At 37.3% G+C, this 57,671-nt stretch carries 55 protein-coding genes (2 of these 55 cut by a window edge); 28 read left to right on the top strand and 27 right to left on the bottom strand.

Going from position 1 to position 57,671, the window contains the following annotated elements:
* The 6 genes from BMX11_RS13965 to BMX11_RS13990 form a co-directional block, all read left to right on the top strand.
* Window positions 1–421: the final stretch of a helix-hairpin-helix domain-containing protein gene (locus tag BMX11_RS13965; RefSeq protein ID WP_090885278.1), read on the top strand. It extends 1,496 nt beyond the left edge of the window; the window shows 421 of its 1,917 coding nt (coding positions 1,497–1,917); its start codon lies off the left edge, out of view; the stop codon is at window positions 419–421.
* 116 nt (window positions 422–537) lie between these two features.
* A complete protein-coding gene (locus BMX11_RS13970) occupies window positions 538–2,028 on the top strand; it encodes a ComEC/Rec2 family competence protein (RefSeq protein WP_090885280.1) in 1,491 nt (496 codons plus the stop codon).
* 8 nt (window positions 2,029–2,036) lie between these two features.
* Window positions 2,037–2,624 carry a hypothetical protein gene (locus BMX11_RS13975; protein ID WP_139180191.1) on the top strand — a complete coding sequence of 196 codons (588 nt, stop codon included), beginning with the start codon at window positions 2,037–2,039 and terminating at the stop codon, window positions 2,622–2,624.
* Between the two features lie 2 nt (window positions 2,625–2,626).
* Window positions 2,627–3,403, top strand: coding sequence for an enoyl-CoA hydratase/isomerase family protein (locus tag BMX11_RS13980; RefSeq protein ID WP_090885283.1), 777 nt, complete (start codon window positions 2,627–2,629; stop codon window positions 3,401–3,403).
* 20 nt (window positions 3,404–3,423) lie between these two features.
* Complete coding sequence (locus BMX11_RS13985; RefSeq protein ID WP_090885398.1) at window positions 3,424–4,104, top strand: DUF4412 domain-containing protein; 681 nt, start codon at window positions 3,424–3,426, stop codon at window positions 4,102–4,104.
* 95 nt (window positions 4,105–4,199) lie between these two features.
* A complete protein-coding gene (locus BMX11_RS13990; RefSeq protein WP_090885285.1) occupies window positions 4,200–6,368 on the top strand; it encodes a S9 family peptidase in 2,169 nt (722 codons plus the stop codon).
* Window positions 6,369–6,399: 31 nt separating this feature from the next.
* Here BMX11_RS13990 and BMX11_RS13995 read toward each other — a convergent pair whose 3' ends face one another.
* Together BMX11_RS13995 and BMX11_RS14000 are read right to left on the bottom strand one after the other, a co-directional pair.
* Window positions 6,400–7,110, bottom strand: coding sequence for a DUF3307 domain-containing protein (locus BMX11_RS13995; protein ID WP_090885287.1), 711 nt, complete (start codon window positions 7,108–7,110; stop codon window positions 6,400–6,402).
* Window positions 7,110–7,715 (bottom strand): hypothetical protein, encoded by a 606-nt coding sequence (locus tag BMX11_RS14000; protein ID WP_090885289.1) that lies wholly within the window; start codon window positions 7,713–7,715, stop codon window positions 7,110–7,112. The genes BMX11_RS13995 and BMX11_RS14000 overlap by 1 nt, the downstream gene beginning before the upstream one ends.
* A gap of 182 nt (window positions 7,716–7,897) precedes the next feature.
* Between BMX11_RS14000 and BMX11_RS14005 the strand changes: the two genes are divergently transcribed.
* A complete protein-coding gene (locus BMX11_RS14005) occupies window positions 7,898–8,929 on the top strand; it encodes a ligase-associated DNA damage response exonuclease (protein ID WP_090885291.1) in 1,032 nt (343 codons plus the stop codon).
* Between the two features lie 3 nt (window positions 8,930–8,932).
* Window positions 8,933–10,525: an ATP-dependent DNA ligase gene (locus BMX11_RS14010; RefSeq protein ID WP_090885293.1), complete on the top strand. Its 1,593-nt coding sequence runs from the start codon at window positions 8,933–8,935 to the stop codon at window positions 10,523–10,525.
* Here BMX11_RS14010 and BMX11_RS14015 read toward each other — a convergent pair.
* Window positions 10,522–11,238, bottom strand: a complete 717-nt coding sequence (locus BMX11_RS14015) for an outer membrane beta-barrel protein (protein ID WP_090885295.1) — start codon at window positions 11,236–11,238, stop codon at window positions 10,522–10,524. The genes BMX11_RS14010 and BMX11_RS14015 overlap by 4 nt on opposite strands.
* Window positions 11,239–11,368: 130 nt before the next feature.
* On the opposite strand from BMX11_RS14015, the gene BMX11_RS14020 reads away from it, so the two are divergent.
* The gene (locus tag BMX11_RS14020) at window positions 11,369–13,846 is read left to right on the top strand and encodes a ligase-associated DNA damage response DEXH box helicase (RefSeq protein WP_090885297.1); all 2,478 of its coding nucleotides are present in this window, start codon (window positions 11,369–11,371) and stop codon (window positions 13,844–13,846) included.
* 3 nt (window positions 13,847–13,849) lie between these two features.
* Window positions 13,850–14,488, top strand: a complete 639-nt coding sequence (pdeM, locus tag BMX11_RS14025; RefSeq protein ID WP_090885299.1) for a ligase-associated DNA damage response endonuclease PdeM — start codon at window positions 13,850–13,852, stop codon at window positions 14,486–14,488.
* Between the two features lie 9 nt (window positions 14,489–14,497).
* Here pdeM and trxA read toward each other — a convergent pair whose 3' ends face one another.
* The 5 genes from trxA to BMX11_RS14050 all read right to left on the bottom strand — a co-directional run bounded on the left by trxA (window position 14,498) and on the right by BMX11_RS14050 (window position 20,824).
* Window positions 14,498–14,794, bottom strand: a complete 297-nt coding sequence (trxA, locus tag BMX11_RS14030) for a thioredoxin (protein ID WP_090885301.1) — start codon at window positions 14,792–14,794, stop codon at window positions 14,498–14,500.
* Window positions 14,795–14,872: 78 nt separating this feature from the next.
* The gene (locus BMX11_RS14035) at window positions 14,873–15,487 is read right to left on the bottom strand and encodes a hypothetical protein (RefSeq protein ID WP_175474564.1); all 615 of its coding nucleotides are present in this window, start codon (window positions 15,485–15,487) and stop codon (window positions 14,873–14,875) included.
* A 36-nt stretch (window positions 15,488–15,523) separates the two neighbouring features.
* On the bottom strand, window positions 15,524–16,861 hold the full coding sequence (locus BMX11_RS14040) for a dihydrolipoamide acetyltransferase family protein (protein ID WP_090885303.1): 1,338 nt from the start codon (window positions 16,859–16,861) through the stop codon (window positions 15,524–15,526).
* 47 nt (window positions 16,862–16,908) lie between these two features.
* Window positions 16,909–18,162, bottom strand: coding sequence for a competence/damage-inducible protein A (locus BMX11_RS14045; RefSeq protein WP_090885305.1), 1,254 nt, complete (start codon window positions 18,160–18,162; stop codon window positions 16,909–16,911).
* 7 nt (window positions 18,163–18,169) lie between these two features.
* Complete coding sequence (locus BMX11_RS14050; RefSeq protein WP_090885308.1) at window positions 18,170–20,824, bottom strand: putative LPS assembly protein LptD; 2,655 nt, start codon at window positions 20,822–20,824, stop codon at window positions 18,170–18,172.
* Window positions 20,825–20,898: 74 nt separating this feature from the next.
* Here BMX11_RS14050 and BMX11_RS14055 point away from each other — a divergent pair, with 74 nt between their 5' ends.
* The 4 genes from BMX11_RS14055 (at window position 20,899) to BMX11_RS14070 (ending at window position 24,478) form a co-directional block, all read left to right on the top strand.
* On the top strand, window positions 20,899–21,762 hold the full coding sequence (locus tag BMX11_RS14055) for an N-acetylmuramoyl-L-alanine amidase family protein (RefSeq protein ID WP_090885402.1): 864 nt from the start codon (window positions 20,899–20,901) through the stop codon (window positions 21,760–21,762).
* Window positions 21,763–21,777: 15 nt separating this feature from the next.
* Complete coding sequence (locus BMX11_RS14060) at window positions 21,778–22,557, top strand: N-acetylmuramoyl-L-alanine amidase family protein (RefSeq protein ID WP_090885310.1); 780 nt, start codon at window positions 21,778–21,780, stop codon at window positions 22,555–22,557.
* Between the two features lie 160 nt (window positions 22,558–22,717).
* Window positions 22,718–23,671, top strand: coding sequence for an MlaD family protein (locus BMX11_RS14065; protein WP_090885312.1), 954 nt, complete (start codon window positions 22,718–22,720; stop codon window positions 23,669–23,671).
* 204 nt (window positions 23,672–23,875) lie between these two features.
* Window positions 23,876–24,478: a DUF5034 domain-containing protein gene (locus BMX11_RS14070; protein ID WP_175474565.1), complete on the top strand. Its 603-nt coding sequence runs from the start codon at window positions 23,876–23,878 to the stop codon at window positions 24,476–24,478.
* A gap of 46 nt (window positions 24,479–24,524) precedes the next feature.
* Here the strand turns inward: BMX11_RS14070 and BMX11_RS14075 are convergent, their stop codons facing one another.
* The 4 genes from BMX11_RS14075 to BMX11_RS14090 form a co-directional block, all read right to left on the bottom strand.
* Window positions 24,525–25,430 carry a ribonuclease Z gene (locus tag BMX11_RS14075; protein ID WP_090885404.1) on the bottom strand — a complete coding sequence of 302 codons (906 nt, stop codon included), beginning with the start codon at window positions 25,428–25,430 and terminating at the stop codon, window positions 24,525–24,527.
* Between the two features lie 70 nt (window positions 25,431–25,500).
* On the bottom strand, window positions 25,501–25,878 hold the full coding sequence (locus tag BMX11_RS14080; protein WP_090885316.1) for an STAS domain-containing protein: 378 nt from the start codon (window positions 25,876–25,878) through the stop codon (window positions 25,501–25,503).
* 45 nt (window positions 25,879–25,923) lie between these two features.
* Window positions 25,924–26,868, bottom strand: coding sequence for a phosphoribosylaminoimidazolesuccinocarboxamide synthase (locus tag BMX11_RS14085; protein WP_090885319.1), 945 nt, complete (start codon window positions 26,866–26,868; stop codon window positions 25,924–25,926).
* Between the two features lie 110 nt (window positions 26,869–26,978).
* Entirely contained in the window at window positions 26,979–27,938 is a 960-nt protein-coding gene (locus BMX11_RS14090) for a PhoH family protein (RefSeq protein ID WP_090885321.1), read from the bottom strand.
* A 102-nt stretch (window positions 27,939–28,040) separates the two neighbouring features.
* Here BMX11_RS14090 and BMX11_RS14095 point away from each other — a divergent pair, with 102 nt between their 5' ends.
* The gene (locus tag BMX11_RS14095) at window positions 28,041–28,820 is read left to right on the top strand and encodes an SAM hydrolase/SAM-dependent halogenase family protein (RefSeq protein WP_090885323.1); all 780 of its coding nucleotides are present in this window, start codon (window positions 28,041–28,043) and stop codon (window positions 28,818–28,820) included.
* 103 nt (window positions 28,821–28,923) lie between these two features.
* The gene (locus BMX11_RS14100; protein ID WP_090885325.1) at window positions 28,924–29,466 is read left to right on the top strand and encodes a hypothetical protein; all 543 of its coding nucleotides are present in this window, start codon (window positions 28,924–28,926) and stop codon (window positions 29,464–29,466) included.
* A 176-nt stretch (window positions 29,467–29,642) separates the two neighbouring features.
* Here the strand turns inward: BMX11_RS14100 and BMX11_RS14105 are convergent, their stop codons facing one another.
* From BMX11_RS14105 to BMX11_RS14150, 10 genes are all read right to left on the bottom strand, one after another.
* The gene (locus BMX11_RS14105; protein ID WP_175474566.1) at window positions 29,643–30,593 is read right to left on the bottom strand and encodes a D-2-hydroxyacid dehydrogenase; all 951 of its coding nucleotides are present in this window, start codon (window positions 30,591–30,593) and stop codon (window positions 29,643–29,645) included.
* Between the two features lie 136 nt (window positions 30,594–30,729).
* Window positions 30,730–31,803, bottom strand: coding sequence for a 3-phosphoserine/phosphohydroxythreonine transaminase (gene serC / locus BMX11_RS14110; protein ID WP_090885327.1), 1,074 nt, complete (start codon window positions 31,801–31,803; stop codon window positions 30,730–30,732).
* A 267-nt stretch (window positions 31,804–32,070) separates the two neighbouring features.
* Window positions 32,071–34,497, bottom strand: coding sequence for a TonB-dependent receptor (locus tag BMX11_RS14115; RefSeq protein WP_090885329.1), 2,427 nt, complete (start codon window positions 34,495–34,497; stop codon window positions 32,071–32,073).
* A gap of 7 nt (window positions 34,498–34,504) precedes the next feature.
* On the bottom strand, window positions 34,505–35,176 hold the full coding sequence (gene rpe, locus BMX11_RS14120; RefSeq protein WP_090885408.1) for a ribulose-phosphate 3-epimerase: 672 nt from the start codon (window positions 35,174–35,176) through the stop codon (window positions 34,505–34,507).
* Between the two features lie 200 nt (window positions 35,177–35,376).
* Window positions 35,377–36,441: a hypothetical protein gene (locus BMX11_RS14125; RefSeq protein WP_090885331.1), complete on the bottom strand. Its 1,065-nt coding sequence runs from the start codon at window positions 36,439–36,441 to the stop codon at window positions 35,377–35,379.
* 168 nt (window positions 36,442–36,609) lie between these two features.
* The gene (gene pnp / locus BMX11_RS14130) at window positions 36,610–38,745 is read right to left on the bottom strand and encodes a polyribonucleotide nucleotidyltransferase (RefSeq protein ID WP_090885333.1); all 2,136 of its coding nucleotides are present in this window, start codon (window positions 38,743–38,745) and stop codon (window positions 36,610–36,612) included.
* 175 nt (window positions 38,746–38,920) lie between these two features.
* Complete coding sequence (rpsO, locus tag BMX11_RS14135; protein ID WP_029285581.1) at window positions 38,921–39,205, bottom strand: 30S ribosomal protein S15; 285 nt, start codon at window positions 39,203–39,205, stop codon at window positions 38,921–38,923.
* A gap of 109 nt (window positions 39,206–39,314) precedes the next feature.
* Window positions 39,315–39,524 carry a hypothetical protein gene (locus tag BMX11_RS14140; protein WP_139180192.1) on the bottom strand — a complete coding sequence of 70 codons (210 nt, stop codon included), beginning with the start codon at window positions 39,522–39,524 and terminating at the stop codon, window positions 39,315–39,317.
* 19 nt (window positions 39,525–39,543) lie between these two features.
* The gene (locus tag BMX11_RS14145) at window positions 39,544–39,795 is read right to left on the bottom strand and encodes a hypothetical protein (RefSeq protein ID WP_090885336.1); all 252 of its coding nucleotides are present in this window, start codon (window positions 39,793–39,795) and stop codon (window positions 39,544–39,546) included.
* A 7-nt stretch (window positions 39,796–39,802) separates the two neighbouring features.
* Window positions 39,803–40,006: a hypothetical protein gene (locus BMX11_RS14150; RefSeq protein WP_090885338.1), complete on the bottom strand. Its 204-nt coding sequence runs from the start codon at window positions 40,004–40,006 to the stop codon at window positions 39,803–39,805.
* A 69-nt stretch (window positions 40,007–40,075) separates the two neighbouring features.
* Here BMX11_RS14150 and BMX11_RS14155 point away from each other — a divergent pair, with 69 nt between their 5' ends.
* From BMX11_RS14155 to BMX11_RS14180, 6 genes are all read left to right on the top strand, one after another.
* Window positions 40,076–40,495 carry an acyl-CoA thioesterase gene (locus BMX11_RS14155; RefSeq protein WP_245738672.1) on the top strand — a complete coding sequence of 140 codons (420 nt, stop codon included), beginning with the start codon at window positions 40,076–40,078 and terminating at the stop codon, window positions 40,493–40,495.
* Window positions 40,496–40,726: 231 nt separating this feature from the next.
* Window positions 40,727–42,151, top strand: coding sequence for an MATE family efflux transporter (locus BMX11_RS14160; RefSeq protein ID WP_090885342.1), 1,425 nt, complete (start codon window positions 40,727–40,729; stop codon window positions 42,149–42,151).
* A gap of 211 nt (window positions 42,152–42,362) precedes the next feature.
* Window positions 42,363–44,150 (top strand): translation elongation factor 4, encoded by a 1,788-nt coding sequence (gene lepA, locus BMX11_RS14165; RefSeq protein WP_090885344.1) that lies wholly within the window; start codon window positions 42,363–42,365, stop codon window positions 44,148–44,150.
* Window positions 44,151–44,237: 87 nt separating this feature from the next.
* Window positions 44,238–45,119, top strand: coding sequence for a bifunctional 5,10-methylenetetrahydrofolate dehydrogenase/5,10-methenyltetrahydrofolate cyclohydrolase (locus tag BMX11_RS14170; RefSeq protein ID WP_090885346.1), 882 nt, complete (start codon window positions 44,238–44,240; stop codon window positions 45,117–45,119).
* A gap of 100 nt (window positions 45,120–45,219) precedes the next feature.
* Window positions 45,220–45,480, top strand: a complete 261-nt coding sequence (locus BMX11_RS14175) for a DUF6364 family protein (RefSeq protein WP_090885349.1) — start codon at window positions 45,220–45,222, stop codon at window positions 45,478–45,480.
* Window positions 45,480–45,902 (top strand): PIN domain-containing protein, encoded by a 423-nt coding sequence (locus BMX11_RS14180; protein WP_090885351.1) that lies wholly within the window; start codon window positions 45,480–45,482, stop codon window positions 45,900–45,902. Before BMX11_RS14175 ends, BMX11_RS14180 begins: the two co-directional genes overlap by 1 nt.
* Window positions 45,903–45,906: 4 nt before the next feature.
* On the opposite strand, the gene BMX11_RS14185 is transcribed toward BMX11_RS14180, so the two are convergent.
* Window positions 45,907–46,242 (bottom strand): Rieske (2Fe-2S) protein, encoded by a 336-nt coding sequence (locus BMX11_RS14185; RefSeq protein ID WP_090885353.1) that lies wholly within the window; start codon window positions 46,240–46,242, stop codon window positions 45,907–45,909.
* A gap of 106 nt (window positions 46,243–46,348) precedes the next feature.
* Between BMX11_RS14185 and BMX11_RS14190 the strand changes: the two genes are divergently transcribed.
* Genes BMX11_RS14190 through BMX11_RS14200 form a run of 3 tightly spaced genes read left to right on the top strand, consistent with a single transcriptional unit; the run spans window position 46,349 to window position 49,187 of the window.
* Window positions 46,349–46,972, top strand: coding sequence for a 7-carboxy-7-deazaguanine synthase QueE (locus BMX11_RS14190; protein WP_090885357.1), 624 nt, complete (start codon window positions 46,349–46,351; stop codon window positions 46,970–46,972).
* A gap of 37 nt (window positions 46,973–47,009) precedes the next feature.
* Window positions 47,010–48,896, top strand: coding sequence for an OmpA family protein (locus tag BMX11_RS14195; protein WP_090885359.1), 1,887 nt, complete (start codon window positions 47,010–47,012; stop codon window positions 48,894–48,896).
* Window positions 48,897–48,899: 3 nt separating this feature from the next.
* Window positions 48,900–49,187 carry a hypothetical protein gene (locus tag BMX11_RS14200; protein ID WP_090885361.1) on the top strand — a complete coding sequence of 96 codons (288 nt, stop codon included), beginning with the start codon at window positions 48,900–48,902 and terminating at the stop codon, window positions 49,185–49,187.
* A 293-nt stretch (window positions 49,188–49,480) separates the two neighbouring features.
* Here BMX11_RS14200 and BMX11_RS14205 read toward each other — a convergent pair whose 3' ends face one another.
* From BMX11_RS14205 to recQ, 3 genes are all read right to left on the bottom strand, one after another.
* A complete protein-coding gene (locus BMX11_RS14205) occupies window positions 49,481–50,203 on the bottom strand; it encodes a YqjF family protein (RefSeq protein WP_217643842.1) in 723 nt (240 codons plus the stop codon).
* 2 nt (window positions 50,204–50,205) lie between these two features.
* Window positions 50,206–51,018, bottom strand: a complete 813-nt coding sequence (gene kdsA, locus BMX11_RS14210) for a 3-deoxy-8-phosphooctulonate synthase (RefSeq protein ID WP_090885365.1) — start codon at window positions 51,016–51,018, stop codon at window positions 50,206–50,208.
* Between the two features lie 126 nt (window positions 51,019–51,144).
* On the bottom strand, window positions 51,145–53,334 hold the full coding sequence (gene recQ / locus BMX11_RS14215; protein WP_090885367.1) for a DNA helicase RecQ: 2,190 nt from the start codon (window positions 53,332–53,334) through the stop codon (window positions 51,145–51,147).
* A gap of 91 nt (window positions 53,335–53,425) precedes the next feature.
* On the opposite strand from recQ, the gene BMX11_RS14220 reads away from it, so the two are divergent.
* Both BMX11_RS14220 and BMX11_RS14225 read left to right on the top strand, forming a co-directional pair.
* A complete protein-coding gene (locus tag BMX11_RS14220) occupies window positions 53,426–54,394 on the top strand; it encodes a KpsF/GutQ family sugar-phosphate isomerase (RefSeq protein ID WP_090885370.1) in 969 nt (322 codons plus the stop codon).
* Between the two features lie 14 nt (window positions 54,395–54,408).
* Window positions 54,409–55,500, top strand: a complete 1,092-nt coding sequence (locus BMX11_RS14225; RefSeq protein WP_090885372.1) for a mannose-1-phosphate guanylyltransferase — start codon at window positions 54,409–54,411, stop codon at window positions 55,498–55,500.
* Window positions 55,501–55,688: 188 nt separating this feature from the next.
* Here BMX11_RS14225 and rlmB read toward each other — a convergent pair whose 3' ends face one another.
* Window positions 55,689–56,456, bottom strand: a complete 768-nt coding sequence (rlmB, locus tag BMX11_RS14230) for a 23S rRNA (guanosine(2251)-2'-O)-methyltransferase RlmB (protein ID WP_090885374.1) — start codon at window positions 56,454–56,456, stop codon at window positions 55,689–55,691.
* 200 nt (window positions 56,457–56,656) lie between these two features.
* Here rlmB and dnaB point away from each other — a divergent pair, with 200 nt between their 5' ends.
* Window positions 56,657–57,671, top strand: partial view of a replicative DNA helicase gene (gene dnaB / locus BMX11_RS14235; protein WP_090885376.1) — the 5' portion only. 548 nt of this gene lie beyond the right edge of the window; only the first 1,015 of its 1,563 coding nucleotides appear in the window; its start codon is at window positions 56,657–56,659; its stop codon lies off the right edge, out of view.

Genomic DNA, 57,671 nt, shown 5'->3' on the forward strand with positions numbered 1-57,671 from the left:
TAAAGCCTTCAAAATACTACTGAGGTATAAACTGGAAATGAAACAACAGAATACAGATTTAGAATTACCACTTAATTTCTTAGAAAGCGTAAAAAAAGAAGGATATCGCATGGAAGTGAATTGGCAAATGAATAAGAACTGGAAATTTCAGAATCGGTTGGAAATCTCCCAGTATCAAAAAGGCAATGCTAAAAGAGAATTGGGTTATCTGTTTTACCAGGATATTAACTCACCTACTTTTTTTAAAAAAATGAACGGCAATGCGAGAATCGCCTATTTTAATGTCCCAACCTACAATAGTCGGATTTATGCCTATGAAGACGATGTGCTTTACAGTTTTGCCTTTGGAATGTACAATGGAAAAGGAATTAGAAGTTACATCAATTTAAAATACAAATTTGATCAAAGATTTGACTTTTGATGCGATACGCATTATTTAAGTATAGCGGTGTAGAAACTGTAGGCACTTATCTGGATGAAATACAAGGCAGTAAGAAAGCAGATTTCAAACTTCAGTTCAGATGTCAGTTTTAGAGCATGTTTAAAGCTGAATATATCTTTGTCCGTATCCTTGTTCCGTTTGTAATCGGAATTGGCCTAGCTTATTTCCTGCAATCAGACCGGTACTTCTGGGTGTTTGCCCTAATCCATTTAATCGCACTATCATTTTTAATTGTGGCTAATCTGAAGTATCAGCAGTTAAGCCTATACCGTTTTAAAGGGACAATTGGGGTTGTATTTCTTTTGCTTTTCTTTTCCCTTGGCGCACTCATCTGCTTAATGAATTGCCAAAGTATGCAAAAGGATTATTTTGGAAAAAAGCAATATACTGCCCTTAAAATCTGGATCACTGACGAGCCACAAATAACCAATCATATTTCACGGTTTAAAGGCAGGGTAACAATGGCTTATCAAGGCCATAAGTGCGAGCAGGTTTCTGGTACTTTGCTTATTGCAATAAAACTAGACAGTACCGAAGTTATGCCATATCAATATGGCGAGGAGCTGGTGATCTCTTGTTCAGCCCTTCCTGTAGAGCCTCCTTACAACCCCGCAGAGTTTGATTTCCAGTCCTGGCTTGCCAATCAAAACATTTATTTGCAAGCTTTTGTAAAGCACAAACAGGTAATTAAGACGAATAAGAACGTAGGAAATACATTGGTACAATTTGCCCTTCAACTCTGGAAAAATCAAATCAATAAATATAGAAACCTGATTAAAAATGACGAAGCTTTTGCAGTGGCTTCCACATTGATTTTAGGCTACCGGGCAGATTTGAGTAACCAAACCCTGGCTGCATATACTAAAACAGGTACAATCCACGCCCTTTCTGTTTCGGGTGCCCACGTAGCGATTATCTATGTAGTAATCAACTTCTTGCTTTCCTTTATGGATCGAAGAAAAAACTTAAAAATATTAAAGCTCATACTCATTTGTACCATCATCTGGAATTACGCACTCATAACCGGATTATCGCCCTCTGTTATTCGTTCAGCGATCATGATTACCGTCTTTATGGTGTGCAAAACCTTTGCGAAGACTGGCAATAGTTATAATATCCTTGCTTTTTCGGCTTTCTTACAATTAATATACAATCCATTCCTATTATGGGATGTTGGCTTCCAACTTTCTTATCTAGCTGTTTTTGGACTACTTTATTTACAACCCAAAATTTACAACTGGTTTTTCATCCGCCATAAATGGCTTGATAAATTATGGAACTTTATTGCCCTTTCCTTGGCCGCACAAATGGTTAGCTTTCCACTTAGCCTGTACTATTTCCACCAGTTTCCAGTGTACTTTTTATTGGCAAATCTGTTTATCTCTCTCCCCTTAGTGGTAATGATGTACTTAGGCATTATTATTTTAATTCCAGGAATGGGATTTCTATCTCCTATTCTCGAATGGATTATTAATAGTACAAATTTGATCTTGAAATGGATGGCTAATCTTCCATTTGCCACTATCTCCTCCGTTTGGATTAGCTTTCCTCAATTTATTTTATTGAGCCTGGCCTTGTCTTTATGATATATGCCTTGACCCGATTTAATAAAAAATGGCTTTTTGCTTCCTTAGTGATATTCATCAGTTTTCAAATCTCTGTATTACATCGAGATGTACAGGCTTTAAGTCAACATCAGATTATTTTCTTCTCTTTGCGAAAAAACTATGCAGCAGGTTTTATAAAAGAAAGATCTGCTTTCCTTATAACAGATTTAAAAAAAGATGATAAAAATTATCAGTTCTATGTTCAACCAGCTTTAGATCAGGCACAGATATTAAACGTCAACTTTTTATCTTTAAATAGAGACACCGTTACCAGAGAAATTATTATTAGAGATCATCAGGTTGTTTTTCAAGGGTATAAAATGTTATTCATAGATCAGCGTTTAAACTATAAGGAACTCCAAATTGATGGCGAGTTTTCAGCGCTATGGCTTCATCAAAATACCCGGTTTAATTTAAATAAACGCCCCTCCCGGCTAAAGTTTAAATCTATTATTATTGATGCGACAAATAAAGATTACCAGACAGAAAAATTTGTAGCCTTTGCCAAAAATATTCACCTCAATGCACATATTTTAAAGAAAAATAAAGCATATTTGGTACAACTAACCCCTTAAATATGGAAAGCTTGGTTTTGTATAGTGTTCAAGATAGGATTGCCACCATAACCCTTAACAGGCCCGATAAAAGGAATGCGCTAAACCCGCAGTTAATTTCAGACTTAACAGAAGCATTTATTCAATCGGCAGAAGATGATTTGGTAAAAGTTATTGTTTTAAAGGCCAATGGTGATGCTTTTAGTGCTGGTGCAGACTTAGAATACTTGCAACAATTGCAGCACAATTCATTTGAAGAGAATGTTGCAGATACCAATCGACTAAAGAAACTATTTACCACTATTTATTACCTGCCAAAAATCGTTATTGCGCAGGTAGAAGGACATGCCATTGCCGGAGGTTGCGGGCTGGCCACCATTTGCGATATTATTTTTGCCACACCAGAGAGCAATTTCGGTTATACGGAAGTTAAAATTGGTTTTGTTCCGGCACTTGTTTCTTGCTTTTTAATGCAAAAGGTAAATGAAACCGTGGCAAAAGAGATTTTACTAACAGGCAAAACTTTCGATGCAGCGCAGGCCTTAAAATATAATTTGATAAACTTTGTAACAAACAGTGCTGATATTGATCAAAAAGTAACTGAATTTGCACTAAGTTTGTGCAGGGAGAGTTCAGGAAATTCATTAATGGTTACTAAACAGCTGATTACTCAAACTATAAACCCTACCTTAGAAAGAAGTTTGGAAACTGCTGCTCAAATAAATGCATTAGTGAGAGACAGTAACGATTTCAAAAAAGGAATCGCCTCTTTTCTGAACAAAGAGAAAATTAATTGGTAACAAAAACTAAACATCATATCATGTTCAAATCAATCAAAACTAGCTTTATAGCTTTAATTTTAGTAGGCAGTGCTATTATTGCTCATGCCCAAAAGAAACTAACAGAAGGTACTTTAACCTATGGCTTAGAATATAAATTAACAGATGAGCAAAAATCTCAGATGGGCGGTGTAGAACCACCTGCAGAGTTAAAAGTTAAATTCAACAATGGTTTAACCAAAATCGAAATGGAACAAGGTCCTGCCTTAATTGGTATTATTTCAGATAATAATCAAAAAACAGGATTAATCTTAGTGGATGTTCCGGTTGCTCAAAAACAGTATGCCGTAAAACAATCTAAAGAAGATGTAGCAAAAGCGATGGGTGATTTACCTAAATATTCTGACTTTAAAGCTTCTGGCGAAAAACAAACCATTGCAGGTTATAGTGCAGAAAAATACACTTTTAAAGACGATAAAGGTGCTACTTTAGAACTTTGGGCAACTAAAGATTTAGATCTTCCAAATGTTGGCGCACAAAATTATTTCCCTGGTTTAAATGCTTTCCCGGTTAAATATACTTTAACCCAAAGAGGTGTTTTAACTACCACAACTCTAAAAGCTGTTTCTGAAGCTAAAGTAGGTGCTATTTCTATTGCTGTTCCGGCAGGATATGAAGAAACCACCATGCAGGCATTAATGTCGATGAGCGGCGGCGAGTAATTTTATTCTTAACAAATCTTTAAAGGCTTTTTAACTGCTGGCATTTTATTAAATTAGCCAAAAAGTTAAAAGGCTTTTTTTATAACTTATAATTTATGATCAAACACTTACTATTCAGATTATCTTTGGCCTGCATCTTTATATGCGGTTTTTCTAAGGCCAATGCTCAGGGAATCAATTGGACCAAAGATGGTAATGCTTACTACCAAAATTCGGGTGGAGAAATCGTTTCGGTTACTTTACCTAAAAACGAACGTAAAACGGTTATATCTCGTTCATTATTAACGCCAGCTGGTACTGGTAATGCCATTGCAGTAAGAAGTTTTCAGCTTTCAGACGATGGTACCAAAGCGCTTATTTACACGAATAGTAAAAAAGTTTGGCGTTATGATACCCGTGGCGATTACTGGTTGGCAGATTTAACAACAAACAAGCTAACACAGATTGGTAAAGATAAACCTGCATCTTCTTTAATGTTTGCCAAGCTATCGCCAGATGGCAGTAAGGTAGCTTATGTAAGCAAGCATAATTTATATGTTGAAAATGTAGACGGAAGTAACGCAAAAGCTTTAACTACCAACGGTACGGACAGAATGATTAATGGTACGTTTGATTGGGTTTATGAAGAAGAGTTTGATTGCAGAGATGGCTTTAGATGGAGCCCGGATGGAAAATCTATCGCCTACTGGCAGATTGATGCAACTAAAATCAAAAACTTTTTAATGATTAACAATACCGATTCTATTTATCCCTACACCATCCCTGTAGAATACCCTAAAGTAGGAGAAAATCCATCTGCCTGCAAAGTGGGTGTAGTAGATGTGGCCACTGCCCAAACCAAATGGTTAGCCGTACCTGGAGATAACATTCAGCATTATATTCCAAGGATGCAATGGGTTCCAAACAGCAATGAAATTATTTTGCAACAATTGAACAGAGAACAAAATGAAAGCAAAATATTTATTTGCGATGCCAATTCCGGTTCAGCTAAAGCAATTTACACTGAAAAAGCTAAAGCCTGGATCGATGCACAGAATGATTGGAAATGGTTAAATGACAATAAAGAATTTACGATTTTATCAGATAAAGATGGTTGGAGCCACCTCTACAGAATCAGTTTAGATGGAAAAAAAGAAACATTGGTTACTAAAGGCAACTATGATGTAATAGAGGTAAAGTTAATTGATGTAAAAAATAATGTGGTCTATTTCCTGGCTTCGCCAACCAACGCCACGCAGAAATATCTATTCAAAACCAAATTAGATGGAAAGGGAAAACTAGAACAGGTTACTCCTTCTATTTTACCTGGCACTCATAATTACGACATCTCTCCAAATGCAGCTTTTGCTATACACAACTATAACAGTTCGGTAGTAAGGCCGGTAACAGAATGGATGAACTTTACCACAGGGAATCCGTTAAGCATGGATGGAAGCATTACAAGTCAACTGGCCAAACAAGAGGCGCCAAAAAACAAGGTTGAATTCTTCAAGGTAACTACCGAAGATGGTATTGAACTGGATGGATGGATGAAAAAGCCCGATAATTTTAATCCAAATAAGAAATATCCTGTAGTGTTTTATGTTTATGGAGAACCAGCCTCTCCTACCGCGACTGATGTTTACAGTGCCGGAAAGAATTTTTTATATGCTGGCGATATGGCTAAAGATGGGTATATCTATATTTCTATGGATAACAGAGGGGCACCAGTACCTAAGGGTAGTGCCTGGCGTAAAGGCATTTATAAGAATATTGGTATATTAAACGTTCGCGACCAGGCAATGGCCGCTAAAAAATTATTGGCTACAAATGCATTTATGGATAAAGACCGTGTTGCAGTTTGGGGATGGAGCGGAGGTGGTTCTTCTACCTTAAATCTCTTATTTCAGTATCCTGAAATCTATAAAACGGGAATTGCTATTGCTGCGGTTGGAAATCAGTTAACTTACGATAACATCTACCAGGAGCGCTACATGGGTACACCATTCCCAAGTAATGAAGCTTATGTAAAAGGATCGCCAATTACTTACGCTAAAAATTTAAAAGGAAATTTACTTTATATCCATGGCACTGGTGACGATAACGTACATTATCAAAATGCAGAAATGCTGATTAATGAGTTAGTTAAAAACAAGAAGGTTTTCCAGTTAATGAGTTACCCGAACAGAACGCACAGTATTTCTGAAGGAGAAGGGACCAGTGAGCATTTAGCCTTAACTTTTACCAAGTTCTTGAGAGATAATTGTCCTCCGGGAGCAAAATAAATATTACAGAGCAGCTTTAGGGCTGCTTTTTTTATGCAATTAAATATTGAGTAAACATCGCGGCCGCAATGGCTATTCCAAAGCTTAATAGCGTGCCAATAAGTACATATTCTGTGAGTTTGATATCATTGGCCTTCGTTAGATCCCCAAAGCGGAAAATTGATTTCGCTCCCAGGAGAAACCCCACAGCTTCAAAATGATTAGTGAGTATGAACAGAAAAATAAGTGCGCGTTCTAGTATTCCAATATATTTCCCAGCATTTTGAAGCGATTGTGGTGTTTGCGATTGATTAGGAGGAAGCCATTTGGCAATGATTACACGCATAATGATGGATGTAGGCATGGTTAGAAAAACCAGTCCTGAAATGATAATCCAGGTATTGATCTCATTAATATAACTGATGTTAATTTTTCCCTTGTAAGCAAAATGCCAAACCACTACAATGCTGCAGAAGTGAAGAATCTGATCTATAAAAAACAAAATTCTTGCATTCTTCCTATTTTGAAACAGGATTTTCAGTGCGTCGATAAGGAGATGTAGCCCTCCTATTGACAGTGCAACTTTCCAAATGGAGAGATCAAAAAAGATTAAGAAAATTAAAACCACATGGATTCCAACATGGAGATATAATTTCCAGGATTTTAACTTCTTTTGCTCTTTGTCCTTTACCCATGAATTGGGTTGCAGGAAAAAATCTCCTATTAAATGTGCAAGAATAAGTTTAACAAGGTAGATATCCATTATACTGACAATAGTTGGTTTAATTTTTTACGAAATAATTTATCCATTTCCATAATCTCCGAAAAATGAGCACGTTTTAGTGCCTCACTTACAGAAGATTGTGTTCTTCCTGAAATAACCGCTAACTCACTTTGCAGTATATTTTCATGTTCCAGTGCATGTTTAACCATTTCAGCGGCTACTATTCCCCAACTATCCATGGCAATTAGCGATAGTTTAAGTAAAACATTAATTTCCTCATCAAATTGAGGAAAATCAGTTTTGATTGATAGATTTACCTTGCTCTGCTTCAACCTGTCAAATGCAATACCTGAGTTCACAAAAACATCCCCACTGGCTTCGGTAAGTTTCGCTCTCTTAGTCTTTATATTGCCTAAACCCACCCCCATTCGCACATCGGCTGCTTTATTGGTTCTGATGCAGGCTTTTAAATATATGGCGCTTTTAAGGGCCTCCTCTGCCTTTACCTCTAATTGAAAGCTATCACCTCGGTATATCTCCCATTTATGTCCTCCCACTTTTTTTAAAGCAGTTTTTAGGCCCTCAAGCCATGTCTCTTTCAGCTTCCTTGAACCTACAATATCTCCTGTAATGATGCAAACCATAATACAATATCGAATTAATAAAGCTAACTTCCAAATAATATCGGCTATTTAGCCGATATTTCAAATTATCGGTTAATTGCACGATATTAAAAAATATCGGCTTTTTAGCCGATAAAAACCATTATCGGGTAATCACCCGATAACGCACTAAAACTTATGTCCTTATTTCTTGTTTAATAAGCATGTCGTTAATTGAATTCACCAAAAGGGGTATTTATTGTAAACAAGGAGATTTCTATATTGATCCCTGGTGGCCTGTTGATTATGCTGTAACTACCCATGGCCACAGCGATCATGTGCGGTTTGGAAACAAGCACTATCTCTGTCAAACCTTAACCAAGCCTATTATTAAGCGTAGAATAAGTGAAGATCTCTCTGTAGATACGCTTGATTATGGCAAGCACATCAAAAGGAACGGCGTAGATATTTCATTTTTTCCTGCCGGGCATATTATAGGCTCTGCCCAGGTTCGTTTAGAATATAAGGGAGAAGTTTGCGTGGTTTCGGGCGACTATAAAATTGAGGCCGATGGCATTTCCGATCCATTCGAACCGGTTAAATGCCATAGTTTTGTTTCGGAGAGTACCTTTGGGTTGCCCGTTTATAAATGGCAAAAACAAGATGTTGTTTTTAATGGAATTAAGAATTGGGTTAACGACAACATCAAACAACAAAAAACAAGTGTGCTTATTGCTTATAGCTTAGGAAAAGCACAACGCTTAATTAAGAACCTGGCAGGCAGCGCTCCCATCTACGTTCACAATAGTATTGCCAACTTAAATGAAGTCATTATCAATGCAGGCGTAAACCTACCAGAAACGATAAGAATTACCCCTGCCCACACCAAAGATGAATTACAACAAGGAATTTTAATTGTTCCTCCTGCCATGAGAGACAGCAAATGGATTAAAAGCTTAAATCATCCGGTTACCGGAATCTGCTCGGGCTGGATGCAGGTGCGGGCACACCGGCGCTGGCAAAGCGCAGATGCCGGCTTTGCCTTAAGTGATCATGCCGATTGGCCTGGTCTCCTTGAAGCGATAAGCGCTACGGGTGCCGAAAAAGTATATGTTACTCATGGTTTTACTGCCGCCTTTAGCAGGTATTTAAACGACAACGGATTATCATCTGTAGAGGTTACAACCAAATTTGGACAGGAAGATGATGAAGAAAATAAAGCAGATCTTGCTGAGGCGCAAATCAATAAATCATAAATTATGAAGCGCTTCGCCCAACTCATCCAACAGCTTGAATTAAGCAACAAAACCAACGACAAAATAGCCGCCCTGGTGAACTATTTCAATACCGCTGACGATCAGGATAAGGTTTGGGTTATTGCCTTGTTTACAGGAAAGAAGCCTAAAAGGCCCATCAAGTCTGCCCTGCTTAAATATTGGGCTATAGAAATTACAGCAACTCCAGAATGGCTATTTACAGAAAGCTATCATAATGTAGGAGACTTAAGCGAAACAATTGCCTTGCTGCTCCCTCCTGCAGAACATAGAATAGATCTTCAGCTTCATACCTGGATTGAAAACCTGCAAGAGCTTGAAGGCCAAACAGACGAAGCTAAGAAGGAGTTTATTTTAAACGCCTGGAATAGTCTGGAGACGCAGGAAAGGTTCATTTTTAACAAATTAATTTCAGGAAACTTTAGAATAGGTGTTTCCAATAAAATGCTCGTAAACGCTTTGGCTAAGCAGCGTGATTTGGAAAGCACCCAAATTATGCACAGCATTATGGGTAAATGGAATCCTTATGAGATTACCTTTACGGAGCTGGTGAATGGTGCCCATGTTAATACCGATAACTCCTGGCCTTATCCGTTTTGCCTGGCTTATGCACTCGAAAACGAGCCTGAAAAACTGGGAGATATTAAAGATTGGCAAGCAGAATGGAAATGGGATGGTATACGAGGGCAAATTGTTAAGCGTAATGGCGAATTATTTATTTGGTCGAGAGGTGAAGAATTGGTAACGGAACAGTTTCCTGAATTACATTTTCTGATTGATGATTTGCCTGATGGTACTGTTTTAGATGGAGAAATATTAGCAGTTAAAAATAAGCAGGTATTATCATTTAGCACCCTACAACAACGGCTAAATAGAAAGGTGATTAGTAAGAAGCAACTGGATGATGCACCGATAGGATTTTTCACCTACGATTTATTAGAGTTTGATGCTCAGGATTTAAGAACACAGCCCTTAAAAGACAGACGTCAAAAACTAGCAAAACTCATTAATAGCTTAGCAGAATCCTCAGTTATGCTATCTCCGGTTATAGATTGTTCTTCCTGGGAGAAATTAGCCGAATTAAGACAAGATTCAAGGTCTATAAACAGCGAGGGTATTATGCTCAAAAAGCTAGATTCTCAGTACCATAGTGGACGTAAACGTGGCGACTGGTGGAAATGGAAAATTAATCCTTATACTGTTGATGCAGTAATGATTTATGCTCAGAAAGGGAGCGGCAGGCGTGCCAATTTCTTTACCGATTATACTTTTGCCGTTCGTGATGGAGAAAATCTGGTAACCATTGCAAAGGCATATTCCGGATTAACAGATAAAGAAATTAAGGCTGTAAATTCATTCGTTAATAAAAATGCAATTGAAAAATTCGGGCCGGTACGTACCGTTAAACCCGAATTAGTTTTTGAAATTGCCTTTGAAGGAATTGCAGAAAGTAAACGTCATAAAGCTGGCTTAGCACTGCGCTTTCCCCGTATTCTTCGCTGGCGAACAGATAAAAAGGCAAGTGAGATTAATACGCTGGAAGATTTAAGGCAATTACTTCAGTCTACACTAGATTAAAAACTTACTCCCAGCCCTATTCCCAAATCAATTACACTGATATTTTGCTTCAGTTTTGTGGATGTTTGAATGGTGTTGTTGGTGGCAAGTGTATATTCAAATTTGGGGTTAGCTCCCGTATAATCGGCATTAAACTTTAAACTGATATTGCTTCCTAAATTATAATTTAAACTGAGGCCTAAGAAATACGCTGCAGAAGTTGATGACATAGGTTCTTGCTTACCACTGAAATTACCAAACCCTGAAATAGACATATTAATTGTTGTGGCTGGCGATTTACTTTTCTGAATTCCAATGGCAGCCCTGGTCTCTAAAAGCAGGCTCTTCTTACTATTCAAAGGTAAACTTTGCTGTATTCCGGCCATAATAGCACCCGTTTTCCAGGTAGTTGTACTAACAGAAAGGCTTGCAGCAGACCCGTCTGGAGTAGCATATCCCTTCAAAAAAGCATCTGTATCCACGCCGTAAATACCTCCCCTTAAAAGCACTAACATGCTTATGCTTTCCGTAAATTTGTATCCGTAGCTGATATTCACAAATCCACCCATTTTGGCTAGACCAGAATCTTCATCAGATAAATCTTTGCTTCCAAAATCACCAATCGGTAAACTTGGTCCTACGGCAATACTGATGTAAGATCGTTTTCCGGGAGTTTGGGCAGTCGATTGAAAATAAATAAAAAGACTTAGTAAAAAAAGAAGCGCTTTTTTCATGATTTGAGTTTGTTAATTAATAGATTAGTTTATTGACCGCTAAAATAGAAAGTCCTAACCATTACTCAGCGAAATTTTAAAAAAACATTTAGTCAACACAAAACACCATTCTTAGCTGTTTTTAAAAACAATGGACCAAACTAAAACGCCCGGATATCGAAAAATTAAACAATGGCTAAAGGCTAATGGGCGCAGGCCATTTAAATTTCAGGAAGATGCCTGGCAATATTACCTCAACGGCTATAGCGGTTTGGTTAATGCGCCAACGGGTTTTGGAAAAACATTCTCTCTATTTTTAGCTGTTGCCATAGAAGCCTTAAACGAATCGGCAAGCAGTAATGCTAAAAACAAAGATAGACTTCAGCTGATCTGGATTACTCCCCTCCGCTCTTTAGCCAAGGATATCGCCAGGGCAATGAGAGAAACTTTACTCGAAATTGGCCTCGATTGGCAGGTTGGTGTTCGCAATGGAGATACTTCACAGGCGGAAAAATTACAGCAAAAGAAGTCGATGCCCGAGATCTTATTAATAACTCCCGAAAGTCTTCACCTTCTGCTCGCTCAAAAAGGTACATCAACTATTTTCAAAAAACTAAAATGCATTGTGGCCGATGAGTGGCACGAGCTCTTGGGCAGTAAAAGAGGTGTTTTGGTTGAATTGGCCGTTTCCAGAATAAAAGGTATTCAAGGTGGTGCTAATAACCGGCTACTAAGGGTTTGGGGTATATCTGCTACTATTGGCAATATAGAGGAAGCTTTAGAAGTTTTAGAACCCAATGATCAGGTGAAACGAATTATCGTAAGAGCCGATCTGGAGAAGAAAATTAAAATAAAATCTATCTTGCCAGATGACGATGAAACTTTGCCATGGGCTGGTCACCTCGGATTAAAACTGGCCTATAAGTTACTTCCCATCATTAAAAAGAGTAAAACTACCTTAATATTTATCAATACCAGGGGACAATCAGAGATCTGGTACCAGCACTTACTCAATATAGAACCTGATTTGGCCGGACAAATTGCCATTCACCACGGTTCTGTGGATTTTGAATTGAGAAATTGGATTGAGGATGCTTTACATACCGGACAATTAAAAGCGGTTATTGCCACTTCTTCCCTCGATTTGGGGGTAGATTTCAAACCAGTAGATACCGTTGTTCAAGTAGGCTCTCCTAAGGGTGTAGCTCGTTTTCTACAAAGAGCCGGGCGCTCCGGGCACTCTCCTCACGAAGTTTCTAAGATCTACTTCTTGCCAACTCATGCCTTAGAATTAGTAGAAGCTGCTGCCATAAAAGAAGCCGCAAGAAATAATGACATCGAAAGTCGCGAACCCTATATAATGGTTTTCGATACTTTAATTCAGTACCTGGTTACGTTGGCCATAGGAGATGGGTTTGATGATAAAATTATCTACGAAGAAATAAAAAACACCTATGCCTTTAAGCTTATTCTTCCTGAAGAATGGAACTGGGTAATGCAATTCATCACCTCAGGTGGCGATAGTTTAAGTGCCTACAATGAGTTTAAGAAAGTGGTTAAAGATGAGGATGGCCTCTGGAAAGTAAAGAGCAGGCAATTGGCTATGCGCCACAGGCTTCATATCGGTACAATTGTGAGCGATGCCATGCTCAAAGTGAAGTTTATATCTGGTGGATATGTGGGAATGATAGAAGAATACTTTGTAACCAGGCTTAAAGCTGGAGATAATTTCAGATTGGCAGGACGTGTATTGGAATTCATCCAAGTGAAAGATATGACAGTAATGGTGAGAAATAGCAAACAAAAGAATGCAATTTCACCCAGTTGGAATGGCGGACGCTTGCCCCTATCTTCAAACTTAGGTGCAGTTCTCCGAAAGAAATACAATGAGGCGCTGGACAAAACTCATCTTGATGAAGAATTGGATGCTATATATCCACTTTTTTTACTACAGGAACAGCGTTCGCACGTACCCCGAAACGATGAGCTTTTAATAGAATTGATTAACAATAAAGAGGGTTACCATTTTTTTGCCTATCCTTTTGAAGGCAGGCTGGTTCACGAGGTTTTGGCTGCATTAGTGGCCTATCGGTTAAGCAAGTTATTGCCAATCAGTTTTTCAATTGCCATGAACGATTACGGTTTTGAACTGCTCAGTGAAACCGAAATCCCTATGGATGAATCAATTGCATACGAAGTTTTCTCCCCTAAAAATTTAACGGAGGACATTACATCAAGCATTAATGCCACAGAAATGGCCAGAAGGAAATTCAGGGATATTGCCTGTATATCCGGGCTTGTTTTTCAAGGTTATCCGGGAAAATATGTAGCAAATAAACATCTCCAGTCATCGGCAGGTTTGTTTTTTAATGTTTTTAGTGATTATGATAAACATAATTTACTTTTACGTCAGGCTTACGATGAAGTGTTTTATCAGCAATTAGAGGAGCCCAGATTGGCAGCGGCACTAGAACGCATTCAAAACGGAGCCATAATTATTACGCAACCGAAGAGTTTTACACCGCTATCTTTCCCGATTAAAGTAGATAGTTTAAGAGAAAATATGAGTTCTGAAGAGTTGGAGCAAAGAATTGCAAGAATGAAAGCGGAATCTGAAAAAATTAAGTAAAGTATGACGATTACCAGTCAGGGTGAAGAATTGATTTTAGATAAAGAACGTGCCTTATACCTGCCCAAACATCAGTTATTAGCCATTAGCGATTTACATCTGGGAAAATCGGCACACTTTCGCCAGGCTGGTTTACAGGTTCCTGCAACCATTGGACTTAGCGATTTACACCGTTTGAGTTTGCTGATTGAGAAATACAATCCTAAAACATTACTGATTAACGGTGATATGTTTCATCACGGTCTTAATACTGACATTCAGATTTTCGCCAAATGGCGGGCACAATATGATCAGGTCAGATTCCTGCTGGTGAAAGGAAATCACGATAAACTTACCAATGCAGATTACGAATCGATGCAGATTGAAATACATGAGCCCAGCTTTTGTTTGGGTCCTTTCTGCTTCATACACGATGCTCCTAAAAATGTAAAAGAAGAGTTGTATCCCATTAGTGGGCACATTCATCCCGGAGTGGCTATTGTGGGCAAGGCTAAACAGCGGTTAAAGTTTCCGTGTTTCTATTTTGGCAAAGACTACGCTGTTTTACCTGCGTTCAGCCTGTTTACAGGACTTTATAACATTTATCCTAAAGTAAACGAAAGAATATTTGCGGTTACGCCTAAAAATGTACTTGAGGTTTAGTCTGTGAGCTTAAATATTTGCCTCAATTAATTGCTTTAACTGAGCGGCCTGAATCACACCACTTTGACGCCAAAGCTGTTTCCCGCCTTTGAATAGTATTAAGGTTGGAACACCCTGGATATTTAATGAGCTTGCTGCCTGAGGATTTTTATCAATATCAATTTTAATGATGGAAGCCTTATCACCAACCTGTTGTTTCACTTGTTCTAAAATTGGTGCCATCATTTTACACGGACCGCACCATTCAGCAAAGAAATCAACCAATACTGGTTTATCTCCATTTATTAAATCTGAAAACTTAGCCATAATTCTATTTCTAATGGAAACAATAAGTACAGGATTTTAGTTTTAAAGACAATTGATAATCCGAATCACAAGTCTGGATTATGCAGTAACCGATAATTCATCCTTTAAGGATCCCACCCACTGCTCAAAAAGATTCTTTTCCATACTTACAACTTTGGCTGCATGCCCTTCCCAATTTGGAGCAAATTCTACAAGTTGATTAATCATCTCTTCCAGGTGACCCTCCTCTTCTAAAATGATCGATTTCACATTTACCTTACTTTTGGCTTCATCTAAAACAGCCTGGTATACCGGATAAAGTTCATCTGCACGCACCTCTATGGCGTATGTAACAAATAAATATGCGCCAAACTTTAAATCATAACCAGAGAGATTAAAAGCCGCTTTTAAATATCTGCATACAGCGATATCCAATGCATGGAGATAATATTTGGTATGGTTTGGAGATAAAAGCTCCGAATTAGTGTAGGTTTTGCAAAGCGATTCGTCGATTTTAGAAATCTGTTTCTTAAGGTAATAAGCATGTCGGTGTTCTTCTGCGGCATGCTTTAGAATAATGAGGTTTACCTGCTCCTTATGTTCAGAGGCTGAGATTTTCTTCGCACCTGCATTTTCCATATAGGAAAGTGTATTCAACCATTTGGCATGTAACACCTTATCAGAAACTATAGCCCTTAAAATTGAATCCAACATCTTTTATCGACAGTTATTTTACCTTGTAAAGCTAAGCTAAATCTCTCTGTTTAAGTCCCAGTTTTCTAAATAATCTGCTACCCTGCGAACAAACATTCCTCCTAAAGATCCATCCACAACACGGTGATCGTATGATAGGGAAAGAAACATCATATGTCGGATAGCGATTACATCGCCGTGTTCGGTTTCTAAAACTGCTGGTTTTTTCTTAATGGCACCTACAGCTAAAATAGCAACCTGCGGCTGGTTTATAATGGGTGTACCCATTACGTTTCCAAATGAACCTACATTGGTTAAGGTGAAAGTTCCACCCTGAGTTTCATCCGGTTTAAGTTTAGAGTTTCTTGATCTCGAAGCTAAATCGTTTACAGCTTTAGTTAGGCCTACCAAGTTTAACTGATCGGCATTTTTAATCACCGGAACGATGAGGTTGCCACTTGGTAAAGCTGCCGCCATGCCAATATTAATATCGCGTTTTTTGATAATCTGAGTGCCGTTTACCGAAACGTTAACCATCGGAAAATCTTTGATGGCTTTGGCTACAGCTTCTATAAACATCGGGGTGAAAGTGATTTTTTCATTTTCACGTTTTTCAAAGCTATTTTTAACCTTATTGCGCCACAATACCAAATTGGTTACATCTGCTTCAACAAAGGAAGTTACATGCGGAGAAGTGCTTTTACTCATCACCATATGATCGGCAATCAGTTTACGCATCCTGTCCATTTCTATAATTTCGTCGCCGCCGCTTACACTGGTAGTTGCCGGTTTATTGGGCGCTTGAACTGTTGTAGGTGTATTAACTGCCGGAGCCTCTGCTACAGGAGCTGGCTTAGGCTGTTCTGATGTACTTTTTTGTCCGCCATTTTTATTGGCAAGGTAATTCAGTAAATCGTCTTTATTCAAACGGCCATCTGCACCAGATCCTTTAATAGAATCTAACTCAGTTAAGGAAATATTTTCTTGTGCTGCTATGCTTTTAACCAGCGGAGAATAGAAACGATCTGAGCTGCTAAAATCAGTTGTAGGAGCAGGTTTATCTTGTAATTGGTCTATACCAGGAATAGCTTCAGCTTTTTCATTTACAACAGGAGCTTCAGCACTTGTTTCCGGGGTTTTTGATCCAACTTCAGCAGCTGTTTCAATAATGGCAATTACATCTCCTACTTGTGCTACTTCATCTTCTTTAAATAGCTGCTTGATTAGTTTACCTGCCACAGGGGATGGAACTTCAGAATCAACCTTATCGGTTGCGATTTCTAAAATGGTGTCATCCAAATCTATGGAATCACCAATTTGTTTAACCCATTTAATAACTGTTGCTTCTGCAACACTTTCACCCATTTTTGGTAACAATAATTCGTATTGAGCCATATTAAATTCCAGTATTTTATATTGGTATTGCGCCAAAAATACGGTTTTTATTCTTTAAGGTAGTCTTCTTTAAGTAGATTTAATAACATTGTTAAGGCCGAAATTGCCGCTCGCTCAATGTTCTGAATTCGTTTGTTACTGAAATTAAACACTTTAGCTATAGTTTTGCTTTGATTGGAAACTGCAATCCACACAGTTCCTACAGGCTTGTCTTCGGTTCCACCATCTGGTCCGGCGACCCCTGTTACGGCAATAGCATAATCTGTTTTGAAATGCTCAACAGCACCTTCAGCCATTTCAATAACGGTTTGCTCACTAACTGCTCCATAACCAGCCAATGTTTCTTCCCTTACACCTAAAATAGATTCTTTAAGTTCATTTGCATAACTAACAGCACCTCCCCAATAAACCGATGAACTACCAGGATGTTGCGTAATCAGATGAGCAATGTAGCCACCAGTACAACTTTCTGCAGTAGATAAGGTTAAACCTTTCTCTTTCATGATATTCAGAATGGCTTTTTCCAGTGGGATATCATCATCCACTACAACAAATTGTTTTATTCTCTCGATAATATTTTTAGCGAATAATTCTACTTCAGCGCGAAGGGTATCTTCCTCTTTCCCTTTTGCAGACAGACGTAATCTCACTTGCCCTAACTTAGGTAAATAGGCTAGCTTAATGTTTTCTGGCAAATCGTTTTCAATATCCTCGATCTCCTTAGCCAGGAAAGATTCGCCTATACCGGCAGTTAAAATAGTTTTATGTACAATTACAGGTAGCTTAAACTGAGCCTTAATTTTTGGCAAAATTTGCTCATCCATTAAGTACATCATTTCAAATGGAACACCTGGCATAGAAACGAAGATCTTATTGTCCTTGTTAAACCACATGCATGGGGCGGTACCATTTTTGTTCAATATAACTTCACAGCCATCGGGTACCTCAGCCTGCTTAATATTAATATCCAGCAAAGGCCGCTTAAATTTCTTAAAAATCTCTGTCACAATGGCTAAAGTTCCTTCGTCGATACGAAAGCCCATACCGAAGTATTTAGCAAGCGTTATTTTGGTAATATCATCTTTTGTCGGTCCTAAACCTCCGGTAATCAAAATAATATCTGCCCTTTTTTCTGCCTGTGCCAGCGCATCTAAAATATGTTCCTGATCATCAGAAACAGAGGTAATCTGCTTTACAGAAACACCAATCAAATTCAGTTGCCTGGCCATCCAGGCAGAGTTGGTATCTACAATCTGACCGATTAAGATTTCATCGCCAATGGTGATAATTTCAGCTAACATGTGTTTATTAATAAGTGGTATAGAAACCTTGTCTCTTGCTCAATTTTAAATCCTGTAAAATTGAAGCTTTAACTTTAATGGTAAGCGAATAACTCTTGTAGGCACCATATGGAACCCAGTTTACACTCATATCCCAGCAATGTAAATCGCGGTAAATGGCTATATTCATTGGAGTTAAACCATTATTTTGAAAATCATATCCCGAATTGAAAGTAACTTTCCACTTTGGTGTAAGGTTCATATCGCCATTGAAAGTTAAAGTATTGGAAGTAGTACCTACGCCCAGGTTATTGGAATATTGGAAACTATAAGCGAAAGAAAAGTTCCAGGGAATATTGAAATCAACAAATGCATTAGGATCTCTGCTAATTGCGGCCAATTGAGCAGATTGCATTTCACTCAATCCATTTTTACCCGCTGCATCATTGATCTTATCATTTGCTTCGTTCTTGCGTTTCAATGCTTCCGGATTCAAGCTATAATCAAAAGAAAATCCAAAATTTGTCAATCTGGGTAAAAATTTTCCAGATTGAAAAAAGTATCTGTCTACGCGGGTAAGTACCCCTTCCTCATTTGTTTCAAGTACGTAGGGATCAAAGCTTCCATTATAATTTATCCCTAGCTTATCTGTGAATTGAGACCTTCCACTAAAACTTATTGGTGATAGTTTGTAGGATGGTGCAACAAAGTTATATGAACCATTGAAACTTAAACCCTGAATAATTGGAATTTTCCGCTCCCCGGTGCCCGTAGTATCTTTATCAGACTTTACCTTTAACTCCACGGTGTTATCTAAACCAAAACCAATTGCCGCCTGTTTCGTAGAAAATGAGCCGGGAGCCGCCATCCCATCAAAAATAGAATAGGTTACAGGTAGGTTGGTAGAGGGATCGTTAAATGATTGTCCGTTTTGGTTAAGCGCTGTTTCATATGGCCCCTTTCCTGGTTGTGTAAAATCAGGTGAATACGTAAATGACATGGTTGGTGTCATCACATGGCGCATCGCCTTAATTTTACCTAAATTTTTAAATTCTTTCTTCCCATATATTTTGGTTGAAAGACTGGTGGATAAATTATAACTACCAGCACGTTTGAAACCTGCTATAGTATCAATTCTGGCGGTGTAAGTGTCATCTTCAAACTGAGTGAACCTTTTACGAACAGTTTGAAAATTCCAGTAATCATTATAGGTACCACCCAAGCTAAAGTTTAAATATTTAAGTGCCGTAAAAGACATATTTACAGGAATAGTATGCGTAAAACCTGTTCTCAGCCGCTTCAAGCCGTTATTATCGAATAGCAAACTGTCTTTTGTTTCAATACTGTTTGAACCATTCATTCCATATCCAACCGTAATTTTTTGATACCATTTTTGTTCTCCTACCCGATTCTTCGAATCAAAAGGATTGAAAGTTGGAACGTTAAAAGTTAATTCGGGTAGTCTTAAACTGATATCTCTTGTACCTAATGACTGGTTGGATGAGGTGGTTAATGAATAGTTTATACCATTGTCATATGTTCTCGAGTAACTTACACTACTGGATGTGGTATTGGTAGCAATGGTGTTTTGGTCATAGGTGGTACCCGCTGCCGTACTTCTGTAGTAGTTATTTCGACCAGACGACACCAGGTTAACACTGGCACTAAATGTTGTTCCAGGTTTCGCATTCGCATTTTGTGAATGGCTCCAGGTAATGTTAAAACTCTTTGTTGGATTGGCAAAAGCATCAGTACCTTCTAAACCATCCTTAAAACTGGCATATCTTAAGTTGATATTACCATTATATTTATAGCGCTTGGTGTAATTACTCAACACACTGGTTTCAAAAGAGCCGTTGGTGTAAATAGAGCCCATGAGCTTTGCATCCCAATAATCACTCAATCCCAGGTAATATCCCCCATTTTGAAGGAAAAACCCCCGTGTGGCATCTTCTCCGGGTGTAGGTAAAATTACCCCCGACGTTCGTTTATTTGGTTTCGGAAAGAATGCAAATGGTAAGCCTAAAAATGTAGGCACATCTTCAATAATCATATAAACAGGGCCTGTAATGATCTGCTTTTCGGTTACTACCCCTTTAGAAATCATGAGTCCAAAGTGTGGATGTGGCAAATTACAGGTACTATACATCACATTCTTGATGTGAAGCTCATCATCTATCTGCTTCTTACTCTGCCCACCTGAGAAAAAACCACCCTCCTGTTCAGAAAAGACACCAAAAACCTTTGCCCTTGTGGTCTCCGAATTGTAATAAATAGAATCCGCTATCGCTGTTCCGTCAGTTCCCGATTTAAATATCGGTCTGCCAGAATATCGACCAGTTTTAGGGTCTTTTAACCCACTCGCAAAGATGGTATTACTTTTCTTGTCATATTTAATGTAGCTCGCATCCAGTTCAAAATCGCCGTAAATAACACGTGCATTTCCATATAAATAAACAATATTCTTATCAGCGCTCATCTTAACTGAGTCGTCGGCTTTATACTCAACTTTTTGATCTAAACTGCTGTTATTCTTGCCTTCTTTTTTGGTTGTATCCTTTTTAGAAGTATCTTGTTTGATGATCTGCTGCAATGAAATAGCGGGAAATGCGTTAGCTTTACTAACAACAAGTGTTAATAAAATGACAGAAATTAGTAAAATAGAGCTCTTAAGAAGTTTCAAATTCGTGTTTGAATGTTATTTTTGCAAAGATGTTTAATCAAAAACGTTCAAAATTAGTGAAAAATATACCATTGATGTACCTTAAAACCATTTTAACATTTTTTATTTGTTTAGCGCTCTTCAATTCTATTGATAATCAGGCTTTTGCACAGGAATACAAAATTAAAACAATTGTGATCGACGCAGGCCATGGTGGCAAAGACGGTGCTACTCACGGCCTTTATTCTAAGGAAAAAGATGTGGCCCTTAAAACTGCACTCAACTTAGGAAAAGCGCTCAAAGACAGTCTTCCTGATTTGAAAATTATCTTTACCAGAGAAACCGACGTTTTTATTCCGTTATACGAACGTATCAATATCGCAAACAATGCCAAGGCTGATTTGTTTATCTCTATTCACTTAAACGATATGCCGGTGCGTGTTTCAAAAGTTGTAGACTATTACAAAAAAGTTAGAGGTAGAAAAGTTCCTGTTTATAGAACGGTAACCTCAAAAAGTACGTCTACTAGAGGTACTGAAACCTTTGTATCCGGTACTGGCCGTTTAGGTGAGCAAGATGAAGTAATTAAAAGGGAGAATGCCTCGATGTTTTTAGAGGATAACTACCAAAAGAATTACGAAGGCTTTATTGCCAACACACCAGAAAATGATATCATGCTTTCCCTAATGAAGCAAACCAACAGAGATAGAAGCTTAAAATTTGCATCTTTCATGCAACAGGAGTATGTAAATGCCGGAAGGATCAATCGTGGAGTTCAGGAAAAAAGCTTAGCCGTTCTGGCTAGAGCAGCAATGCCTGCAGTTTTAACTGAAATAGGCTTTGTAAGTAATCCGGAAGAAGAAGATTATATGAACTCTCCAGAGGGACAAACTGAAATTGTTAATGGTATTATTAAAGCAATCAAAAATTATAAACGTCTTGTAGAAACGTCATTTTAAACATCCCCAATATTGATGAAGCTCAAACTTCTTTTAATTTTCTTTCTTTCTATTTTACTACTCTCTACAGAAAAATCTACTGCGCAGGGTTACCGAATTAAAACCATTGTGATTGACCCTGGTCATGGCGGTAGAAAACCAGGTGCTTCAGGAAGTATATCTAAAGAAAAGGATATTGCACTTAAGGTAAGCTTAAAACTAGGTGCAAAAATAAAGGAGGAAATGCCTGATATCAAAGTGATCTATACCCGAACCAAAGATGTGGATGTAGATTTATATCGCAGGGCTGAAATTGCGAATGAAGCAAATGCCGATCTCTTCATTAGTATCCATTGTAACTCTATGCCTCCGGGTAACAAGCATATTAAAGGAGCAGAAACACTTGTGGCTGGTTCGCACCGCTTAAAAGAGCAAGATGCCGCCATTAGAGAGAATGCAGATATAAAGCTGGAAAAGAACTATAAGAGCAAGTACGACGGATATGACCCAAACAATCCGAGTACTTTTATTCTTTTATCATTATTAAAAAACACCTTTAGAGATAAAAGCATTAAATTTGCCAAACTTATCCAAACGAGTTACATCAATAGAGACGAAAGATTAAGTCGTGGGGTTAAGGAACAAGGTGTGTTGGTTTTACAGCGATGTGGAATGCCTGCAGTTTTAACAGAGGTTGGTTTTATCTCCAATAAGGAAGAAGAGAGATATATTAATTCTGACAAAGGTCAAAACGAAATTGCAAGTTCCATTTTAGCGGCCATTAAAACATACAGGAAAAATATAGAAGTTAGATAATTGGCATTATAAATGATGGTTGATTTAACTTTACTGAATTATTAAACATAAATACCAAACAAAATGGCGATGAAAACATTTATATGTAAATCGTCTTAAAAAAATTGCGCTCAGGCAGGTTAATCATTTTGCAACTTGCGGCCATTAAATAGAAACACTCATGAAGATTAAGAACGAAACCAAAGTAGGTATTTTAGCTGCATTTGCAATTGCTTTATTAATAATTGGATATAACTTTTTAAAAGGTAATTCCATTTTTTCAAGTGAAACCAGCTTATTTGCGAGATACACTAGGGTTGATGGATTAACAGTATCTAAACCTGTATTGATTAATGGTTACCAAATTGGCCGTGTAGCCAAATTACAATTAGAGCCCGGGGGAACTATTTTAGCAACCCTTAGCATCAACAGCAAATATGAAATACCTAAAAATAGTATTGCCCGCTTAGAAGGAACAGATTTATTGGGTAGCAAGGCGATTGTAATGGAGCTGGGCAATTCAAAAGAAATGGCCGAAGAAGGCTTTACTTTAAATGCCAACGTAGAAAAAGGCCTGATGGAACAGGTTCAGCCTGTTCAAAAGAAAGCTGAATTAATCATCAGTAAAATGGACTCTATTTTAAGTAGTGTAAATTCTATCTTAAATCCGAACTTCCAAAAGAATGTGGATAAGAGCTTCAATAGTATTGCCGGAACTTTAGCTTCTTTAGAAACAACTTCTAAAAAAGTGGATAATCTTGTGGGTTCTGAAAGTGAAAGAATTGCTGCTATTTTCAAAAATGTAGAAGGAATTACTGCTAACTTAAACAACAACAACCAGAAGATAAGTGCTATATTAACCAATATCAATACCGTGACTGATAAATTTGCAGCAGCTAACTTCAAGCAAACTATTGATAATGCTAACACTGCTATTGCGGATTTACAAACGGTGATCTCAGGAATTAAAGACGGTAAAGGAAGTTTAGGTCTTTTACTAAACGACACTAAGATGTACGATAACTTAAATAGTGCTTCTAAAAATTTAGATGCGTTAATGATCGATTTAAAAGCTAATCCTAAACGCTACGTTCACTTCTCAGTTTTTGGTGGTGGAAATAAAAAAGATAAGTAATTAATTTCTTTATAAAAATGATAGCCTTGGGATCTTGATCTCAAGGCTTTTTTTTTTCTCGTAGACTCTGGCCGATTCTTAAGCGCTTCTGACATAATTTGGAATAATCTTATTTTATAGCCTGCTTCTCTGAAAATTTGCATACTTCTCCTCATAGGCAGCGAATTTTTTATTATGTTTGAAATAAACAATTTACGTTTCTCCATGATTAAAAAAGTATTTCTTGTTTTAGGTTTAGCCTTGATGTCACAGCTTATAGTTGCCTGTGTAGATTGTAATTGCCCCGATTCTCAAACCTTCTACTTCACCAACAAGGGGCTTGCTCTTAAAAATATAGATACTGCTTTGCCTGCCCCCATGTTTTCAAGTGCTGGTACTATTAACAGTGCAAATTATGGCATTCAGATTCAAATGTTAAATGAGAAAATTACTGCGATAAGAAAACCTGTAAAATGGGGACTTATGCAGGCAGCTTATGCGTGTAGCTGCGAAGGGAATTATTTTATGTCCAAAGAGAACATCTCTGCAATCAGGGTATTTTCTAATAATGATTTTGATTCCAGTCACCCAAAAGGAACTGATCTTAGTGTTTATTTTAAAGTTAAACAATACAAGGGAATGACCACCTTAGCTGACTACGTTAAGATTTTAAATGACGCAAACTATATCTATGATGAATACTTCTTTGAGAGTATCTATTTACAAACAGCCCCAGTGAGTAGTAAAAAGCATAAGTTTAAGATTGTATTCGCATTATCAGATGGTAGAACTTTAGAGGCCGAAACAACCGAAATCGAACTAATATAAACTACACATTAACAGCCTTTTGCTGCAACCTTACAAACATCATTAATTACAATGGGAAGGTTTTTCCTTCCAGGGCCAATTCTGTATTTTCAAAAACAGATTGCGCTTCTTCTAAAAGCATCTGCAAGGTCTTGTACCGGGAAGAAAAGTGCCCAATAAGCAATTTCTTGGCGTTGTTAATTTTAGCTACCTCTGCTGCTTGTAATGCGGTAGTATGATGAGTTTCCTTTGCCCGATCAAGCAACTCATGCAAAAAAGTAGCTTCATGATACAGCGTATCACAATCTTTAATACTTTCAAAATAACGCTCATCGTATAGCGTATCTGAACAGTAAGCATAACATCTTGGTGGTTCTGCCGGGGTGGTGTAGTCTTCACTCAAAAGCATTTCACCGCCCGGAGTTTCAATATCCATTCCCTTTTTTAGGGCCGTGTAATAAGCCATCGGAATTAAATCTGCTTTCTCTTTGATCAACTTTCGCTGTCTTTGTTTTTGCTTAAAAATAAAACCTGTTGTAGGTATTCTATGATTTAAAACTATCGTTTCTACAGTTAACTCCGAATTCTCGAAAATCTGAGCAGGTTGAGTGGGATCAATGGCGAAAAACTCAATTGGATATCTCAATACAGTATCTGAATATTTAAACTGAACTTCTAATATTTCCAATAGTGCTTCAGGACCAAATATCTGAATAGGTTTAATGCGGCCATTTAAATGCAGGCTAGATAACAATCCTATTAAACCGAAATAATGATCTCCATGTAAATGGCTGATGAATATATAATCAATACGAGCTGCTTTCAGATTGTATTTAATGAGCTGTTGTTGGGTACCTTCCCCACAATCAATTAAATAATACTTCTCATTACAATTCAATAGTTGTGCCGTTGGATTTCTATTAAATACAGGTGTTGCCGAGCTGCTTCCTAAAATTGTAACTTCAAATCTCATTGAGTAATATATAAAAAGCCTCGTAGATAAATAAACTACGAGGCTTAAATTTAAGTTATTTAAACGTGAGTTATTTTTCGCCTCTAAATTCTTTTTCCAATTCATCCATAAAGATGAAATCAGTTGCTTCTTCTAGTGTATTTACAAACGTTACAGATTGAAATATGTTTGAAAGTTCGATGATTTCAGCAATTTCATCGTTAATTCCGGTCACAATAAATAAACCACCTGCAGCTTTACACAATCTATCTCCTACCAATAAACAGCTTAAATCTTGTGCATCTTTACATTCTTTAACATGACTAAGATCTACTATAATATTTTTAAACCCTTCGGCATTCAATAAATATAATTCAGATTTTACCCCAGGCGCATTATCGTTAGTAAACTCAGCCTCCTTTAACTTAAGGGTTACGTATTTGTCGTGTTTATCTACTGAAAATTTCATCTCTCTCTATCTTTAAGTTTACTAATGTATAAAATTTCTTTCGAATTAAAGTGTTTCGATAGCCTTTAGTACATTGCTTTCAATACGTGCAGAAATTGCGTCTGCATCTGCTTTTATAAATTTTTCGCCAACAATCTGCTCATAAAGCTCAATATATCTGTCAGAAATAGAGTTAACAATTTCCGCAGTCATTTGAGGAACTTGTTGCCCATCTTTTCCCTGGAAACCATTTTCAATTAGCCATTTTCTAACAAATTCTTTCGAAAGCTGTTTTTGTGGTTCATTATTATCCTGGCGTTCCTGGTATCCCTCAGCATAAAAATATCTCGAAGAATCTGGTGTGTGGATTTCATCAATTAAATAAATTACCCCATCAGCAGAGCCAAATTCATACTTCGTATCAACTAAAATTAATCCGCTTTTAGCTGCAATTTCGGTTCCTCTCTGATACAGTGCATAAGTATATTGCTCTAACTTTTCATAATCGGTTAAAGAAACAATGCCTTTCGCTAAAATATCTTCTCTGGAGATGTCTTCATCATGACCTACAGCAGCTTTAGTTGTTGGGGTAATAATTGGCTGAGGAAGCTTATCGTTTTCTTTAAGTCCATCAGGTAAGGCAACGCCGCAAACAGAACGTTTACCAGCACTATACTCTCTCCAGGCATGACCTGCAAGATAACCTCTAATAACCATCTCCACTTTAAAAGGCTCGCAAATACGACCTATAGTTACCATTGGATCTGGAACATTTAATACCCAGTTAGGAACAATATCTTGTGTTGCAGATAAAAACTTGGCTGCAATCTGGTTCAACACTTGTCCTTTAAAAGGAATGGCTTCTGGTAAAACAACATCAAATGCGGAGATGCGATCTGACACGATCATCACCATATACTGATTTGCTATGGTGTAAACATCGCGTACCTTTCCTTTATAAAAACTGCTTTGGTTTGGAAAATTAAAATGGGTTTCTTTTAGTGCTTTCATGAGGCCATAAAAATACAACTTTAAAACAAAAAACCCGATAAAAAGTCAAAGTCTGAAGCACCGAATCCTAAAAATGACACGACGCTTCAGACTTTAGATGTTAAACTATTTTACTGAATATCTCCATATGCTTTTAAGATGTCTTTTACCAGTTTGTGGCGAACTACATCCTCTCCGCTAAGGTAGATAATATCAATTCCTTTAATGTCTTCCAGGATTCTTAATCCGTTAAACAAGCCAGACATCTGTTTTTTAGGTAAATCTACCTGAGTAACGTCACCCGTAACAATAAACTTGGCAGTTGGCCCCATACGCGTTAAAAACATCTTTAACTGCATATCTGTAGCATTTTGAGCCTCATCCAGAATTACAAAACAATTGTCTAATGTACGTCCCCTCATAAATGCTAAGGGTGCAATTTCAATCGTGCGATTTTCTATATAGAATTTCAACTTTTCGGCTGGGATCATATCATCCAAGGCATCATAAAGCGGTCTTAAATAAGGATCAATCTTTTCTTTAAGATCACCCGGAAGAAAACCCAGGTTCTCTCCAGCCTCAACAGCAGGTCTGGTCAAAATAATTCTTTTGATCTCCTTATTCTTTAAAGCTCTAACGGCAAGCGCCACGGCGGTATAGGTTTTTCCAGTTCCTGCCGGACCAATAGCAAAAAGAATATCATTTTTCGCGATACTGCTCACCATTTTTCGCTGGTTTGCCGTCCTTGCCTTCACCAAAAGTCCGTTTGTACCGAAAACAATTACTTCGCCTCCCCCCGATTTTGGGTCTGCGATCTCTTTTTTTTCAACACCATTTGCTTTGGCTCCTAAAATAGATTCAACATCATTGCTACTAAGAGAACTGTAGGTTTCTAATTGCGCAACGAGTTGGTTAAATTTATCTTCGAAAGACTTAAGTTCCTGTTCATCACCGAGAACCTTTACTTCACTCCCTCTTGCTACGATTTTTAGCTTGGCGAAAGCACCCTTAATCATTTCGTAATTTTCGTTGTTCGGACCCCAAAACTGAGCTGGGTTCACGGTATCCAGAGTTAATTTTAATTCGTTCAAGCTGTATATTTTTTAAGTTTTCGGGCTAATATTAATTTAAATTTGAATATTTGTAGGCGCTTAGCCATCTACACAAGAATAAGCATAATTAATGAATTTTTAATGGGTATAATTACTTTAACAACAGATTTAGGTTCTAAGGATTTTTATCAGTCTGCCTTAAAAGGTAGCTTGTTAAGTCTGATGCCAAATGTTAATTTAATCGATATTACCCACGAAGTTCCGGCTTTCAATATCTCCTATGCAGCGTTCGTTTTAAAAAACGCATATCCTTATTTCCCAAAAAATACGGTTCACTTAATAGGCATTGATTCGGTGTATAGTGAGAACACCAAGTATGTGGCTGTGAAGCATAAAGACCACTATTTTGTTGGTGCAGATAATGGCATCTTTTCACTACTGTTTGATGATACACCTGAGGATGTTGTAGAGCTTAATATCATGCAAGACCTTAAGTATCTCCATTTTCCATTGGTGGATATTTTCGTAAAAGCGGCTACTCATTTAGCCAGAGGCGGCAAGCTTAAGGATATTGGCTTACCAGTTGCTGAAATTGAACACAAAATGCTCTTACATCCTGTTATTGAGCGAGATGTAATAAGGGGAAGTGTTATTTACATCGATACCTTTAGCAATGTAATCACAAACATCACCAAAGATTTATTTACCAAAATTCAAAAGAATAGAGATTTTACGCTCTACTTTAGAAAAAGTGAAACCATTACTCAGTTAAGCTGGCACTATAACGAAGTTCAGGAAGGTGAAAAACTTTGTCTCTTTGGAATCAGTAACCACCTCGAAATTGCGATCAATAAAGGTAAGGCAAGCGGTCTTTTAGGATTACACCTGGGAGATATCGTTAGAGTTGAATTTCATCCTTAAGCAAAGGCCAAAATACAAAACCTTAATATTTAAGGCATATTCTTAGAAAGATTCCTTTTTAGCCTGGTTGAAAACAAACGCATCGCATTTTCGTTTATATGCCATGAGAAAAATTATTTATCTATTCATTGCGCTCGCAGTATCTCTTCAAACTTTCGCACAACAAGACACATCAGCTTATGCTGCACAACGGGCAAAGGTAAATGCATTATTAGCAGAAAGAAGCGCCAAATTTGGACAATACGATGAAAGCTTAAACCAAAGAACTGGCATATTTGGTTGGCAAACCAAAAGAGACATCAAAAATTCTAATGAAATTCTTCGCCAGGTGGTTATTACCGATAACAACATCTTTAAGGAATTAAAAATCTTAATGGATTATAAAGATCTACAGAACCAACAGAAGGTGGCGGTAGCAGATCATTCGCAAGAACGCATGGAACGCTACATGCAAACCATAAAAAAACTTCAGGATCAAAATGAGCAATTAAAAGCAGCAACAGAAAGCAGAGTGAAGTCTAGAAACATATCTACCTACATAATTGTATTTTTACTGTTGGTAATGGCAGGAGGGTTTTACTTTCTATTCAAGAAAATACAACAATATAAAAAGAATGAAAAAGGCACTGTTCAAAATCTTGGTTAAAATTAACAATACTGTTTTGCCAAGTCTTTATAAAAAAGATCCCAATAAGCTGAGTACTTTTCAGAAGGCAATTTTGGGATATCGGTATTGGGTGTTAACGAAGGCTTTAGATTAACAAATATTATGTTGAGCCTGCCAAATTAAAACTAATCGGCAAGCTCAATATAACTTATTATCTATTTTTTGAAGTGCTCAATTATCAAGGTAGCCAACTCGGTACCAATGCGTTCTTGCGCTTCATTGGTTGAAGCACCAATGTGTGGTGTTAAAGAAATCTTTGGATGTGTTAAAATTTCTGCTAATGGTGTAGGTTCATTATCAAATACATCTAAACCAGCAAATGAAACTTTACCTGAATCTAAGGCTGCGATTAAAGCAGGCTCATCAATTGTTCCACCACGAGAGCAGTTTACAATCCCCACTCCTTTTTTCATTTTCGCAAACTCTTCTTCACCTAAAATAGGTTTGTCAGCAAATGGCGTGTGTAAACTGATGAAATCACTTCCGGCAATTACTTCATCCAATGCAACAGTTTTAATTGGAATATTTATTGATTTTCCGCCTTGAAATTCTAATGTAATCTCAGTTTCCAAAGGATAAAGATCGTAGGCTAAAACATTCATACCTAAACCTAAGGCAACCTTTGCAGTAGCGCGACCAATACGGCCAAAACCAATGATACCAATAGTTTTTCCGCTTAATTCAGTCCCCTTAGCATATGCTTTTTTAAGGTTATTGAATTGAGTAGATCCTTCAACAGGCATTTTACGATTGGCATCCTGTAAAAATCTAATCCCCGTAAATAGGTGAGAAAAAACCAATTCAGCTACAGATAATGAAGAAGCTGCAGGTGTATTTACCACAGAAATACCTTGGCTGCGTGCATATTCCACATCAATATTATCCATACCTACGCCACCTCTACCAATCAGTTTAATGTTAGGTACGGCATCAATTAGCTCTTTTCTAACTTTAGTTGCACTACGAACCGTAATAGCATCATAGTTCTTTAATGCTTCAGCTAACTGATCCTGAGGAACAGTGTCAGTATCTACAGTAAAACCTGCTTTTTCTAATAATTCTTTTCCGATTGGATCAATCCCATCGTTTGCTAAAATCTTAATCATGGTTATATTTTAAATGTACCAGCTATAATTTTGAATGAGTGAATTATTGAATGAGACAAGGAATAAGTATTGAACCGTATATCGCTCATTCAATATTCAAAAATCAAGCTTTTTTTAACCGGCAATGGCATTTATATTAGTTTGCTTTTGCTTGTTTTTCTTCAAATAATTGCATAGCCTCTACCAGTGCGTGAACACTTGTAATTGGTAATGCATTGTAAAGAGATGCTCTGAAACCACCAACACTTCTGTGTCCTTTAATTCCAACAATTCCATTCTCTTCTGCATATTTTAAGAAAGGTTTTTCTAATTCAGGATTCTCCATCACAAAACAAACGTTCATTCTTGAACGATCTTCTACTTTACAAGTTCCCTTGAATAATGGATTTCTGTCGATCTCTCTATATAGAGCTTCTGCTTTAGCTTTGTTTTCTGCTTCGATTTGAGCCACACCGCCCTTAGATTTCAACCAACGTAAATTTAATAACGCTACATAGATAGAGAAAACTGGTGGCGTATTATACATTGAACCATTATCTATATGAGATTGGTAGTTAAGCATTGAAGGAACCTTACGGTCTATTTTACCTAACACTTCGTTTTTAACGATAGCAATAGTTAAACCAGCAGGACCAACATTTTTCTGAGCACCAGCATAAATTAAATCGAATTTAGAAACATCAATTACACGGCTCATAATATCAGAAGACATATCACATACTACTGGAACTGAGGTTGCAGGAACATCAAATAATTCAGTACCGTAAATGGTATTGTTTGAGGTATAGTGAAAATAAGCGCTATCAGCAGGAATTTCGAAATCTTTAGGGATATAAGTATAGTTAGCCTCTTTAGATGAAGCCACAACATTAACGTTACCTACAAACTTCGCTTCTTTAAGTGCTTTTGTTGCCCATACACCTGAATCTAAATAACTTGCAGTTTGTCCATCACCTAAAAGGTTCATTGGCACCATTGCAAACTGTAAACTTGCACCACCTTGTAAGAATAAAACGGAATAACCCGATGGCACGTTCAATAATTCCTTCACCAATTTTTCAGCTTCAGCTACAACCGCTTCGAATTCGGATGTTCTGTGTGAAATTTCTAGAATTGATAATCCATCGTTAAAATCTAAAACAGCCTGTGCGGCTTGTTTGAACACTTCTTGAGGTAAAATACATGGGCCTGCGCCGAAATTATGCTTCATGTTATTATATAATGTTTTATGGCCGTAAATGTAAAATTTTTAAAGCAGTTATGCCTATAAAATCGTATCATAAAAAATTAAATTTTGTTAAAAAATCAATGAAAATCGTCAAATTCGTTGCAGTTTTTGCAATCATTTCAAGATAGTGCAGCGAAACTTATATTATCCGTTTTTTGGAAGCTAAAAAAGAAGCCAAAATGACTACTAATCAAATGGGAGTTATTCGCCCAATCGCCCATAATTCTTTCTTAATCGCAAGGAATTATCCTATTTACCGTTTTTGAATTTCACAATTAATTTTAAATTAAATTGCCTGCCGGTTAGGTAATTTGGAATGGCATACTGTACATTATTAACGTCTTTTAACCATAAATAAGAAACAGTGTTGTCAACATTTAATAGATTGAAAATTTCAAAAAACAGTATAACAGAACTGAAATTTTTATCCAGAAATTGTGGCTTATGCAAAGCGCTGTCATCTAAAAAGTCTTTAGAAAAACCAATATCAACACGCTTGTAGGAAGGGATATAGAATTTATCGGCATAGCGTGGCGTTTGAGAAGGCCCGATAGGTAACCTTGATCCATAAAGTGCATTTAAATGCACTTTATAGGTTGGACTGTTTAATAGTTTATCCTGAAAAAAAATCGAGAAATTCAGCCTTTGATCTGTAGGACGTTTGATGTAGCCCGGATAAATTGCTTGTCCATTCTGGATATAACTATCGTTAATAATATCCTCATTGGCATGCATTACCGACATTCTAAAATACGAAACCAGGTCTTTAACAAACTCCCCTCCTATGCTGAAATCAGCTCCGTAAGCGTAGCCTTTAGATACCTCGTTGGCCAGGTATTTTATCCTTAAATTATCAATTTTATAGGGTATTAGCCGATCTGAATATTTAAAATAAGCTTCCGAGGTAAACTTTAGCCTCGTTCCGAAACCATCAAACGCATAATCATAACCTAGTGAAGCATTGTAAGATCTTTGTGCCTTTTGTTTAATATTTAATACCCCTGAAAAATCCCTGATAGTCCTGTATGATGGTGGTTGCTTGTAAACACCTGCCGTAAATCTTAATATTTTATTATTAGAATTTGGACGATAGGCAATTAACAAACGGGGGCTAATTAACAGCTGTTTACTTAAGGAACTATAAGTAGACCTTGCACCCAACTGTAATTCCACATCACTGGAAAGGGAATAACTATCTTGAATATAAGCACTATAATTTTTAATATCGATGTAATTCTCTGTGTTAATAACATTCTGAAGAACAATATCTTTGCCATTATTAGGAAGAATATAGCCAGCAGAATCAGTGTAATTATATTCATTCAGCCGATCATCATATTTAGCCTGATTGTACTTCAATCCCCAGGAAAAAACATGATTATCGTAGTTTTGATCAACTTTGATTTCCGAGCTGAAAATTTGGGTATTCAAACTATTTCTACCATAGTTGTAATAACTTCCTATGCCTTTGTTTTTATTAACCAAACCAAAATCTTCGGGAGAGAGACTATTATCCACTTCCTGAAAGATATAACTTCCCTCAATATCAAATCGCTCTCTTTCTGTAGTATTGAAATAGCTGTTAATGAATTTGATGTTTAAATTGGGTTTGGGTATAAAGGTTGCCGTCAGCGCAGAGCCAACCGTCTGGTAATCATCTATTTCCTGACCAGCATAATCCACATCTAGTCGTAAGGTAGTATTGAGCGTTCCAAACTTAGTTTCCCTATTTGTGGGCACCAATTTGAACCGCCCGATATTGAAGTTCCCTAAGAAACTGATGTTGAATTTGGTAGAAAAATCATATTGATATAAGACTTGCGCATCGGCAAAATTCGGGCTGTAACTGCCCTTTTCATCTTGTTTGATGAGTACGCTTGAATTATTTTTATACCGTACACCAGCTAGTAAAAACCCCTTTTTGAATAACCTTTTAGTAGATAAAGAAGTATTGAGCAAACTGGTGCTAAATATCGTCTGATTACTATCTGGCTTATCGTACTTAATATCTAAAATGGAAGATAACTTATCGCCATACCTGGCTTCAAAACCACCGGCAGAAAATTTAGCCTTGCTAATTAAATCAGCATTTATAGAGCTCAAGCCCTCTTGTTGCCCGTTTCGAATGAGCACAGGGCGATTAATTTCCACATCATTGATATAAATTAGATTTTCATCGAAGTTCCCTCCCCTAACGCTGTACTGAGCACTTAATTCATTATTAGTGGATACACCAGGCAGTGTTTTTAGCATGGTTTCGAAATTTCCTGATACCAGCGGAATAGCAGCAATATCGGCAATATTGATCGTAGTCGTATTACTTAACTGATTCTGTTTATTGGTTATATTAACCTGATCCAATTCATTAATATTGGCTACTAAACTCACCATTTGAGTAATTCTTGCCCCAGATCGCTCACTAAATTTTAAAGTTCGGGGTTGATAACCTAAAAGTGAATATTTAATACTGAAACTCCTGGACTTAGCATAGATAGTATAGACTCCAAATTCATCAGTAGAGGTAGACTGTGCTTGTCCCAATACAATTATCGTAACATTTGATAAGGGTAATTTTTCTTCATTATAAACTATTCCTGAAATCCTTACTACAGGTTGAGCATGGGCTATACCCCATCCTGCAATCAATAGAAAGAAAAATAGCCTAAGTTTAAGCATGAGCGAACTAAATCTGTATAGCGCTGGTAGTTATGCTTTTCATTTTAGAAATCATGTCTGTTGGATTTTCTGCAGCAAATATGGCATTTCCTGCAACGAAAGCATTGGCTCCGGCTGACACTAATGTAGCAATATTTTGCAAACCAACACCTCCATCTACTTCTATAGCCAAATCTTCATTTCTACCTTGTATCATAGCTTTGAGATCACGAATCTTTTTATAGGTATTGTGAATAAACTGCTGACCGCCAAAGCCCGGGTTTACCGACATAATTAGCACCAGGTCTAAGTCCTCAATAACATCTTGTAAAAGTGTAACAGGCGTATGAGGATTGAGGGCTACACCCGCTTTACAACCGTTAGCTTTTATATTCTCTATAGTCCTATGTAAGTGAGTACAAGCCTCATAATGAACAGTGATACGGTCTGCCCCTGCCTTAGCAAAGGCTTCAATGTATTTATCTGGCTCCACAATCATCAAATGAACATCAAGTGTTTTCTTTGCGTGCTTTTTTACTGCAGCCATAATGGGGAAACCAAAAGAAATATTGGGAACAAAAACACCATCCATTACATCAACATGAAACCAATCGGCCTCACTTTGATTAATCATTTCTATATCACGTTGTAAATTACCGAAGTCGGCTGATAAAATGGAAGGTGCTATTATGTAGTTCATTTCTATTATATTTCTGTGATTGCGAGGTACAAAGCTATCCTTTAAACTGATCTGCCTGAAGATTGCTTCGTACCTCGCAATAACAACTTCTTTATAAGATTTACTAAAAATGCAAGTTACAAAAGAACTGCGAAAGTTTTTCATTACAATACTGAAGTTAACCATTTGAAAAAGTAAAGCTTTCGCTTCTAAAGTTCAAATCACCTGCCTTCAATATCCTCTTCGTGTTTTTTTATTGTACTCAAATAGTTAAGAATTAATTTTCTTTTTCGTTTATCTCTCATCGAACGCTTTAAAAGGTCGTAATAAACATTTATAAATAACAGTTCATTATCCTGAACATAATAAGTATAGAGCTGAGGTTTTGTAATCTTGGACTTTTCGTAAGCGCCTTTCAATGTTTTACTCTTCTCATCCCAAGCATATTCAACAATGGTAGAATCTTTTAACAAGTAATTTAAATTTGGGTTATCATTCATCCATTCATTAAAACCGTTATAATAAATCATTTTTAAAACCAATGGATTTGTTTTCATTTTGATTGACTCCAACCATTTTACACGTACTCCCCAAATGTCGTTTTGAACGTTACCATTTGATAATTCATTTAATATCGGGATTAAACGATTATTATAGTATTTATAGAAGTATAAATTGCTCCACCAAATTCCCGTACCGGTAATATAATCTTCTTTGTAATAAATTATTATTTTACCATCCGCGTCTTTGTAATGATTAACGGTGAGTCCGTAATGATTATATACCGCTTTCTTTGCTAATAGAGAATCAGAATTAAAGAAGTAAAGATTACTCCTACCGTGTGCATTTTCCTTATTAAACGAGATGGCAAATTCCTTATCATATTTATTCCCCTTATCAAAAGCATAAAATTTAACTGGAAGAAGCCTCTTACCCAAATAACAACTATCCAAATCGATCTTACCAAATATCTCCTCAGCTTGATTGATGGTTATTGATTTTTGGCTTATAGCAGTTTCTAAAATCCTAAAATCGGTTTTGGTTAGTTTACGGTTAATTTCTTCGATATCTGAAAATACAGAATCGGCATAAAAAGAAGCCTTTTTCACTAATGAATCTCTTGAAAGACCTCTTACACTATCCATGAATGTAATCAACCTATTTTCACTAGAATTGACCTGCTCTCGTTCAATGATTTTAGAAATATGTTTTTTACTTCTAGTGTTTTGCTGATTGCATGCCATAATTAAAACTGCAGACAACAGTAGAAGAATATTTTTTTTCATATCTGAGAAGCGATTAAGAACTTTAATAAAGCTATGAAAAACGTTTTTAATTAAAAAACAAAAACCCCTCCAGTAAACTGGAAGGGGTTTTATTTTATACGTCACTCTGAATTTATTTCAGAGTCTACTAAACAGATGCTAAATCAGGTCAGCATGACTGATTGATAATTAAGCTTGTGGAGTCGCAGGTTTTTCTGGTCTAGGCAATAATACTTTACGAGAAAGTTTCATTTTACCTTGTTTGTCCACGTCTAGTAATTTAACTTCAACGATATCGCCTTCTTTAAATACACCGTCCATAGTTTCTAAACGTTTCCAATCAATTTCAGAAATGTGTAGCAACCCATCTTTACCCGGCATAATTTCAACGAATGCACCAAACGGCATGATTGATTTTACTTTACCTGTGTAAACTTCACCAATTTCTGGTTTAGCTACAATTGCACGGATACGCGCAACAGCAGCATCAATTGAAGCTTTGTTATCAGCGAAAATCTCTACGTTACCTTTGTTATCAACTTCTTCGATAGAAATTGAAGCGCCGGTTTCACGTTGCATTTCCTGGATGATTTTACCACCTGGGCCGATAACAGCACCGATAAATTCTTTATCAATTACCAACGATACGATACGAGGTGCATGTGGTTTGTAGTCTACATTAGGCTCGCTAAGCGTTTTCGTCATTTCACCTAAAATGTGTAAACGACCTTCTTTCGCCTGGTTTAAAGCTTTCGTTAAAACTTCATATGATAATCCGTTGATTTTCAAGTCCATCTGACAAGCTACAATACCATTTTTAGTACCTGTAACTTTAAAGTCCATATCACCTAAGTGATCTTCATCTCCTAAAATATCAGATAAGATAGCATACTTTCCAGTTTCCTCGTCGGTAATTAATCCCATTGCGATACCTGATACAGGTGCTTTGATTTTAATACCAGCATCCATAAGTGCCAATGTACCAGCACAAACAGTAGCCATAGATGAAGAACCGTTTGATTCTAAGATATCAGAAACTACGCGAATAGTGTAAGGATTCTCAGCACCTTGTGGCAATACTTTTTTCAATGAACGCATCGCTAATGCACCGTGACCAATTTCACGACGACCAGCGCCTCTATTTGGTCTAACCTCTCCTGTTGAGAAACCCGGGAAGTTATAGTGCAATAAGAATTTTTGGTATCCATTGATGAAAGCTCCGTCAATCATCTGCTCATCATCTTTACTACCTAAGGTAACAGAGGTAAGTGATTGCGTTTCACCACGGGTGAAAACAGCAGAACCGTGAGCAGCAGGTAAATAACCTACTTCACTCCAGATTGGACGGATTTGAGTAGTTGAACGACCATCTAAACGAATACCTTCGTTTAACAATAGGTTACGAACTGCATCATATTGAACATCGTGGAAATAATGTTTAGCCAATGCTTTAGTTAAATCAGCAGTATCTTCAGGCATTGCCTCGAAAAACTCATTGATAATGGCAGTGAAACCAGCAGAACGCTCATCTTTACCAGAACCAGATTTAGCTACTGCATATACTTTATCATAAGTATCTGCATAAACTTTAGCTTTTAAATCTTCATCATGCTCTTCGTGGTTGTATTCACGTTTAACTGTTTTACCAGTTTCTTGTGTTAATTCTACCTGAACAGCACATTGTACTTTAATGGCATCGTGAGCAAATTTTAATGCTTCTACCATTTCTTCTTCTTGAATTTCGTCAGCTTCACCTTCTACCATCACGATATCGTTAGCAGAACCAGCAACAACAAATTCTAAAGTAGCGCGCTCTAAATCGCTTAGGTAAGGATTGATTACCAATTTACCATCAATTTTAGCCACACGAACTTCTGAAATAGGACCATTGAAAGGAATATCAGAAACAGCTAATGCAGCTGAAGCTGCTAAACCTGCTAAACAGTCAGGCATAATATTTTTATCTGCAGAGATCAAAGAGATCATTACTTGCGTATCTGCGTGATAATCATCAGGGAATAATGGACGTAGCGCTCTATCTACTAAACGAGAGATTAATACTTCATAGTCTGATAATCTAGCTTCACGACGTAAAAAGCCTCCCGGAATACGACCTGCTGCCGCATATTTTTCTTGATAATCAACTGACAGGGGTAAGAAATCTGTACCTGGTTTAGCACCTACAGTTGATACAACTGTTGCTAACAACATGGTATCGCCCATTTTCACTACTACTGAACCATCAGCTTGTTTAGCTAATTTACCAGTTTCGATTTCTACCATTCTTCCATCGCCCAAATCGAACGATTTTTTTATTACATTCATTTAAAGTTAATTATGATGTGTTTTCCTCTTTCTACACATCGGGTTATATATGTATATTATTTTTTGCTAACGAAGATAGCGTAAAAAATGCTTTTGATGATATTTATGCAAAAATAATTATCGAAAAATTAAAAAGCCATTCCCTAAAGAATGGCTTTCGCTGATAAGTTTGCGCTTATTTTTGTTTAATGATATCTCTAAGCGATAAAGCTTTGATGATAGCACGGTAACGCTCAATATCTTTTTTGTATAGGTAAGCCAAAATACCGCGGCGTTTACCTACCAATTTTTGAAGTGATAACTGTGTAGAGAAATCTTTACGATTTTTCTTTAAGTGCTCTGTTAAGTGCGCAATACGGTATGTAAATAACGCTACCTGACCTTCTGCAGAACCAGTGTTGGTTTCTACTTCGCCGTGTGTTTTAAAGATTTCGGCTTTCTTTTCTGAACTTAAATACATTCTTGAATTATATTAAAGCAATAAAAATTAATTAATTGCCGCAAAGATAAGGGTATTTTTGATTATAAACAAGTGAATGAACATTAAGCGAAAAGATTAAAATTAATACCTAAAGCTTATCTGCCCTTAAGCGCTCCAATTCTAAAACATCAAGCTGATCTTTTGGCCTGTTTGTGGCTTTCTTATTGAGAATTAAATGATTGTAATGTAGAAATCTGGCTTTAATGCCATTAATTTCATCAACAGTAGCCATTTCAAAGTATTCGTCAAACTTACTTTTATCCAGGCCAGGGATGTCAGTCATTAGATCGGCATACATACCATCATCCATTAAAATTTCACAATACCCCCGCAATGATCGGAATAGTGAGTAGCATATCATACCTGCCATACCCCATTTCTTCAATCGCAGAAATTAAGTTTTGCCTGTTTTCCTGCGTATCCTTTAAGTAGATATCCAGGTCGCCTGTTGTACGATTATACCCATATCGGTTAACTGCAAATCCACCAACAATTAGGTAATGAACCTCAAATTGCTGGAATGTATTAAGCAAGAGAAGCATTTCGGGGTTTTCTTTATCAAAAGACATAGGTATTTTAAGCTTTTGGCTTGCGAATGACCAATCCTAAACCTTGAGGCGTTTTTATAGGTTGGCCACCATTCATAGCTACCGAAGTATGATTAAGCTGCAATGTTTTGAAAAAACGTTGTTGAGCGGTTAAACTAAGGTATATGCTTTCTCTCTCGGCAAGAACCTGCTCGCGAGATAGATTAAGATCATATAGCTTCAATTTACCCATCTCCCAAAAATAAGAAAATAAAAGATGTTATTATATCCTTATTTATACTTTTGCATAAAACATTCAGCCGTGGAAAAGAATCAATACAGTATTTTTGAAAGTGAATTACGTGTACGTCCAGATGATATAGATATGTTTAACCATGTTCACAACAGTAAGTACCTTGATTATGTATTGGCCGCCCGCTACGAGCAAATGGAGAAATACTATGGAATGCCCTGGGAACATTTCACCAGGCAAGGTTTAGGTTGGGTGGTAAGCCATGTAGATATCAACTTCAAGCGCCCCCTTTTAATGAATGATTTAATGCTCATTAGAACCGGAATTTTAACCATGAATGATAAAGGTTGCGCTGTACAGTTTGAAATCATCAATAAAAAAACTGGCAAAGTAGCCTCTGATGGAATTTTCGATTACGTATTAATTGACCTGAATACCAGTCGTGGAACAAAAGTTACCGAGGAAATGATCAAAGCTTATAGCATATAATGGAATTTTTTCAGCTTAACTAATCAATTCATAGAAAAATAGTCATAAAAATTTGACAATTTAAAAAAATAACTATCTTTGTTTTCATCAAAACGAACAGAACCATGATAGTATCTGCGATCCGCTTGAGGTCTTAAAAACCGAGGATTCCCTCCTTTTTACTTTTATTTCAGATATCAGTAATACTACTGCATATCTTTTGGTTTATTCATTACATTATTATTTTATTATATGTCACAGTCCACAAAGACCCAGGGCAAACTATCCTCTTTTTTTGATGTTTTAGTGCAATCATTAAAAGGCCATGAGGTTGATTTAACAGCAATTAGTATTAAAAGAGCTATCATTTTATTGGCTATCCCAATGATGTTGGAGATGGCCATGGAATCTGTCTTTGCCTTAGTCGATTTATATTTTGTTGGTCATTTAGAAAATAGCAGTCACGCTATTCAAACCGTTGGTTTAACCGAATCTGTGTTAACCATTATTTATTCACTGGCTATCGGTTTAAGTATGGCAGCCACAGCATTAGTAGCCCGTAGAATTGGGGAGAAAAATCCAGAAGCAGCTTCCAGGGCTGGAATGCAAACTATAGTTATTGCTGTAGCCGTTAATTTGGTTATCAGTATTCTAGGTTTAATTTTCGCCAGAGATATATTACTATTAATGGGGGCATCTTCAGAAACAGCAAACCAGGGAACAACATTTGTTCGCATTATGATGGGTGGCAGTATCATCATCGTGCTCTTATTTTTAATTAATGGTATTTTTAGAGGAGCTGGTAATGCCGCAATTGCCATGAGAAGTTTATGGATCGCGAATATTGCTAATATTATCCTCTGCCCTATTTTCATTAATGGATTGGGCCCAATACCTGCCTTTGGCCTAACCGGCGCGGCAATTGCGACAACTATTGGTCGTGGAATTGGTGTATCCTATCAGGTGTATAATCTTTTTAATGGAAAAAATGCTTTAAAAATTAGCTTGAGCCATTTCATTCCAGATTTGGAGCAGATTAAAGCTATCGTTAAAGTCGCTGCACCCGCCATTTTTCAATTTGTGATCGCAAGTTGCAGTTGGGTATTTCTAGCAGAGTTAGTCGCCACCACTGGTGGCGAAGAAGGTTCTGCCGGCTATCAAACAGCACTAAGGTTAATGATGTTCTTTTTATTACCTGCCTGGGGATTAAGTAATGCAGCAGCCACATTGGTTGGGCAAAACCTGGGTGCCGGTCATATCGATAGAGCAGAGAAATCGGTATTTCATACTGTGAAGTATACGGTTGCGTTTATGGCGGTAGTGAGTGTACTATTTCTAACCTGCGGGCATTTATTTGCTGCCTTTTTTACCTCTGATGAAAAAGTGATCGCTATTGCCAGTGAGGCGCTAAAAATTCTGAGTATTGGCTTTATCATTTACGGTATGGGAATGGTATTAATCAGTGCTTTTAACGGAGCAGGCGATACCTGGACACCTACCAAAATCAATATTTTTGCTTTCTGGCTATTTCAGATCCCTTTCGCCTACCTTTTAGCTAAATATTTGAACATGGGACCAACGGGTGTCTTTATTGCCATTCCTACGGCTGAAGTAGGTATTGCGATTGCTGCCTTTATTTTGTTCAAGCGAGGTAAATGGAAAAAAACAGTTGTTTAGAAACAATATCCGGAGCTGCAAAGCCAGTTATAAACGCATTTTGCAGTTCCGTTTATTTTTGTTTCCTGAACCATTTCATATTGTAATTTCTTGATAGTTCTTTGCCGTTATTGTGCCTCACAAAGACTTTTATACTATTTATTTTCTCATCTTCCGTTTTACTTTCTGAGCACTTATTTATTTACCTTAAAAAGCATATCTTTGCGCAAAGATGAAGCATATACGTAATTTTTGCATTATTGCACATATCGACCATGGTAAGAGTACTTTGGCTGATAGGTTATTAGAATATACAGCGACGATTTCGCAGCGTGAAGCGCAGGCGCAATTGCTCGATAATATGGATTTAGAGCGTGAGAGAGGCATTACCATTAAAAGTCATGCCATACAAATGAACTACAAAGTTGGAGATATTGAGTACAATTTTAACTTAATTGATACACCTGGGCACGTAGATTTTTCTTATGAAGTTTCACGTTCTATTGCGGCTTGCGAAGGTGCATTGCTCATTGTTGATGCTTCACAGGGAATTCAGGCTCAAACCATTTCAAACTTATACTTAGCTTTAGAGCACGACCTTGAAATTATCCCGATTTTAAATAAAATGGATTTGCCCGGGGCGATGCCTGAGGAAGTTAAAGACCAGATTATTGACTTAATTGGCTGTAAACGGGAGGATATTATTCCTGCATCAGGTAAAACCGGAATGGGTATTCCTGATATTATTCAAGCGATTGTAGACCGCGTTCCAGCACCTGTTGGCGACCCTGAAGCACCTTTACAGGCCTTAATTTTTGACTCCGTTTTTAATTCCTTCAGGGGGATTATCGCTTACTATAAGGTTGTTAACGGGGAGATTAAAAAAGGTGATAAAGTAAAGTTCATCAATACAGGAAAAGAATATTTAGCTGACGAAGTTGGTATTTTAAAACTCGATATGGCTCCACGTAATGTGGTTAAAACCGGAGATGTGGGTTACATTATTTCTGGAATTAAAGAAGCAAGAGAAGTAAAGGTTGGTGATACGATTACCACTACAGCAAGACCAGCATTAGATGCAATTCAAGGATTTGAAGAGGTTAAGCCAATGGTTTTCGCTGGAATTTATCCAGTTGATACCGATGAGTTTGAAGAACTTCGTGAAGCCATGCATAAGCTACAATTGAATGATGCTTCTATCGTTTTCGAGCCAGAAAGTTCTGCCGCATTAGGCTTTGGTTTCCGTTGCGGATTCTTAGGGATGCTGCACATGGAGATTATTCAGGAACGTTTAGAGCGTGAGTTCGACATGACGGTAATCACTACCGTTCCCAACGTATCTTACGTTGCCTATACAACCAAAGGCGATGAAATTTTCGTCAATAATCCATCTGATTTACCTGATCCTAGTAAGCTAGATTCTGTTGAGGAGCCATTTATTAAAGCTAACATTATAACTAAGGCCGATTTTGTTGGACCAGTAATGTCACTTTGTATTCAGAAAAGAGGAACAATTGTAAATCAATCCTACTTAACATCTGATAGAGTTGAGTTGGTTTTTGAAATGCCAATGGGCGAAATTGTATTCGATTTTTACGATAAATTGAAAACGATCTCAAAAGGCTATGCCTCTTTTGATTACCATCAGGTTGGTTACCGTAAATCGGATTTGGTTCGTTTAGATATGTTAATCAATGACGAGCCAGTGGATGCTTTATCTTCATTGATTCACCGCAGTAATGCTTATGATTTCGGGAAGAAAATTTGCGAGAAACTAAAAGAGTTGATCCCGCGTCAGCAATTTGAAATTAAAATCCAGGCTTCTATCGGTGCTAAAGTTATCGCTCGAGAAACCCTTAGTGCATTAAGAAAAGATGTAACTGCAAAATGTTACGGCGGTGATATTTCCCGTAAACGTAAGTTATTGGAAAAACAGAAAAAAGGTAAAAAACGCATGCGTCAGGTAGGAAACGTTGAAATTCCACAGACCGCATTTATGGCAGTTTTGAAATTAGATTAAATAGACTTGAGATGTTAGATTTGAGATTTGAGATGTTTCCCGTCTGATCTCAAATCTAATGTCTAGTATCTCATATCTCTCTTAAGAATGAAATTATTAGACGGTAAATACGTATCAGAAAAAGTTAAAGTTCAGATTGCTGAAGAGGCAGCAGATTTTTTAAGTCAAACAGGTAGAAAACCGCACTTGGTGGCAATTTTAGTCGGCAATGATGGCGGTAGCGAAACCTACGTGGCCAGCAAGATGAAAAACTGCGAAAAGGTAGGTTTTAAATCTTCCCTTCATCGATACGATAATTCAGTAACCGAAGCCGAATTATTGGCTAAAATTGAAGAAATCAATCAGGACAGCGATGTAGATGGGTTAATTGTTCAATTACCATTGCCAAAACACATTGATCCGGAGAAAGTAACAGAGAAAATAGATTATCGCAAAGATGTGGATGGTTTTCACCCGGTTAATTTGGGTAGAATGATGCGTAATTTGCCTTGCTTTATTCCTGCTACTCCATACGGAATACTACTGATGTTGCAGGAATACAATATTGATACTACAGGAAAACACTGCGTTGTAGTAGGTAGAAGTAATATCGTAGGTAGCCCAATGAGTATTTTAATGGCTCGTAATGCTAATCCAGGCAACTGTACGGTAACCCTTACCCATTCCAGAACCAAAGATTTAAAAGAGCAGATTTTACAGGCAGATATTATTGTTGCAGCAATTGGCAAGAAGAATTTTGTTACTGCTGATATGGTTAAACCTGGGGCAATCATTATAGATGTAGGGATCAATCGCGAAACTTCAACCGAAACTAAATCTGGCTTCAAGCTTTTTGGGGATGTAGATTTTGATAATGTAGCACCTAAGTCATCTTACATTACACCTGTACCAGGGGGTGTTGGATTAATGACTATTGTGGGTTTATTGAAAAATACCCTGGCATCAGCTAGAAAAGAAATATACAACTAGTAGAAACGAATCCTACTAATTCACTGAAAGCGAATCGATTGATTCGCTTTTTTATTTACGTATCATTTGCAATTTCAGTACGTATTTACTAATTTTGAGTATGGATGCGAAATTAACCTTAAGTTTTAATAAAGAAGTTGTAGATCGGGCAAAGCAGTACGCCGCTGAGCAAAATATAAGCCTTTCTCGTCTTATCGAGCATCTATTAACCCAGGTTACCGCTAAACCTTATCCATCTTTAGAGGATTTCCCTATCTCAGATTGGGTTCAAATGGTTTCTGAAGGAGAAGTTGAATATAAAAAAACACCTCCACCATCTAGAAAATCATCCAAAGAGGATTTCTTCTCCAGCAAAAAATAATGAAAAAAATTTTTCTGGATGCTAATGTTTTGGTTTCTGTACTTAATAAGGAATATCCCGTATTCAGCTATTCTTCAAGAATTTTGAGCCTGGCTAGTCACCCGGCATTTGAAGTATATACCACACCGCTTTGCCTGGCAATTGCCTTCTATTTTGCTGAAAAAAAACACGGCACAACATTGGCTAAGCAGAAAATAAACATTCTTTGCCAGCACATAAAATTAGCCGAAAATACTGCCGAAGGTGTCATTTCAACATTGCGCGACAAGCGGATTAATGATTTTAAAGACGGTTTAGAATATTTTGCTGCCCTAAGCTCTGGCTGTACTTGTATCATTACTGAAGATATTAGTGACTTCTACTTTTCAGCTATAGAGGTACTCAACTGTAAAGATTTTTTTGACCGGCACTTATTGAATTGAGCTATCAACTCCAAAGCTTAGACCACCAGCTTTCTTTAAAGCCTACATAAAGCCCATCTTCTTTATTGTCGGTAGGATAAATATCAATGTAGTCGCCCTGCCCCTCTGCCCCTCTCCCTGTCTTCAAATCGTACTCGTAACGATGTATTGGACAAACCAGGTTACCCTTTTTACACCATCCTCCATCAAAATGACCACCAGCATGCGGACAGAAAGCCTGTGTGGCATAAATTTGATCGCCATCGTTTATGATACAGATTTGTTTACCCTCAATTTTAACTGTTTTAATTGAATCGGTTACAGGTAATTGTGCTTTATTTAGAACTTTGAGCCATCGCATACACCAAAATTACACAAATAAATATCAGTGTTATTTCATCTTTACATTAATTTCCAGATCATAAGCATTTTGACCATATTTTTTTAGGATATTTGCAACCTCAAAAATGAAACAGCAAATTCCAGAAGACGGCACATTACTTCCACTAATGGAAGAGTTCTATACTATTCAAGGTGAAGGATTTAACACAGGTAAAGCAGCATATTTTATTCGCCTGGGAGGATGCGATGTAGGTTGCCATTGGTGTGATGTAAAGGAAAGCTGGGATGCTGAAATGCATCCATTAACGCCTTCTGATGTCATTGTAGAGAATGCTGATCAATTCCCGGGAAAAGCGGTAGTGATTACAGGTGGGGAGCCGCTTATCTATAATCTGGATTATTTAACGCTTAAACTCAAAGAGCGTGGCATTCTTACCTTTATCGAAACTTCGGGAGCTTATCCACTATCTGGCCACTGGGATTGGATTTGCCTATCGCCAAAGAAATTTAAAGCCCCTCGCCCAGACATTACCCCTTTTGCCAATGAACTAAAGGTTATCGTTTTTAACAAAAGTGATTTCAAATGGGCAGAAGAATACGCTGCAATGGTTTCACCTACCTGCAAATTATACCTTCAGCCAGAATGGTCTAAATCTAAGGAAATTACACCAATGATCATTGACTACGTAATGGCTAATCCAAAATGGGAGATCTCATTGCAGACACATAAGTTTTTAAATATTCCTTAAATAGTTTACATTAGCTAATATAACTTTAGCTATTGTAATGAAGTATTGTTTATTCTTTTTATTGACCAGCTTTTCGTTGCTCAGCTTCGGACAAGGTTCTACTAACAAAAAGGCTCTAAACTTATTTGATAAAGCAAATGCTTTAGTTCAAAAGGAAGATTATGCAGCAGCAACAGCTACATTAGAGGAAGCTATTGTTATCGATCCGAAATTTCAGGATGCGTTTGTTTTGCTGGCTGATGCCTATCGGATGCAAAAAAAGTATTCATCAGCTCGTGAATCTTATCAAAAGGCGATAGCGATCAATTCAAATGTGAAACCTTTAGTGAAATACTATTTGGCGGAAACTGAGTTTGCGATAAGTGAATATACCAATGCAAAACTTCATTTTCAAGAGTTCTTATCTTTAGAAAAATCACCTGATAGGTTAAGTAAAGCAAAAAAGTATCTTTCAGACTGTGATTTTGCCATTGAAGCGATAAAAAAGCCTGTTAAGTACCTGCCACAGAATTTAGGCTCAGGCGTGAATACAACAGATGCAGAATACTTTCCAGCACTTACAGCTGATGGCGAAACGTTGATTTTTACCAGGCAAATTAATGAAAATGAAGATTTCTGGATGTCTCATTTTAAAGACAAGCTTTGGAGTACTGCCGTTCCCCTTTCCTCCAAAATTAATACCCCCCGATACAACGAAGGTGCTCAAACGATTTCTCCTGATGGCAAATACCTCTTCTTTACCGGGTGTAATCGCCCAGATGGATTAGGAAGATGTGATATTTATGTTTCCCATCGGGAAGGTAACGACTGGGGTGAACCTTACAATGTTGGTGCTCCCGTAAATTCTGAATTTTGGGAATCGCAACCCACTATTAGTCCTGACGGTAGAACACTCTATTTTATCAGCAACAGGCCGGGCGGATCTGGTGGGTATGATATCTGGAAAAGTACCATTACAGACGATGCTAAGTGGGGACCAGCGATTAATTTAGGGCCTGATATTAATACACCTTTTGATGAAAATACGCCTTTCCTTCATGCAGATGGCAAAACTCTGTATTTCGCTTCCAATGGCTGGCCAGGCTTTGGTAACAAGGACATCTACTACAGCCGCATGGATGATGCAGGAAAATGGCAAAAGCCAATAAACATTGGATACCCCATCAATTCTTTTGAAGATGAGAGTGGGCTTATTGTAAGTGCAGATGGAAATTTAGGGCTTTTTTCGAGTAACCTGAGTGGAGGTTTCGGAAAGCAGGATATTTATAGTTTTGGAATTCCTGCAGAAGTTAAGCCTTTAAAAGTGACCTATGTAAAAGGAATCGTGAGAGATCGGGATACCAAAAAGACCATTGAAAGTAATGTTCAGGTGGTTGATCTGAAAAGCAATAAAACAGTTTTTGACGATTATACAGATGCAGAAACTGGAGAATTTCTAGCGGTTATGCCTGTTGGAGGGAATTATCTGTTTAACGTAAATGCAGAAGGTTATCTGTTTTATTCGGAGAATTTCGAGCCCAAAACAACAGATGTGAGCAAGCCCTATCAAATTGATGTATCTATGGAGAAGATAAAAAACGGTGCCAATGTAACGCTCAAAAATATATTCTTTGACACTAATGAATTTAATCTGCTCCCTGCATCCATACGAGAATTAGAATTATTGATTAACTTTTTAAATGAAAACGGAAAAGTAACCATAGAGATTCAAGGTCATACAGATAATGTGGGCGACGATAAATTAAATGAAAAACTTTCCTTAAACAGGGCCAATGCTGTTTACGAATATTTGATTAAGCATGAAATTGCAGCAAATCGTTTGACTTTTAAAGGCTTTGGTGCAAGTAAACCAATTGCTGATAATAAAACAGAATTGGGAAGAAAGAATAACCGCAGAACTTCATTTGTAATTACTAAAATTTAAGCTATGGAAGTGGAAATCGAGGATTTTGATGTAGAGTTAATCATGGCTAATGATTATCAATATTTTAGTATGATCCTGGATAACTGCTATTGCGGCAATTGTGGGGATACCACTACGATCGTAAATTATAAGTCGTACCTGGATAATACCAATGACATTATATTAAAGGGTAAATGTGCTAAATGCGGAGAAGGTGTTAGGCGGTGTATAGAAACTGGTGCAGATAGAAATAGCATGAAAATTGCGAGGCACATTAAAAGTGTTTTGAAGATATCAAGGAATAAAAAGTGAGGTTATGAATGAGCGGTTGTCATTCCTGAGCTGTACTTCGTAGCTCTCCAATTCATTACGGAACAAGCAATTACAGTAAAGATGCTTAAATAAATTCAGCAAGACGGAATCTCGAGCAACACGGGGTTTATGATCGGATTTTTAGGGGATCTCTTACGCAATACGTCACCCTGAATTTATTTACTTCGTAGCTCTCCAATTCTTTACGGCCACGCAATTACAGTAAAGATGCTTAAATAAATTCAGCAAGACGGGATTCTAGAACTGACCTCAAATAGAACGAAATTATGAGATTATCCAGTTACCCTTTTTCCTTTTAAAACCCTAATTTCAGAACCTTCAGCAAGCATTACTGAATCAGGTTTAGCCAGACTTAAAAAGCCAAAATCAGCTCCATAATTTGCTTCAAAATCAACTGTTATTTGATAATCCTTTACCGGATATACCTGCCAGCGAGGGTGTTCTACACCATATTCTGAAGATACTTTTTCATTGAGCTTGGTATAGCCCCAATAGTGCTCTGTTATAAATTCCTCTTCACTGCCAACCTCAATTTCCTTCAATTTTGAATCAGCCGTAATAGAAAATTTGTTCCAGGCGTTATTCTTCCAAAAATAATCAACCTCCAATTGATGCACCTGCTCAATCCAGACGTGCTTCATCGGTAAGGTTTGATAATTTTCCTTGTAAATGTTATTCGCTACAAAAGTTATAGCAGGTTTCGGCACGAATTCCTTGATAAATACAACTCCTCTTTTCCAGCCTCCCTGATCTTTGAACTTAACGTAAAACCTTAAGTTTACTTCTTCAAAAGTAGTATGAAAGGGAATATTGAAACCTTTTAGTTTTACATCAACAAACATGAAACCCACAAGGCTTACAAAATATTTGCCATTCCAATCATCCAGTTCAGTATGAGGTGGCAAATATTTTGTTAGAATATCTTTGTCAACAGCATAATTGGCGAATGCCAATTTGCGCCATTCGGCTGATAAAAAGGTAACTGGTTTGCTCAAAATTAAAGAATAGCCTGTCTGATTTTAACTAATCTGGTTAAAGTGTCTTCGAGTAAATCTAAATGAAGCATATTAGCACCGTCAGACTTAGCATTTGCAGGATCAGGATGTGTTTCAATGAACAAACCATCTGCCCCAACAGCAATAGCGGCCTTTGCGATAGTAGAAATTAACTCTGGCTTACCACCAGTAACACCGCTACTTTGATTAGGTTGTTGTAGTGAATGCGTACAATCCATTACTACAGGTACTCCAAAACTTTGCATTTCAGGTAAACCGCGGTAGTCGACTATTAAATCCTGATAGCCAAAGGTATTACCCCGATCAGTTAAAATTACTTTATCATTCCCAGCTTCGACGATTTTCTCTACAGCAAACTTCATTGATCCTGCAGAAAGAAACTGGCCTTTTTTTACATTTACTACCTTACCGGTTTGCGCTGCTGCAACCAAAAGATCGGTTTGCCTGCATAGGAAAGCTGGTATTTGCAGCACATCCACATAAGCCGCGGCCATTGCTGCTTCGTCACTTTCATGAATGTCTGTTACCGTTGAAACCCCAAACTCTTTACCTATCTTTTCTAAAATTTTTAAGGCTCTTTCGTCACCAATACCAGTAAATGAACTGCCTTTACTTCTATTAGCCTTTCTGTAAGAGCCCTTGAAAATGTAAGGAATTTGAAGCTTATCGGTAATTTTAATAATTTTTTCTGCAATTCTGAGTGCAATTTCTTCTCCTTCTATGGCGCATGGTCCTGCCATTAAAAAGAAATTACCCGAATCTTTATTTTTTAACTTATCTAAATAATTAAGCATCTAATTGTTTATGTAAAAAGGTTTTAAAATGAAAAATGTAAGATGATTATGATAAATACTCTAATTTAAAGCCGAGTATCTAAGTCGGGGTTTATACCGACTAACATTCACCATCTTACATATCAGCTAGTTTCCCAGCTCTGACATGAATTTAATTCTCATCAACTGAATTTCTTCCCGGGTATAATCGGTTTCACCCAGCTCATTGAGCGCGTCATCAATAGAATCGCTCTCCGCTGCTCTAAAGTAGTCGAAAACCTCGTCCTGTCTATCATCATCAATTACTTCGTCAATAAAATAATTGAGATTTAACTTGGTGCCGGAATTTACGATGGATTCTACTTCTTTAAGAATTTCCTCATAGGTAATTCCCTTCGAGTCTGCTATATCTTCCAGTCCGATTTGTCTATCAATATTTTGAATGATCGATACTTTCATCTGCGACTTATTAGCCTGCGTCTTAATAATCAGATCAATAGGACGTTCAATATCATTATCCTCTACGTACTTTTTAATCAGTTCGATAAAAGGTCCTCCAAATTTCATGGCTTTTCCAGAACCTACACCAGAAATCTGGCGAAGCTCTTCCATAGCTATTGGATAATGTGTACACATTTCTTCTAGCGAAGGATCTTGAAATACTACAAAAGGAGGAACATTCTTTTGTTTGGCAATTTTCTTACGAAGATCTTTAAGCAGTTGCAAAAGCTGCGTATCCAAAGCTCCAGGTCCCTGCTTTACTTCGTCATCATCTTCATCGGCACCCGTTTCAATAGGCTCATTGAGTACAAATTTTAAGCTGTACGGATTAACAATAAAATCTTTTCCATGTTTAGTCAACTTCAGCAAGCCATAATTATCAATATCTTTAAATAAGAAATTATTTAATACGGCCTGGCGGAGAATAGATTTCCACATCAATTCACCCTCTTGCTTTCCCGCTCCAAATTCAGGTACTTTACTGTGCTCGTAAGCTATTGTTTGTGCTGTTTCCAGACCTAAGAATACATTGAGTAAGTGAGTATCGTCAAACTTCTCTCCTGTTTTCTCTACAAATTTTAATAGTGTAGATAATTGTTCTTCGGCATCAAATTGCTTTTTAGTCTTTTTGCAATTGTCGCACATGCAATTACAGCCCGTTTCATTAAAATTTTCGCCAAAGTAATGTAGAATCTGTTTTCGCCTGCAAACAGCAGATTCGGCATAATCGATTACTTCCTTTAATATCTGTGTACCTATCTCTCTTTCAGAAACAGGTTTATCTTTCATAAACTTAGCCAGCTTGTCTACGTCCTTCTGTGAGTAGAAAGCAATACAAACGCCTTCTCCACCATCTCTGCCTGCACGTCCGGTTTCCTGGTAATATCCTTCCATACTTTTGGGTACATCATGGTGGATTACAAATCGAACATCCGGTTTATCAATACCCATACCGAAAGCAATGGTAGCCACAATTACTTCAGCATCTTCCATTAAGAATTTATCCTGAGTATCTGCTCTTACCTTTGGATCTAATCCGGCATGATAAGGAAGCGCCTTTATACCATTCAGGTTTAAATTTTCGGCAACCTCTTCTACTTTTTTCCGGCTTAAGCAATAAATAATCCCAGATTTACCTGTATTGGATTTGATATATTTGATGATCTCCTTTGTAATATCCCTTTTCGGGCGGATTTCATAAAATAAGTTGGGGCGATTAAATGAGGACTTAAACAAAGTCGCATCACTCATCCCCAGGTTTTTAATAATGTCTTGCTGAACTTTTGGAGTAGCTGTAGCAGTTAAAGCAATAATTGGAATATTATTACCTAAGCCTCCTATTACCTGTCTTATTTTACGGTATTCCGGTCTAAAGTCATGTCCCCATTCTGAAATACAATGCGCCTCATCAACAGCAACAAAAGAAATCTTTATCAGATTTAAAAAATCGATGTTATCTTGTTTGGCTAAAGATTCTGGTGCTACGTAGAGTAATTTCGTTTGTCCACTTAAAAGATCGGTTTTAACTTGTGTAATTTCCGATTTATTTAAAGAAGAATTCAGGAAATGGGCTATACTGTCATTTCCACCAAATGCTCTCAATTGATCCACCTGGTTTTTCATTAATGCAATTAAGGGTGAAATTACAATTGCTGTTCCTTCACTCATTAATGCGGGCAGTTGGTAGCAAATAGACTTCCCCCCGCCTGTTGGCATAATCACAAATGTATTATTGCCTTCTAAAATATTTGTAATGATCGACTCCTGATCACCTTTGAAATTATCAAACCCAAAGAAATTTTGCAGGTTATCAAATAACGACTTTTTCACGTCCATTTTGTGTAATAAAATATGCGATGCTATTTTTGTATCCAAAATAACATAATTTTACAAGAATTTCAAGTATTAACCAGCAATTTTTTTCTCTTTGAAAAGTAAAAAATCAATTATCCAATCAGCCAGAAGCACATTAGAGCTTGAGGCCGCTTCAATTTTAAATGTTGCAAAAAACCTTAACGATGATTTTGAAAAAGTGGTATCCACTATTTTAGAATGCAAAGGGAGGGTAATTGTAACTGGAATTGGTAAAAGTGCCATTATCGCTCAAAAAATTGTAGCTACATTCAACTCAACCGGAACACCTGCAATTTTCATGCATGCGGCAGATGCCATTCATGGTGATTTAGGAATGATTCAAATTCATGATGTGGTAATTTGCCTTTCCAAGAGTGGAAATACACCGGAGATTAAGGTTCTTACCCCACTTCTCAAAACAGCTGGAAATACCTTAATTGGAATGGTTGGAGATATCAACTCCTTTTTAGCCGACCAGTCTGACTTAATTCTAAACACTACGGTAGAGAAAGAAGCTTGCCCACACAATTTAGCACCCACCACCAGTACCACAGCCCAACTTGCCCTGGGAGATGCACTTGCAGTGTGTTTGTTAGAGTGCAGGGAATTTAACGAGTCCGATTTTGCCAAGTATCATCCTGGTGGATCCTTAGGAAAAAAGCTATATTTAAAGGCCAGAGACTTAGCATTGTCTAACGAAAAGCCATCTATTAAACCTGAAGCTTCGGTAAAGGAAGTGTTGATTGAAATTAGCAAAAACCGTTTGGGTGCAGTTGCTGTTATAGACAACAAGAATAAGGTAATCGGTATTGTAACAGACGGTGACATCAGAAGGATGTTGGAGCATTATACTGATATTGAGCATTTAATGGCTAAGGATATAATGGGACAAAACCCAAAAAGCATACAGCATGATGCTTTGGCAGTAGATGCTTTAGATATTATTAAGCAAAATAACATCACACAATTGCTGGTTTTAGAACAAAATACTTACTTTGGCATCATCCACTTACACGACCTGTTTAATGAAGGTATAGTGTAAATTTTAATTATATAATGAACAAAGACTTTTATGCCTTGATTATGGCTGGCGGCATAGGCAGCCGTTTTTGGCCAGTTAGCCGAACTGATTATCCTAAGCAATTCATCGATTTTTTTGGTGTAGGAAAAACATTGATCCAAAGTACCTACGATAGATTCCTGAAGATTTGCAGGCCAGAGAATATATTTATCATTACCAATGAAATTTATACAGATAAGGTTAAGGAGCAGCTTCCCCAATTAAGTGATAACCAGATATTAGCAGAGCCTTTAATGCGCAATACAGCGCCATGTATTGCTTATGGCAGTTTAAAGATTGCGCAGTTAAATCCTGATGCCACAATTGTTGTAGCACCATCCGACCATACCATTGCAGATTTGGATGGATTTATTGCTTCTATTAACCAGTCTTTAGAAGCGGCATCTAAAAATGATTGCCTCATTACTTTAGGAATTAAGCCCAACAGGCCTGATACCGGCTATGGATACATTCAGCATACAGAATACGTATTAAATACCGACCCGGACCTCCATAAAGTAAAAACTTTTACTGAAAAGCCCAATTTAGAGCTGGCCAAATCTTTTATTCAGAGCGGAGATTTTTTGTGGAATGCAGGCATTTTCATCTGGTCTTCCCGATCTATCCTCATGGCTTTTGAGAAACATTTGCCAGATATGTATGAGATTTTCAATGTGGGAAGAGCGGAATTAAATACGCCTGGTGAAAAGGAATTTATTAATAATGCCTATTTCCAGTGTACTAATATTTCCATTGATTTTGGAATAATGGAAAAGGCAGATAATGTTTATGTTCTCCCTGCAGATTTTGGCTGGTCAGACTTAGGCACCTGGGCATCAATTTACGATATGGTTGAAAAAGACTATGTTGGCAATGCCGTAATCCCCTCTGAACAAGTAATCATGTTTGATTCTTCTAACTGCATGGTTAATGTACCCAAAGAAAAACTGGTGATCCTCAATGGATTGCACGACTACATTGTGGTTGAAAACAATAACATGCTCATGATTTGTCCTAGAGATGAAGAGCAGAAAGTAAAAGAATTTGTAGCCGAAGTGAAGTCTAGATTCGGTAATAAATTTATATAGGTAAATGTAAGGTGTGAGAGATGGAAAATGGAATTAATGCAGCGCATAACCTCGCGATAGCCATTTTCCATCCAACCATTTTACATAAAATCAATGTAAGATGGAAATATGGAAAATGGAATATGTGGAGATCAACTCAGTGATCGCTATATCCATTTTCCATCCCACCATTTTACATTTCCCTTCCCCTAGTTAGTTCTCTGTCTGATTGCTTCGTACAATATTACTCCTGCGGCCACAGAGACGTTTAAAGACTCAATTTTTCCAGCCATGGGAATTTTAGCCAGATGATCGGCTACCCGAAGCAGTTCATTGGAAATCCCTTCATCTTCTGATCCCATAACAATTGCGGTTGGTGCGGTATAATCAGGTGCGTAAATTAAATCCTCAGTTTTTTCTGTACAAGCTACAATTTGCAAACCGCTTTCCTGTAAAAAAAGGCAGGTTTTGTGCAGATTGGAGTGTCTGCAAATTGGAATATTAAATAATGCTCCAGCTGATGTTTTGATTGCATCGGCATTAATTTGAGCGGCATTTTTTAGTGGAACTACAATGGCGTGCACACCTACACATGCAGCAGTACGTGCAATAGCCCCCATATTTCTAACATCGGTAACGCTATCTAAAACTAATACCAATGGCACTTCTCCTTTCTCAAAAATTGCAGGAACGATATCTTCAATATTTTGATAGGTAATCGGTGATATAACAGCGATAACGCCCTGATGATTTTTTTGCGACATCCGATTCAATTTTTCAATGGGAACTGAATTGATCGGTATTAATGTATCCTTTAAAAGTGCCTTTAACTCTAAAAACAATTCTCCGCCTAAGCCACGTTGAACATATATGGTTTCAATATCCCTGGCAGCTTTAACAGCCTCAATTACGGCTCTGATGCCAAATACGAATTCATTATTCTCCTTTACGCGTTGCGGTCTTCTGTGATTATCCATGTATTAAAATTGTTAGGCAAAAGTATTTAAATAAATCTAGTACCCATAATCGGAGAACTGCTTATTAACATTTATTTGTTCAAAAATTTCTGAGAATTTCAAAAGGGCGAAAATTTTAATTGAATTCTGCTTCAACTTGTTAACAAAGAGCTAGTAACTAATTAAATTAATAGGCAAAACTTTTGACTACTTTTGTAGCTATGAGTATGGAAAACGAACAAGGCGGAAAAGGCAGCATTACATCTAGAAAAGCACGAATAAGTAATTCAGTAAGTTCATTAGGTAAACTCCCTCCTCAGGCATTAGATTTGGAAGAGGCAGTTCTTGGGGCTTTAATGCTGGAAAAGGATGCACTGTCGGCCGTAATCGATATTTTAAAGCCCGAAGTATTTTATCAGGATTCACATCAAAAAATATTTGAAGCCATTCATTTGTTGTTTCAAAAGTCAAAACCGGTTGATATCTTAACGGTAACTACTGAGCTTCGACAGATGGGGGCGCTTGAAATGGTTGGGGGCGCATACTATGTTACGAACTTAACCAATCGCGTGGCTTCTGCCGCAAACATTGAATTCCATGCGCGTATCATTTCTCAAAAATATATACAACGCGAGTTAATCCGTATTTCCACTGATATTATCAGCAATGCTTACGAAGATACTACTGATATTTTCGATTTGCTGGATCATGCTGAGAAAGGACTTTTTGATATTGCACAAAACAACCTCCGTCGCGATACTCAGAAAATGGATGACATTATTAAACAGTCATTAGCTACGCTTGAAGAGTTAAGAACTAAAACAGATGGTTTAACGGGTGTTCCAACGGGCTTCACCGGCTTAGACCGTATCACAGGTGGTTGGCAAAAGCAAGATTTGGTAATTATTGCTGCGCGTCCTGCAATGGGGAAAACCGCATTCGTACTTACCTGTGCACGTAATGCAACGGTAGATTTTCAGAAGCCTTGTGTAGTATTCTCCCTGGAGATGTCATCAGTTCAGCTTGTAAATCGTTTGATTGCCGGGGAAGCAGAAATTGAGCAGGAAAAAATTAGAAAAGGAAATTTAGCGGAATGGGAATGGCAACAGCTCCATAGTAAAATAGGTAGGTTAACCGAAGCTCCGCTATTAATTGATGATACCCCTGCTTTAAATATCTTTGAATTTAGAGCAAAATGCCGGAGATTAAAGGCGCAATATGATATCCAGTTGGTTA

Origin of the sequence: Pedobacter rhizosphaerae (assembly GCF_900111155.1) — a bacterium.
GTDB classification, from domain to species: Bacteria; Bacteroidota; Bacteroidia; order Sphingobacteriales; family Sphingobacteriaceae; genus Pedobacter; species Pedobacter rhizosphaerae.

Excerpts from the sequence above, each read along its gene's own strand:
- BMX11_RS13985 (WP_090885398.1), top strand. The coding sequence starts at position 3,424 with ATGTTCAAATCAATCAAAACTAGCTTTATAGCTTTAATTTTAGTAGGC.
- BMX11_RS14150 (WP_090885338.1), bottom strand. The coding sequence starts at position 40,006 with ATGGGTAAATTGAAGCTATATGATCTTAATCTATCTCGCGAGCAGGTT.
- BMX11_RS14040 (WP_090885303.1), bottom strand. The coding sequence starts at position 16,861 with ATGGCTCAATACGAATTATTGTTACCAAAAATGGGTGAAAGTGTTGCA.
- BMX11_RS14225 (WP_090885372.1), top strand. The coding sequence starts at position 54,409 with ATGAACAAAGACTTTTATGCCTTGATTATGGCTGGCGGCATAGGCAGC.
- BMX11_RS14195 (WP_090885359.1), top strand. The coding sequence starts at position 47,010 with ATGAAGTATTGTTTATTCTTTTTATTGACCAGCTTTTCGTTGCTCAGC.
- recQ (WP_090885367.1), bottom strand. The coding sequence starts at position 53,334 with ATGGACGTGAAAAAGTCGTTATTTGATAACCTGCAAAATTTCTTTGGG.
- BMX11_RS14095 (WP_090885323.1), top strand. The coding sequence starts at position 28,041 with ATGGGTATAATTACTTTAACAACAGATTTAGGTTCTAAGGATTTTTAT.
- BMX11_RS14180 (WP_090885351.1), top strand. The coding sequence starts at position 45,480 with ATGAAAAAAATTTTTCTGGATGCTAATGTTTTGGTTTCTGTACTTAAT.
- BMX11_RS14170 (WP_090885346.1), top strand. The coding sequence starts at position 44,238 with ATGAAATTATTAGACGGTAAATACGTATCAGAAAAAGTTAAAGTTCAG.
- BMX11_RS13990 (WP_090885285.1), top strand. The coding sequence starts at position 4,200 with ATGATCAAACACTTACTATTCAGATTATCTTTGGCCTGCATCTTTATA.
- BMX11_RS14175 (WP_090885349.1), top strand. The coding sequence starts at position 45,220 with ATGGATGCGAAATTAACCTTAAGTTTTAATAAAGAAGTTGTAGATCGG.
- BMX11_RS14115 (WP_090885329.1), bottom strand. The coding sequence starts at position 34,497 with ATGCTTAAACTTAGGCTATTTTTCTTTCTATTGATTGCAGGATGGGGT.
- BMX11_RS14010 (WP_090885293.1), top strand. The coding sequence starts at position 8,933 with ATGAAGCGCTTCGCCCAACTCATCCAACAGCTTGAATTAAGCAACAAA.
- serC (WP_090885327.1), bottom strand. The coding sequence starts at position 31,803 with ATGAAGCATAATTTCGGCGCAGGCCCATGTATTTTACCTCAAGAAGTG.
- BMX11_RS14105 (WP_175474566.1), bottom strand. The coding sequence starts at position 30,593 with ATGATTAAGATTTTAGCAAACGATGGGATTGATCCAATCGGAAAAGAA.
- BMX11_RS13970 (WP_090885280.1), top strand. The coding sequence starts at position 538 with ATGTTTAAAGCTGAATATATCTTTGTCCGTATCCTTGTTCCGTTTGTA.
- BMX11_RS14185 (WP_090885353.1), bottom strand. The coding sequence starts at position 46,242 with ATGCGATGGCTCAAAGTTCTAAATAAAGCACAATTACCTGTAACCGAT.
- BMX11_RS14070 (WP_175474565.1), top strand. The coding sequence starts at position 23,876 with ATGATTAAAAAAGTATTTCTTGTTTTAGGTTTAGCCTTGATGTCACAG.
- BMX11_RS14080 (WP_090885316.1), bottom strand. The coding sequence starts at position 25,878 with ATGAAATTTTCAGTAGATAAACACGACAAATACGTAACCCTTAAGTTA.
- BMX11_RS14020 (WP_090885297.1), top strand. The coding sequence starts at position 11,369 with ATGGACCAAACTAAAACGCCCGGATATCGAAAAATTAAACAATGGCTA.
- rpsO (WP_029285581.1), bottom strand. The coding sequence starts at position 39,205 with ATGTATTTAAGTTCAGAAAAGAAAGCCGAAATCTTTAAAACACACGGC.
- BMX11_RS14015 (WP_090885295.1), bottom strand. The coding sequence starts at position 11,238 with ATGAAAAAAGCGCTTCTTTTTTTACTAAGTCTTTTTATTTATTTTCAA.
- BMX11_RS14065 (WP_090885312.1), top strand. The coding sequence starts at position 22,718 with ATGAAGATTAAGAACGAAACCAAAGTAGGTATTTTAGCTGCATTTGCA.
- trxA (WP_090885301.1), bottom strand. The coding sequence starts at position 14,794 with ATGGCTAAGTTTTCAGATTTAATAAATGGAGATAAACCAGTATTGGTT.
- rlmB (WP_090885374.1), bottom strand. The coding sequence starts at position 56,456 with ATGGATAATCACAGAAGACCGCAACGCGTAAAGGAGAATAATGAATTC.
- BMX11_RS14060 (WP_090885310.1), top strand. The coding sequence starts at position 21,778 with ATGAAGCTCAAACTTCTTTTAATTTTCTTTCTTTCTATTTTACTACTC.
- BMX11_RS14100 (WP_090885325.1), top strand. The coding sequence starts at position 28,924 with ATGAGAAAAATTATTTATCTATTCATTGCGCTCGCAGTATCTCTTCAA.
- BMX11_RS14160 (WP_090885342.1), top strand. The coding sequence starts at position 40,727 with ATGTCACAGTCCACAAAGACCCAGGGCAAACTATCCTCTTTTTTTGAT.
- BMX11_RS14125 (WP_090885331.1), bottom strand. The coding sequence starts at position 36,441 with ATGAAAAAAAATATTCTTCTACTGTTGTCTGCAGTTTTAATTATGGCA.
- BMX11_RS14055 (WP_090885402.1), top strand. The coding sequence starts at position 20,899 with ATGTACCTTAAAACCATTTTAACATTTTTTATTTGTTTAGCGCTCTTC.
- BMX11_RS13980 (WP_090885283.1), top strand. The coding sequence starts at position 2,627 with ATGGAAAGCTTGGTTTTGTATAGTGTTCAAGATAGGATTGCCACCATA.
- pdeM (WP_090885299.1), top strand. The coding sequence starts at position 13,850 with ATGACGATTACCAGTCAGGGTGAAGAATTGATTTTAGATAAAGAACGT.
- BMX11_RS14075 (WP_090885404.1), bottom strand. The coding sequence starts at position 25,430 with ATGAGATTTGAAGTTACAATTTTAGGAAGCAGCTCGGCAACACCTGTA.
- kdsA (WP_090885365.1), bottom strand. The coding sequence starts at position 51,018 with ATGCTTAATTATTTAGATAAGTTAAAAAATAAAGATTCGGGTAATTTC.
- BMX11_RS14035 (WP_175474564.1), bottom strand. The coding sequence starts at position 15,487 with ATGTTGGATTCAATTTTAAGGGCTATAGTTTCTGATAAGGTGTTACAT.
- rpe (WP_090885408.1), bottom strand. The coding sequence starts at position 35,176 with ATGAACTACATAATAGCACCTTCCATTTTATCAGCCGACTTCGGTAAT.
- lepA (WP_090885344.1), top strand. The coding sequence starts at position 42,363 with ATGAAGCATATACGTAATTTTTGCATTATTGCACATATCGACCATGGT.
- pnp (WP_090885333.1), bottom strand. The coding sequence starts at position 38,745 with ATGAATGTAATAAAAAAATCGTTCGATTTGGGCGATGGAAGAATGGTA.
- BMX11_RS14145 (WP_090885336.1), bottom strand. The coding sequence starts at position 39,795 with ATGTCTTTTGATAAAGAAAACCCCGAAATGCTTCTCTTGCTTAATACA.
- BMX11_RS14085 (WP_090885319.1), bottom strand. The coding sequence starts at position 26,868 with ATGAAAGCACTAAAAGAAACCCATTTTAATTTTCCAAACCAAAGCAGT.
- BMX11_RS14140 (WP_139180192.1), bottom strand. The coding sequence starts at position 39,524 with ATGTATGCCGATCTAATGACTGACATCCCTGGCCTGGATAAAAGTAAG.
- BMX11_RS13995 (WP_090885287.1), bottom strand. The coding sequence starts at position 7,110 with ATGGATATCTACCTTGTTAAACTTATTCTTGCACATTTAATAGGAGAT.
- BMX11_RS14000 (WP_090885289.1), bottom strand. The coding sequence starts at position 7,715 with ATGGTTTGCATCATTACAGGAGATATTGTAGGTTCAAGGAAGCTGAAA.
- BMX11_RS14190 (WP_090885357.1), top strand. The coding sequence starts at position 46,349 with ATGAAACAGCAAATTCCAGAAGACGGCACATTACTTCCACTAATGGAA.
- BMX11_RS14005 (WP_090885291.1), top strand. The coding sequence starts at position 7,898 with ATGTCGTTAATTGAATTCACCAAAAGGGGTATTTATTGTAAACAAGGA.
- BMX11_RS14200 (WP_090885361.1), top strand. The coding sequence starts at position 48,900 with ATGGAAGTGGAAATCGAGGATTTTGATGTAGAGTTAATCATGGCTAAT.
- BMX11_RS14045 (WP_090885305.1), bottom strand. The coding sequence starts at position 18,162 with ATGTTAGCTGAAATTATCACCATTGGCGATGAAATCTTAATCGGTCAG.